This window comes from Vibrio sp. NFR, from assembly GCF_027587095.1.
Classification (GTDB): Bacteria; Pseudomonadota; Gammaproteobacteria; order Enterobacterales; family Vibrionaceae; genus Vibrio; species Vibrio harveyi.
On record NZ_JAPPTN010000010.1, the window covers coordinates 1 to 57,671 of the forward strand.

A 57,671-nucleotide genomic window follows, 5' to 3' on the forward strand; every position below is an offset into this window, starting at 1 on the left:
AAAAACTTTTTAACAACAAAAAGATAGCATCATCACCCTTTCTTAAACCACTTTGCTCGCACCAAAAAACAATGAACTAAAAATCAGCGATTTAAAATCAACAATGTAGATAAATTATCCACCCATTGATTGGAATTATAAATTAAACCAAATAATAATGATTTAAAATAAATACACTTGGTAAAATAGGAAATAATAGTAAGCAAAGACAATGGAACTTTATGGAATAAATATCACATATTTATATCGCGTAAAATGAGTTATGCTCCTATAAAAATAGAGTATAAATTCTATTTTTACTGTCATTTAAATGAAATAATTAACCGACTCATCCCATAGGATTATTCTTCTGATATGCTTTATTTTTCATCTATTTTAAGAACCTAATACCTAGTTCGCTAAAAACAAAAAAGGCAAGCGAAAATGCTTGCCTTGATGCTGCTATACCCACTAAGAGGGTTGTTTGTTCTGCATTGTTTGCGCACTACTGGCACTTTGCTCACGAGCAACCAAATCATCAAATTCAGAGACTCTTGCTAAAAAGGCTGGCTTGTCTTTAGTAGAAATGGAACTCGCTAATGGTAAATCCGCTTTCATAGCATCCACTGCACGATTACGTACCAACACTTCGAAATGAAGGTGTGGCCCAGTTAATCGTCCTGTCGCTCCCGACAATGCAATCTTCTGCCCACGCTTAACATGGTCGCCCTTTTTGACGAGAAAACGGCTTAGATGCAAATAACGCGTTTTATAGACACTATTGTGCTCTATCACTAAGTATTTACCCGCATAAGGATGGTTACGAACCGCTATCACCTTGCCATCGCCAGTTGAGTAAACCGGGGAACCAACTGGTGTTGCGAAGTCCGTACCGTTATGCGGAGAGATTCGTCCCGTAACAGGGTGTTTTCGGTAAGGGTTGAATGGAGAGGTAATACGACGGAACTGTTTGTCGATCGGATAACGGTTAAATGCTTGTTCAAGGCTGTTACCTGCTCTGTCATAAAAACGACCGTCCTCCGCTAAGAATGCTTCAACGTCTTTAGCTCGCATTTTGATCGCGATGCCCTGCACTTCTGCATTACCAGTAAAGTGATCATCAAGATATTGTCGATTCACCAATACATGAAAGCTATCACCAGCACGAAGCTCACGAGCAAAATTTACTTTGTCACGTAATACGCGAGTGATGTTAGCAATCTGCGTTGTGGTCAATCCTTGCTTATGCGCAGAAGAAGAAAAACTGCCATTGATCGTGCCTGAGTACATTTCTTCACGCCACTCTCCCGGCTCCTCAATAAAGTCATAAGCAAACGTGCCATCGTCGTTTTGCGTATAGACCGCGCGTTCGACAAGGCTTTCATGGAAAATCACTTGTTTTAGGGTCTTAGTATCTCTATCTACCACGAGCTCAAGGTGGTCGCCTGGTTTGATGGTATCGAGCTTCAGTGACGTTAAGTCAGCTTCAAGAAGCTTTTGAGTGGTGTCGTATGATACCCCCCATGAGGAAAAGATCGTGCTGAGCGTGTCACCAACTTTAACGAAGTAGTGAATACGCGCGATGTTGTCATGCTTTTTGACTTCACGTTCGGGATTTTGAGGTGTTTCATTTGTTTGAGTCTCGTTTTTTTGAGCGCTCTTTAGTTCTGAATAAGGCGTGACCTTAATGGTGATTTCTTCTGGTTTCGTTTCTGCTTGATAGGTGAGATAAGCTGCAAGAGAGAATGCGGTAGCAGCGACAGCAATTAAGGAATAACGAACAAACTTCATAGTACTAGGGTTAACTGAGAATAGCAATTGTTATGTTATAACATCATACAGGCGCAATTTAAACGTTACGTATTTGAGAACTTTGTTTCTAAGCTTTGCTATTCTCACTAAACGTCTATTTTGCTTAGATAAACCTTACAACAAAAAAGGGAAAATTATCTTACCCTTCCCTATGATTACCAAATCGTTTTGAAGTTCCATCCTCTTTGATGAATTGAAAAGTAAACAAACTAAACGCACATACCTGATTTCAGCACCGATAAACATAGAGCAACGGATACTCAGAAATGAGCTGACGTTAAGGTGCAAAGTACGCTTTTAGCTCTTCGATAAAGACTTTGACCTTTCTCGGTGTGTTAGAGCGTGCTCGATAAAGCGCGTAGACCGTTCTTGTTGGTAATTGGTAGTCTTTCAGTACTTCTATCAATTCGCCCTTACACAACTCATCTTCCGCCAATGCTCTTGGAAGCATCGCAACTCCATAGTTTTGTTTTAGCGCCGTTTTCACTGCCTGTACGCTGTTAACGGAAAGAGATGGTGACACCTGCACATCCAGCTCTTTTCCCGCTTTGTTAAATCGCCACACCTTATAATTCTTTAAATTTGGGTCTTCGATAATTCGATGAGAATGCAGATCTCTCGGTTGCAAAAGTGAAGAAGAGGCTTCTAAGTATTGCGGCGAGGCACATATGATATTCCTGTTTTCAGTGATCTTTGTTGCGATCAAATCTGAATCTTGCCTAACCAAACGACCAGATCGAATTGCTACGTCATACCCTTGTGAGGAGATATCATCTAAACCATCATCAAGCAGCAAATTCACTCTTAGCTCCGGATATTTATCACTGAAACCGCAAATAAACTGCATGAGCAAGATTTCTGTCAAACCATTTGGCGCGAGAACATTCAAGGTGCCAGAGATTTCATTACTATCAAACCTCATCGTGTCATTCAGCGCTTCAAGTTGCAAAATCAGAACATGTGCTTCTTGATAATACTGATGACCAGCGTCTGTAAGAGACAGCGCCTTGGTTGAGCGATTCATTAATCGCGTTCCAAGATACGTTTCTAGATCTCTAACATTGCGACTCACGAGAGATTTAGACACTTCTAGTTTCTTAGATGCGCCCGTAAAACTGCCTTCCTCTACGGTGCAAATAAACGATTTAATTAGCGTGATTAAGTTCATCAAAACATTCATTGTTTACTATTTGTTGACAGATTATCGACCTTATCTGATCTATTCAAGCTTCATTTTTTGATTAAAAATCCCAGCAATTCAACAAACAAAGAGAAGATAAATAAATGGAAAGTAAACAAGTCCAAACCATAAGAAATTACTTTAAGATTTGTGTTGACGGTAAGGCAACAGAACGTGTGGGGGAATTTTTCGCTGAAGATGCTCTTATTCACCGCCCTGATTGTGGAAAAACCTTAAAAGGGTTAGTCGAATTTGAAGCCAAGTTGAAATCTTGCGTAACTGAACGTTATGAGAGCCTTGAGACAAGCTTTCAACGCATTGTAGAAGCAGAAGATCAAGTGGTTGTCGCCCTGACTCACAAAGCCAAAAATGCAAATACGTGGATGGAGTTCGATGTATCAGGTAAAGACGTTACATGGACAAGCCTCACCTACTTTCGCTTTAACCAAGAAGGTAAAGTGATTGAAGAAATCGTAGAGCGCAACGAGTTAAGCATGGCAACTCAACTTGGGTTAACGATCACACAATAACCAATGCTGTTACGTAAATGTGAGGGCTCACAAATGGAGTCCTCTTTTTACATTCGATCTATAAGATTATTCAGGCTACCACTTCACGATACCCAGCGTGACTTTAACACCGCCGACTAACGTCGAACCACCATAGTCTTTTGCTAGACGCAGCAAAGTGTCATGAAAACCTAAGTTTGGAAAGGCCGCCTCAACTTCTGCGATGGTTTCTTTACTCAACCCTTTACGAACACGGCCTTTGGTCGCATCAATCCAGTCAGCTTTGCGGCATGCTTCAATGACTTTTTGGTGCGGACCTTTGTACGGAGAAATCTTATGGTGCCAATGAATCGCTCCACGCAAAGCATCAGGATCTAAACCCCATTCAAAGTGTTCATTGTCAGCTAACGCTGCAGCCTCTGATGGCTCCAAATAAGCCAGCTCATGATCGGTCCACAGTCCGATATCGTGGTACACAAAAGCCGTTTCAACGAGCGGTTCATACCGTTCATCGTTACCTAGAAAATGCATCGCATAGGTGATTGTCCGATATACATGATTTCGATAACCGGGAAAATCGTCACCGATCTGCTCTTTGTATTTAGCAAACAACAATTCGACGCGTGGTCGATCTCGTTTGATTTCTATTTGCGACATGTTTGGTTTCCACGGATAAAGTCTTTAAAGGATTATAGACTTTGTCTTTTCGTCGGGAGTTATCACCACCGTAAAGCAATTGCGCTCCCCTTGATGTGATACAGAAAACGCGTTTGTCATTTGGGCTATGAGCATCAAACCTCGCCCTGAAGGCATCCAACTCTCTTCATCGAATAGATTTGGCGTCTCAATTTGCTTTGAGATGTAACTTTGGAAGGTTTCATCAGAAATGCGATTGCCATAATCAAATACACGCACTTCTATGTTGTGCTGCTCACCTTGTGTTAGTTCGCATTCTAACTCAACCGTTTTTCCGGTTTGTTCTTGATAGGCATGGATGAAAGCATTGTTCATCAACTCAACCACACACAGCTCAAGGGTTTGCGCGACATGAGAAGAAACCGAATGTTGTTGAAGGAATTCAACCAATTCAAGACTCGCTTGGCGTGAAACTTCTAAAGACGCTTGATAGGATTTCTGGAATACCACACTCGTCGAATTTACGGCTTGTAATTGTGCACAACCCAACCATTGCACTTTCAACACGCTCACATCATCGTCGATTTCTGGTTTTCCTTGCCAGTTTTGCACTTGCTCCAAAACGGCATTGGTTTGTGCCTTTTCTGGCATCACTTTACTCTCCTCGATGTTGGATAGCAGTCGGTCAATGCCGTAAAGCTCCTCGCCTTGCTTGGCTTCCAATAAGCCATCGGAGAAAAACCAAAGCGCATCATTAGGCTTGAGTTGGATACTGCCACCTTGGTACATCATCGGCTCCAATGCCCCGACGATGAAGTTGTTGTCACCAACAAGTTCCAAGCAGTTGTGTTCCGTCTGTTGCCAAACAAATTTAGGGTGCCCTGCAGTGCAATAATTCAGTTCACCGGTTTCGGTGTTCAACACGGCATATTCGATAGTGAAGTAAAGCTTGCTGTTCTGCGTTTGCTGGTAGCGTCGATTAAGCCTTTCAATCACAGCAACAGGCTCACTGATGCGGTATTCGTTGTCGCTCCAGTCTAACGTTATCGACTCCGATTTGTTACGTTGTGACAAAGTTTGTTGAATCGAGAATGCCATTAACGCCGAAGAAATACCGTGCCCGGAAACATCGAAGACATAAAACGCAACGTGGGACTCATCGAGCTCGACATAGCCCAACATATCCCCACCGATCTTGGTACAAGGAACATAAGTGAAGCTAAATTGTGCCGTGTGAATCTGTTCTTCCACGGGCAACAGTTGTTCCATTAACTCTCCGGCAGAATCCAAATCCTGCTGAATGGTTTGATACGCTAAATCGAGCTCTTGGTTTTTTGTCGTGAGCGTGTTGTGCAGTTCTAAGGTACGAAAGCCCGCACGGATACGCGCTTGTAGTTCCTCTACAGACGTCTTCTTGTCGACAAAGTCATCGGCGCCTGCATCCATACCTTTGATGATGGATTCTTGATCGTTACGGGAAGAGAGAAGCACAAAGAAGATATAACGAGAAAACGCCGACGATTTAAGCTCACGGCAAAGCTCAATGCCACTGATACCCGGCATCATCAAATCACTGAGGACAAACTGAATGTCAGTTCGGTGAGTCAGCACTTCTAACGCAGACTCACCATCTTCAACGGCAATGACCTCGTACCCTTGCTTTTGCAATGCACTGGTCATGTAGAGCAAGACCGTTTTGCTGTCGTCGACCAACAATATGGACTTCATACCTCTCCTTGCCTGTTTGCTTTATTGCAGCACGCTACTCATGGACTGTGCATCTCTGAAACGGCTGTAATCTTCCGCTAAAAGTTGATGTTGATAACGAGTGTAAGACAACGCCTCATTCGAGATGACGATTTGGTTTTCTTTTTCCATCAATTGCCCACGCAGCAACTCGATTTGTTGATGCTGCTGACTGTGGTTTTGATACATGGCAACGAGTCCGCACACAGACGCTACGAGCAGCGTACACAACACGCCATTGATGGTTTTACTTCGAACACGCATAACCTCTCCTTGTCGCTTGGTGTCCTTCATTACTTGGTGAAGTCCAATAATGATTGGGACGTCTACAAACTAAGAACTCAAGGTTCCAAAACGCCGTGAGAGCCAATTGATGTTGTTGCATTAACAGAGTTAATTATAGGAGAAAGGCAGAAAAAGAAGAGAAAACCTGAACAAATTGAAGATCTTTGCGCTTAAAACGACAAAAAGCAGCAAGTCTACAAAAGCCTTGCTGCTTAGAAAAATCACGCTATGAGTTAGCTTTGAAACGCTTCACGCACCGATACTTGTTCAAACCAACGCGCAATATTTGGGTAGGTTTCGAACACTTCAATACTCAAGCCATTTACGGTAAAACCAACAAAAATGTAGCCGGTAATGTCTACGATGGTGAAGTTGTCCGTGGCGATGTGCTCGCTTTCTGATAGGCGCTTGTCAAGAATTGGTAGGAATTCTAATACGCGGGATTTCGACTCGTCACCCCACGCAGCCACACAGTTTTCACGGTCTTGGTAAATTGCTGTGATATTGCGAAACGCCTGAAAAGCCGTGTACAAACCTTGGAATTCGACAACGCGATGCCACATTTCCACTTGAGCACGTTCGAGCTGGTTAGCACCAAACAGCGCCAGATCATTTTCAAACGCTTCATCTAGGTAGCGACAAATTGCCACGCTTTCACAGATCGTCGTGCCATCATCCAGTTCCAGCAGAGGCACTTTACCGTTCACGCTTTTCGATTTAAACGGTTCAGATAGGTTATCGCCCTCACGAACGTTCAGCGCAATTCGCTCAACCTCGCCACCGATTTCCTTTAGAAAAATGCTAACTCGCTTACAACTTGGAGTCATTGCGGTTTCATAGAGCTTCATTTCACATCCTTTTATCTTTTTCTAACCGATTGGTTAGGATATACTGTAGCCAGTTTATAAACGATCAGTCAAGAACTTCACTATCAAAAATTTTCAAACAGTTGTGGGTCTGTTTGCTGAGCGAGATTTTTGATGCCGTTTGTGAGTTCACATGAATTTGGAGGCTGATACCCAAGAATAGATGGGTATTCATCATATTGGTTCAGTTCGAGCGCTAAAGGTTCTCTGTACCATCCCTCCAAAGCAATTTAATTACCCGATAAGCAGACCCAGGCAGGTAATTTATGGCAAGAAAAGCCAACTTCGACCGAGATGAAAAGCTTCTCGTGGCTATGGATGTGTTTTGGCGCAAAGGCTTTGCGAACACGTCTATCTCGGATCTCACCGACGAGTTAAACATCAACCGCTTCAGTCTTTACAACACCTATGGTGACAAGCAACAGCTCTACTACGAAGCGCTCGATACTTACTTAAAAAAGGTCTCGCTACCGTCACTGAATGATTTGGAAAAAGACGATGCGTCTTTACCTGAGTTGGAATCGTTCCTTAAATCTTTTGCTGAGCTGCAACGCAAACGCAACTGTGGGTGTTTTATCCAAAATGCGTTGATTGAGCACGCTGGTGAAGACGATGATGTACTGCGTAAAGGGCATTTTTTGTTTGACCATCTTATCGACATCATTGCGGATGCGCTGACCAATGCTCAAAAAGAAACCTTAGTGCCGAAAACGCTGAAACCAGAAGAACTCGCTCGTTTCGTTCTCAACAACATGCAAGGCATGCGCGTACTTGGCAAAGCCAAACGTTATGCCGACTTGGATACTGCGCTTTCCTGCTTGCTGGTTTTGATTAGGAAGTAATATGTCGATTGAAGTGATAGCAGTACGTCTTACCAAAGGCATGGACTTAAAGTTGAGCCTAGCAAAATTGGTCGAGCAGCATGGTATCAAAGCAGGCTCGATTGCCTCATGCGTTGGCTGTGTCTCTGACCTCAACCTTCGTTTGGCAGGTGCAGAGAGTACGTTAACCAAAAAAGAACCATTTGAAATCGTCTCTGTGATGGGAACCCTGACGCCTGAACATCAACACGTTCATATCTCGGTGTCTGATCGTGAGGGACGAGTCTGGGGTGGACATTTAATGGAAGGCACGGTTATAGATACCACCGCAGAGTTGATCATCCATTCTTACTCAGAACTTGAGTTTACCAGAGCGATGGACAACTCGACTGGCTATACCGAACTACAAGTGAATCCTTCCAAATAGTAAAAAGCTCCAGAGCCATACTGTGGTGTCTCTGGAGCTTTATTCGCTTGTCTCTTACGCTAAGAATTCACTCATATCGAGCAAGCTAACTTCGGAGATCATTCTTCGACTAAATAACAAACCTGATTATCGTCGATCGTTACTTGCCACGTTTTTAGACAGTGCGCTTCGTCTTCTAAACACTGCCCGCTCTTTAAGCTGAAATGCTGTTTGTACAGTGGTGATGCAACACACATCTCACCATCAATATCACCGACAATCCCTCGACTCATCACATAAGCCTTACCAATTGGGTCCCAATCCTGAACAGCGTAAACACCGTTATCAGGAATGTAGAATAACGCGACATGCTCGCCTTCAATCAATACAGTGGCACCGATGAACGGCATTAGGTCATCAAGCTGACACAATTTCACTGTGGTTAAAGCTGCCATTTACACCTCCTGTTTCACTGGAATACGCTGACCGCGCACACGTTGGTACGGCAAGACTTTGCTACCCGACGTGCTGTTCAAGAAAGGACGGAAGCGTTGCAATTTTTGAGGATTATCCAACGTGCTCTTCCACTCACACTGATAGGTATCTACGACGCGCGCCATCTGCTCATCCAATGAATCACATAGGTTGAGAGAGTCATCCAAAATCACTTGTTTAAGGTAATCTAAGCCCCCTTCCATGTTCACCATCCACACCGACGTACGCTGCAAGCGATCTGCGGTGCTGACGTAGAACATCAATACTCGGTCGATCATGGTGATCAACTCTGATTTGGATAAGTCGGATGCAAACAAATCAGCGTGTCGTGGTCTCATGCCGCCATTACCACAAACGTATAGATTCCAGCCGTTTTCAGTGGCGATCACCCCAATGTCTTTACTTTGCGCTTCTGCACACTCGCGAGTACAGCCCGATACGGCAAACTTAAGCTTATGGGGCGCTCGCAATCCTTTGTAGCGGTTCTCTAACTCGATGGCTAATCCAACTGAATCATCAACACCATAGCGACACCAAGTAGAACCGACGCAAGATTTCACGGTGCGGACCGACTTGCCGTAGGCGTGCCCTGTTTCAAAACCGGCATCAATTAAGGTTTGCCAGATTTCAGGAAGCTGTTCTAACTGCGCACCAAATAAATCCACACGCTGACCGCCAGTGATCTTGGTGTACAGATCGTATTGCTGAGCGACTTCACCAAGTACGATAAGTTTGTCTGGTGTGATTTCGCCGCCCGGAACACGAGGTACAATCGAGTAAGAACCATCTTTTTGCAGATTTGCCATAAAGGCATCATTAGAATCTTGCAGAGATTGATGTTGAGGCTCCATGATGTGTTCATTCCACAAAGAAGCAAACACCGATGCCGCTGTAGGCTTACAAATATCACACCCATGCCCCTTGCCATGCAGTGCAATTAAGGTGTCGAAGTCTTTGATTTGTTCCACTTGGCAAATATGGAACATCTCTTGGCGACTGAGCTCAAAGTGCTCACAAAGGTGGTTGTTAACCTCTACCCCCATGGCTGCCAATTGAGTATCCAATACCGACTTCACCATATTGCTACAGCCACCACAGCCAGTACCGGCTTTGGTGTTGGCTTTAAGGTCTGTCAGGTTGGTAGTGCCGGCTTGAATCTCGGCAACTAAGTCACCTTTTGTGACGTTGTGACAAGAGCAGATGATAGCGCTATCTGGCATCTCTCCGTCCAGCATTCCAGTATCAAACAGCAGGTTCGCTGCGTGGTCTGGCAAGACAGTTTTGTTCAAATAACACTGTAAGAGCGCATCGTAGTCACTGTTGTCACCAACGAGTATCGCACCAAGCAATTGAGTGCCACTCGCATCAACCACCAGCTTTTTGTAGATGCCTGCAACCGCATCTTGCAATACCATTTCTTGTGCGCCTTCGGTTTGCATTTGTGCATCGCCGATAGACGCCACATCTACCCCAAGCAGCTTAAGTTTAGTGCTCATGTCTGCACCTTTAAAACCTTCGCTCGGCATACCAGTCAAGACATCGGCAGTGGTTCTCGCCATGGTGTAACCGGGTGCGACTAAACCAAAGATCTTCTGCTCCCAAAGAGCACATTCGCCAATCGCATAAATATTCTCATCGCTGGTTTGGCATTGATTGTTAATCACAATCCCGCCACGTTCACCGACTTCTAGCTCAGCCAACCTTGCCAACTCATCTTGAGGGCGAATGCCTGCGGAAAAGACAATCACATCCACTTCGAGAGGATCTTTGTCTTTAAACACCATGCGATGCTTAGCCGTTTCACCATCGCAGATTCGTTCCGTACCCGTTGAGGTGTGAACGGTTAGCCCTAGCGCTTCAATCTTCTCTTTTAACACTAAGCCAGCACCATCGTCTAACTGCACGGGCATCAGGCGGGGAGCAAATTCAATAACGTGAGTTTCTAACCCCAATAGTTTGAGTGCGTTTGCCGCTTCTAAACCCAATAAGCCACCACCAATTACTGCGCCCGCTCTTGCACCTTCACATGCCTTCTTGATTTTTGAAAGGTCATCAAGCGTGCGGTAGACAAACACGTTGTCGCGGTCTTTACCTTCAATTGGAGGCACAAACGGGTAAGAACCGGTCGCGAGCACAAGTTGGTCGTAACCCAGCACATCTTCATCATCAAGCAGAATGCGCTTTTGCTCTCTGTCGATGCCTGTTACTTGGCTGCCAAGTACGAGTTGGATGCCATGCATGTCGTACCATTCTTGGTTACTCAGCATCAAATCATCATGAGACTTACCCGCAAATAAAGAGGACAACTGTACACGGTCATACGCGATAAAACGCTCTGCACCAATCACGGTAATTCGGTGCTCCAAATGCGCGTTTTTCTGCACTAATTGCTCGACGAGGTGTTGCCCGACCATACCGTTACCTACCACAACGATGTGGCTCAATGCGTTCTTTACTGGAATCGTTAAAGGACTATTCATCGCTGCCTCCTTATGCCGTTTGCGCTGCGGTTTTGGGTTGGTCTTCTTTCGAAGCAGGAATCTCGACTTTGGATTGCTTCTCGTAAAGAAACTTCAACACGGCTTGTCGACACTTCTGATACTGCGCATCATCAGCCAGTGCGACACGCTCACGAGGGCGAGGCAGATTCACTTCTAACACTTCACCAATAGTTGCCGCCGGTCCGTTAGTCATCATCACGATTTTGTCGGAGAGCAGCACCGCTTCATCCACGTCGTGGGTAATCATGATGACAGTGTTGTTTAGCTCGGCTTGAATCTTCATCAGTGCATCCTGCAAATGTGCACGTGTTAACGCATCCAACGCGCCAAATGGCTCATCCATCAGCAGAACCTTTGGTTGAAGTGCCAGTGCTCTGGCGATGCCGACTCGCTGCTTCATACCGCCCGAGATTTCATCCGGCTTTTTGTGCGCAGCATGCTGCATTTGAATCAACTCTAAATAGTGGTTCACTTGTTCCTGAATCCACGCTTTGCCCTTTTTGCCGGCAATTTGCTTTACTGCGAGCTCAACGTTTTGATACACAGTGAGCCAAGGCAATAGTGAATGGTTTTGGAACACAACCGCGCGGTCGGGTCCCGGTCCTGCCACCTCTCGTCCATCAACGATCACACCACCATCTGTTGGCATGTGTAGCCCTGCGACTAAGTTCAATACCGTTGATTTACCACAACCAGAGTGACCAATCAGCGATACAAACTCACCTTTATTGATTTGTAAATCGACGTTCTTAAGCGCGATGAACTCACCATCTGGCGTTGGGAATCGCATCCCTAAACGCGTTAGATCTAATAATGCTTTTTCCATGATCTTTTCCCTTATCTCAACGCTTGTTGTTTATTCCAAGACAGCCACTTTTGAAGTTGCAGCATGCCTCTATCGAGCATCAAACCGATAAAACCAATAGTGATGACTGCCACCATGATGCGACCCAATGATGCCGAGCTGCCGTTCTGGAACTCATCCCAAACGAACTTGCCCAACCCTGGGTTCTGAGCGAGCATTTCTGCCGCAATCAATACCATCCAAGCGATACCTAAAGAGAGACGTAAACCTGTGAAGATCATTGGAATGGCAGAAGGTAAAACGATGGTACGAATGTGCTGCCACCACGAAAGTTGAAGCACTTTGCTCACGTTGATTAAGTCTTTATCAACGCTCGTTACACCCACAGCGGTATTAATCAGCGTCGGCCATAAGCTACACAGCGCTACAGTGATCAGAGAGTTGATGAACGACTTAGCAAACATCGGGTCATCACTCACATAAGTGGCACTCACCACCATAGTGACGATAGGCAGCCAAGCTAAAGGTGATACGGGCTTGAGCAGTTGAATGATTGGGTTGAACGCTTGATACAGCCCTTGATTAAGACCAAGCACGATGCCAAGCGGAATCGCGATAACCGTCGCCAGCAAAAAGCCCGCAGTTACGGTCACTAAGCTTGTTATGATTTGGTCGAAGAACGTCGGTTTACCTGTGTAGGGACGAATCTTCACTTCCGCGTCCGGATTCTTGGCTAACTTCGCAGCATTACGTTTTTCCTGACGCTCGATAAACGCTTGTTCCTTTTCTCGCTCTTGCCAATGGTCATCGACAAGGTTGCTGAACTGCTGAAAAGTTTGCACAGGTCCCGGTAGCGTACCTAATGAAGTTTGCACTTCTCTCGCTGCTAAGTGCCACATTGCCAAAAAGATCAGCAAGCCAATGACGGGCAAAAGCACCAACCGACTTCGGTTCACTACCTGCTTAGCAGGAAAAAGGGAAATGACATTACTAGACATACTCACTCCTAAGAAATTTACATCCTTGTTGCCACAAGCGAATCCCCTCGCCTGTGGCGTTTATCGTTATGGTTAAACCTTGTCTTTTCCTTTAAGCCCGATAGAGAACTTCTCTAGATATTTATTTGGCTCGCGACCGTCATAAACGATGTTGTCGATAAAGTGTGTTTGTGGCGCACGAAAGCCATCTTCAGCATTGAAATCTGGGAAGTCTTTTTTGCTCAACACACCATCTTCAATTAGCGCTTGAGCCGCTTGTTGGTAGATATCAGGACGGTAAACCTCTTTTGCCACATCCATGTACCAATCATCGGATTTCTCGCTTGAGATTTGTCCCCAGCGACGCATTTGAGTCAGATACCAAATCGCATCGCTGTAATACGGATAAGTGGCGTTATGACGGAAGAACACATTGAAGTCTGGCACGTCTCGTTTGTCGCCTTTCTCGTATTCAAATGTGCCCGTCATTGAGTTGGCGATAACTTCGGCATCCGCTCCAACGTATTCGCTTTTTGATAGCATCTTCACTGCTTCTTGGCGGTTGGCATTGTCGTTTTCATCCAACCAATGTGCCGCTCGAATCAAGGCTTTCACTACGCGAATGTGCGTGTTTGGATACTTCTCAGCCCAAGCTTTGGAAACACCAAACACTTTCTCTGGGTTGTTCTTCCAGATCTCGTAATCGGTCACGACTGGCGTACCAATACCTTTAAATACGGCTTGCTGGTTCCATGGTTCGCCTACGCAGTACCCTTTGATCGTGCCCGCTTCCATTGTGGCTGGCATTTGTGGTGGCGGTGTAACACTCAATAGAACGTCAGCATCCAACTGGCCACTGTTATCGCCTGAATCTGGTGCGTAAAAACCTGGATGAATCCCGCCTGCCGCTAACCAGTAACGCAACTCATAGTTGTGCGTCGATACAGGAAACACCATGCCCATGTTGAACGGTTTACCCTTATCCAGATAGCTGTCGACCACAGGTTTTAAGGCATCCGCTTTGATTGGGTGAACTGGTTTACCATCTGGTTGTTTTGGAATGTATTGCTTCATCTGTTCCCAAGTATCATTGGAAACCGTGATTGCGTTGCCGTTCAAATCCATACTGAACGCGGTAATCACTTCTGCTTTTGTGCCGACACCAATCGTCGCGCCCAATGGCTGACCAGCAAGCATGTGCGCGCCAGCAAGCTCACCGTCGATGACTCGGTCTAATAGCACCTTCCAGTTTGCTTGCGCTTCTAAAGTGACGTACAAGCCTTCGTCTTCAAAAAAGCCTTTCTCATAAGCAACCGCCAGCGGTGCCATATCGGTTAACTTAATAAAACCAAACTTCAGGTCTTCAATTTCTGGCTCACCCAACTCTGCCTTTACGCTGACCGTGGTGAATACCGATAACGAAATTGCTGACACTTTCAGCATCGAACTCCATTTCATTGGTTTGCTCCCATAAAAAAAGCGCCACTACTCCGAAGAGCAGTAGCGCCGTTGCTAAGTCTACAATTACCGCCGTTGATAATTGAGATAAGCGATTCAACAATAAACCCAACTCTACTAATCCAATTACTGTGCCAACTTATTTTTTACTTTAAATACAACCAATTAGTTTATTCTACCGTTTGTTATTCCCTGTTATTGCTTGCTGATAGTGCAACACGCACCACGTTAGAAAATGCGCCCTAACCCCAAAGTGGTAGAAAAACTAATCCAACACTTCCAAAGTAGTTATCAAATTCTTGGCAACTTGTGCGAGCGTTTGGCTCGATTGCATGGCTGAATTTCTTAGCGCTTTATAAGCCTGATCTTCATCAACGCTGTGCATCTTCATCAGCAGACCTTTGGCTTTTTCCACCAACTTGCGCTCTTCAATCTTATTGGTCAGTAATTCAATTTCCGATTGCATACTTTCGAATTTCGCTCTCACTAATGTCGCATGTTCAATCCAAGGCTGAAGCGCAAACTCACTATCGTGCGGCATGAGCACATAGTCCATTTTTTCTGATAAACGATTGATATCATTGGATGATAATTGCTTTAAGACAATAAGAAGTGGTGCCGATTTTCTGCGGCAGAAATCGACAATTAAACGCAGTTCTGCGGTTGGTTGCTGCCATCCAACCACAACGCTTGCTGACGGCTCTCGCTGCATAAGCGTTTCTAGCTGTGCCAATTGGCAACCGATGATGTCGTCGTAATCTTTGCTCAATAAGCTCGATAATCGAGCCTGCTCTTGGAGGCTATCACAGCATACTATGATGGGTGTTTTTGACGTTGATTGAGTCATGCACATTCCTTGTTTATATCTCACTCACTAAGAGAGACATAACAAGGAATGTGCCAACTAAACTTGAAGCGTTATTAACTGGAAGCGAGATGTTGTTGGAAGAATCCTAGTGTGCGTTCCCAAGCGAGCGCCGCTTCTTCTGGCGCATAGCGGGCTGTTGAGTCGTTATGAAAACCGTGATTGACGTTCTCATACATTAGCGCTTGATACTGTGCGTCGGTTGCAATCAATTGCTGTTCATAAGCAGGCCATGTGTCGTTAACACGCTTATCGAGCCCTGCAAAGTGAATCATCAACGGTCCTTTGACTTGCTTTTGGATCTCTTGCGCCGCAGGTGTTCCATAGAAAGGCACACCTGCATCAAGCTCTTCTGGCATTACCGCTGCAAGCATATTGACGATGTATCCACCGAAGCAGAACCCGACCGCGCCCAATTTACCGTTGCCACCCTCGTATTGTTTGAGGAAGTTAGCGGCTGCAATAAAGTCTTGTTCAATCTTGGCTCTGTCCATCTCTTTCTGCATAGCGCGACCCTCATCATCATTCCCCGGGTAGCCACCAAGTGGGTACAGCGCATCTGGAGCAAAAGCAATAAAACCGTCTTTGGCGAGTCGCCTAGCCACGTCTTTGATATAAGGGTTCAATCCGCGATTTTCATGAATCACCAACACGGTCGGCGATTTCAAGGTCTTCTTCTGTGGCATAACCAAATAACCGCGCCCTTCTCCATGCCCGTTTGGAGATGGAAAGGTTTCGTAAGTTGCTTTGATGTCAGGATCGTTAAACGAAACTTGTTCTGCGAGTGCGTAATTCGGGGTTAGCGCATCGACCAGTGCCGTCATGCTAAAACCCAGCACTGCGAGCCCACCGAGTCGATTGAGGAACTCGCGGCGTGAGATCTTTCCGTGTGCGTATTCATCGTACCAATCGAAGGCTTCTTGCGGGATAGGATGAGAAGCCTTTTTAGTGGGAGTGGTATGCTTTAGAACCATTATCCATGTCCTCTGTGTCTTACCATATGGGAATTTCAAATTCTCAAAAGCGAAGCAAAGAATGAGCGCAATTGAGGTCAAAACTGCAGTTTCACCTCTCTGATACGGAACAAGGTGGTGAAACACATCACTGGTGAGCTAGGATCTTTAACCTTCTTCAAACAATAGATAATGGATTCAGATTCAACAACTTTGCGTTGTTTGTTTTGAGTGGATTTGTCTAAAACCAATACTTTGGTTTAGCCAGTCAACTCAAAATTACTCGTAATGACAGTACGTCTGCCAATAACTAAAGGCACGTTCAAAGGCTTTTTCTCGATCATGCATTTGTGCAAACAAGACCACTGTCATGGTAGCGAGAACCGTATTCGCCATTTGGTTCATGTCATCTTCTGACGTCCCAAACGGGCAGTTCGCAGGCATTGGCACCTCAGACAGCATTTGCTCCGTCCAGTAATGCGATGTCACGCCACTTGTTTGGCTTAACCATACGGTTTGACTTACTTTCGGGTTGTATTCTGACTCACCCGATTGTCCTTTGAATGACACAACGGCATGAGCGGTTTGACCAATCTCGTATTCGACTTCAGCATGAAGTTGTTGGAATCCAGGATGGAAGCTACCACGAATACCAACCGTCGCCTGCCCCGGATTCAATGCTCGAACCACGGTATTAATCGGCGTTCTAAGCCCATAACGATTCTTCCAACCGATCATGGTTTCTGCTTGGGGTACAAACGCACTTAGCGGCAGATACACAATGTTTTGTGTTTCTAATACACGCTTTGCTTCTTCTGTTGATTCCGCTTTGGTAATAGCAAACTTATCGAGGTAATCTTCGGCGTGTAAACGACCAGATTGACGGTCATGATAGCCGTGCATCAGCACTTTATGGCCATTATCGGCAAGGATCTTCGCTGCCAACAGATGCCAAGGCTGACCTGCCGCTTCACGTTTGCCCGCATAACATGGCCAATCAATATCTGCACCAATAGTCGGCATGCGGGATTGGAATGCTTTCACAAAGCCAGCGATTTCTTGTTGAGTCTCGTTCTGTACGCGGATCAGCATCAATAACATCGCCATCTGATCATCATCGCACTCACCGTTTAGGTATTCATCCATAACTCGAAACGCTTGGTCAAAGTTCAGTGGTTTTCTACCACGTTCGCCACGACCGACTGTTCTAATACATTCCAAAATGCTGCTCATATTCCCTCGTATTCCGTCACTGACTGTACGGTTTCTATTAGTTGTTCGCGCAGTTTGACAACTTCTCCCATCACAATCAATGCTGGGCTCACGCCTTTAAGTGTAATCGATAAATCATTGAGCTGATTGAGTTGTGTAACGTGCACTTGTTGTTGAGGGCTGCAACCATGAGTGATTATCGCGACTGGGAAATCTGCTCTCAAACCAGAGCCTATTAAACCCGTTTGTATTTGCGATGACTTTTCTAACCCCATATAGAAGACTAACGTTTGTCCGCTTTGCATCAGTTGGCTCCACGCCTCAAATGCGCCTGTTACCACTTGCCCTGTCACAAAGGTAACGCTGCGAGCAACGCCACGATGAGTCAGCGGAATCAAGCTGTTTGCTGAACATCCAATCGCAGCAGTAATACCGGGGATGACTTCGTAAGCGATTGAGTGTTTGACGAGTGCTAACGCCTCTTCGCCTCCACGGCCAAATACGAAAGGATCTCCCCCTTTTAAGCGTACAACTCGCTTTCCTTGCTGAGCGAGCGATACCATCAAATCACAGATTTCTTCCTGACCAATACTTGGTTGTCCGCATCGTTTGCCCACGTAAATCCAATCGGCTTGTGGCGAAGCCAACTCCAAAATATCTTTGTTAACCAAACGGTCGTACAGCAGAACCTCTGCCGACATAATCGCTTTCACAGCCTTCACGGTTAACAAGTCAGGATCGTGCGGCCCTGCTCCAACAATCGACACAAAACCTTTTTGGTTCGCATCTAGAGTTGCGTTGTTATTTTCTAAAAGTTGGTTCAGTTTGCTTGCTTGGTCATGCTTAGAAAAGCGAGACGAACGTTCTTGTTTCTGACTCGCTTGTCCTTTCTTAAACCAAGACTTTTGATAAGGCGCTTCCATGTGCTTATCCTCTTTGTGACTTACTTTATTTGAATAGCCAGACTTTGCTGGTTCGCTTGCTGCTTGCCCTTTTGATGCTGATGGCTGTCGACCATTTGTTTGATTTGAGAGACGCACGAGCCACAGTTAGTACCGCATTTGAGTTTGTTTTGAAGTTGGGTCACTGACGTGCAGTCTTGTTTCTCCATCGCGTCATGTATTTGTTTATCGGTGACGCGGAAACAACTACAGACCAGTTTGGCACTGCTCTGCGATTGAGTGATGGTAAGCAGTTGCGATAGCTCCATAGGTTTGCCAATCAAGCCGGTAAAGTTGGTGTAGTCGGTTTGAATTGGTTCACTAGACACCACTAAAACAGAGCGAATGATACGAACGTCTCCAACAAGGTCGTAATCCACCGCTAGCCAACCCTGGGCAATATCTATCGTAATCCTGCGGCTCTTTTCCGTTCGACAAAAACTCTGCTTCTTTGGTCTTTTATCGTGTGCAAAGCGCCAGATGCCCAAATTACTTTCTGCTTGAAATGCGCTGTAGAGAAACTTGCCAGAATCAAACTGTGTACCGATGAACATACCGTAGGTTTTTACTGCTGTGTCTTGCACTTCAACATAAGACGACTTAAACGCAGGCTGCCCAGAAATAGGGTCTTTCGCGCTGTTTACTATTGCGTTAACACCGCTTTCACCGCCATATCGACCCGCCCAGTGCATTGACATAAACAGCTCTTGAAAACCTAAACCTTCATCAATGGCAACTTTGGCATAAATACTGGTGTTTGAAGTGGGCTGGAACAGCTTGGTGAGTTGTCCTGCTTTTAAGCGACTTTGAGTAGCAGAGAGTGTGTTCATGTACACGGTTGGTTCTAGCTCAGAGGCAGCAAGGTGTGCGATATGCCCTGTGCGCGTCATGGTATGCCATTGATCGCGTTGCCTACCCGTGTTGAGCCACCAACCTTTTGTTCTCTCTAAGCGTTGGGGCAATTCGCTGGTCACGACAAAACGCGCTTTTCCATCTGGATGTGAATAGACGCCATCAGAAAAAGGACGCTCTCCTCCCCATTGTATCGGCACCCACTCTTCGTATTCTTGCTCGGTTAAGTTCGCGTGTTGAGAAAGATCTAGCTTCAATGGCGAATCTGCATTCATGCCTGTCATCGCCGCATACTCCCTGAATACCTCGTGTTCTGAGGTAAATGCAAAACCACTCTTGGTCTTCTCTAGTTCACACAAAGCTTGCCCAACTTGGTTTATCGCCCACCAATCCGATTTTGCTTCACCGGGAGGTGTTTGAAACTGGCGCTGCCTTGAAAGTCGACGCTCAGAGTTGGTCACCATGCCTTGCTTTTCCCCCCACCCAGCGGCGGGCAGCAGCAGGTTCGCGTAATGCGCTACATCCGAATCCGCTGTGATATCTGAAACAATCACAAATGGACAAATCTCTAGCGCACGTTTTACCAATTGGTTATCTGGTAAAGAGACAACGGGATTGGTTGCCATGATCCAAAGAACTTTAATCTCACCACGTTCTACCGCCTCAAACAGCTCGACGGCTTTTAATCCGGGCTTAGTGGCAATTTCTGGTGAATCCCAAAACGCTTGTACCTCCTTGATAGACTCTGCGTCAAAAGCGCGATGAACCGCTAACTGGTTTGCCAATCCACCGACTTCTCGCCCACCCATCGCATTCGGCTGACCTGTAATAGAAAACGGTCCGCAACCAGCTTTCCCAATCTTACCTGTCGCCAAATGTGCATTAATAATGGCATTGCCTTTATCGACACCATTTTCAGCTTGGTTAACCCCTTGGCAAAACAGCGTGATTGCGGTTGGGCTTTGTGCGAACCATTGGAAGAATGTCGTGAGTTTTTCTTCTGATATACCAATGGAAGACGAGAGATTAGTGACATCGTAACGCAAATCAGAAACTTCTTCTGCAAGCGCCTCAAACCCGTCGGTATAGGAGTTTATGTATTGAGAATCAATGTATTGCTGCTCAATAAGAAACTTAAGTAGCCCATTGAAGAGTGACACATCACCATCGTTTTTAATCGGTAGATGCAAATCCGCTTGCTGCGCGGTGACCGTTTCACGAGGGTCAATCACCACCAATTTTAAATTTTGATTCTTCTCTCTCGCTTGTTGGATTCGGCGGAACAACACAGGATGTGTCCATGCGGTATTGGCACCGCATATGATCAATAGTTCGGTATTATTAATGTCATCGTAATTGACGGGAACGACATCTTCACCAAATGCTCGTACATGAGCCGCAACCGCCGAAGACATACACAAACGCGAGTTAGTATCAATATTCGCGCTGCCGACGTAACCTTTCATCAATTTGTTGGCGATATAGTAGTCCTCTGTCAGCAACTGACCAGAAACGTACATTGCGACCGAATCAGGTCCAAACTCCGCCTTTGCTTGGTGGATCTTTTCTGCAATCAGATCTGTCGCCTGCTGCCACTGTACTTCCTTACCCTGAGGTCGCTCCTGACTTACAAATTTCGGATACAACAACCGTGACGGCATATTTAAACTTTCTGCCAATGCCACACCCTTTACGCACAATGAACCCGCATTCGCCGGATGACACGCATCCCCAACAATTCCTTTAGCATTAACCTCAACACCACATCCAACACCACAATAGGGACAAGTGGTTTTCTTGCATCCTTGCGACATTAAGCCCCCTGATTTTTGCTTCCAATGGCGAGCTACAAGCGAAAAAAAACCTCTCCCGAAACGAGAGAGGCTGCATTGCCTATAAAAGCTCAAAAAAGTAATACCCTATCCGCTTAACCGCCTGCTAAGGGAAAGCGGCGCATCGAGTTAACGATGAACACAATCTAATCTGCAATCCCAATGCCAACTATGAATACCATTCATTTTCAATAACTTATAAAGATCCGTTTTCTCTTTATATTTGGTTATGCACTGATTAGGTGCGGATTTGTTTCACAGAAGTGCAGCACTAGCAAGCGAGTTGCATCACCAAGCGCGATTCTTGATCGCCAAAATAGTTATCCTCTTCCGCGACCACAACAAATCCAAGCGATGAGTACAGTTTGAAGGCTGGTATATTGTCAGGATCAACGGTTAGCTTCACTACTGAGCCTGTTTCAACTTTACTTAGCACCTTATCCACTAGCAAACGCGCAACCCCCTTGCCTCTGTGTGTCGCATCTACCGCTAATGACAGAATCCATTGCGTGTTTTGTTCATCACTTGTCGCCATCAGCACATAACCAGCTATTTGCCCTTCTTCTTTGGCTACTAACAAACCTTGAGACCAACAATCAAATGCTTGTCGAAAGAAAAATTGAGGGTAAGCGTGATGACCAAATAACTTGTGCTCCAGTGTATATAGAGCTGCTAAATCATTTTTATCTGCTGAGGTGATCTGCATTGGCAATGTTTCCTTATAAAACTCTCCGAGTGAATATAGTTGCAAAGCGCGATAAAACCTAACGATTTCATGCAGTTCACATTGATATACCCAAATGACTTCAAGATGCAGGGTTTAGAGCGTTGTCATCAAGTTGGGTGACGCAGAAATCAACTCAATGACATGCTCCCGAAGGGCGAGTCTCCTTGGGTATACTTCTTTTTGCTTTGGTCAGACCAATTCTTGATGATGAGAGCCAGTTTTAACTAATGGAACGTCATACCAGTTTTTATTTGATTGTTGGTCGTTTTTTGTTGAATAATCGCCGCTCTTATATACAAAAATAATAATAACGAGACGAAAGCAGTCGTCCTTATTGAGCAATCAGGCTCATTAGCAAGCGATTCATTACGAAAATGTACCGCTAGCGTTTACGTCAGCGCTTCAATTAAGTTGTCATAATTAGAGTTGAATAATGTCGATGTCTGGATTCGAGCAAATCAACCCTTTGCTCGATTATAAAAATAAAAAGTGGTGGCAGTTTTTAGGCATTCAAACCCTAATTTTTTGCGCGATACAAGTCAGTTATAGCCTGTCTAATTTCTATGTTATCTCGCAAGATCGTGTCCATGTACTCTCTTTCACAGCCGCTTTTGTCGTTGCTGTGACCTTAAGATACAGTTGGCGAGTATTGCCGACCATTGTCGCGAGCCTGCTATTTTACTATACCGTCTTCTCCCAGCGTCCTTGGGGGATGGCGCTATTATTTGCCTTCTTTTTGCCCACCCTGCCATTACTATTTTGCCAACTTTATCGCGCTGCATTGAAGCGTGTACTGGCTTACAACTTCACACTAAAGTTAGGTTACTTCGCCATTTTAATCGGCATTCTTTACCCAATAGCGAACACTGCACTTTTGCTTATGATCAATGCTCTTCTTGGAGGAACGCCAGATTTTTCTTTTGAGTTTATCGCCTATTCGGTTTTGAGTGCGATTTTAACGCAAATGGTACTGACCCCTTTATTAAGCCTAGGACTGAGCTACGTGCTCGATGGTGATAATGCGCCCTATTTAAAGCTCGACCGCGCCATGATGGACGCCCATTCCAGCCCTTTGCATTTCAGACTATGGCTGATGATTTGTGCGCTTTTCCTTGTGGCGGCTATATCAACGACTAACCCACTAACACTCAACACCTTGAGTTTAATTTTGCTTTGTCTGGTAGGCATGGCGTTAGGCAAGTTTGGCTTGGTACGACCAATGTTGGTAGGCGCCGCCACTTTATTGATTTGTATCGAAAGCATCATAAAACGCTTCAACGCGGATATTCTCTCTAGAGAGCAAGTTTACGCCATGCTTTTGGTGTTGTTTGTTCTCACCATGCTTACGTTTATGCTTGGCGCTCACACGATTAAAAACTACGTCACCACACGCAATGCCATTCGTAAAGAGCGTATCGACAGCTTCACGGGGTTGTACAATCTCGCGCAACTTAAAGACGATGTCGCAAAGCACACGAATGCTACTTTGATTTACATAGACCTTGAGCCTACGTTGTCGAAGCTAAGTGGTCTAGGTCATCATGGTAGAGCGCAATTAATGAAACAGCTCAGTCAATATCTCGCATCAAATACTGAGCACTTGCAGCGCGCCTACCTGCCTCCTTTTGCGAGTGGTTTACTCTGCATCGCGCCCCGCTTACCAAACATGGAAAAAGAGCTCGATACTCTGATTAGCCTACTAGATAGCTTCTATTTTTACTTCGACGACAAAGCTATTAGTCTCGTAAAACGAACGATTCAGTGCGCTTCAATCTTTGGTAATAGTAACCTTGATCCACTTATCTCTAAACTGTGTGAGCAACAAGCTCATCAGCAAAGCTGTGTGAGTTGGGTAACTCACAACCACCAGCAATCTAACACACTCAATCAACTCAGCTTTATCCAACAGTGCTTTCGTGAGAATCAGTTTGAGCTCTATTGTCAGCCGTATCGCGCCCTGACGCTAACACCTCAAGCCGCGCATTTCGAAATCCTTCTGAGGTTAAAGCCAAACCCAGGTGAGCTCATGTCACCTGCTGAGTTCTTCCCGTTGATCAATGAGTTTGGACTCGAATTAGAATTAGATCAGTGGGTTATTGAACACACGTTCAGCGCACTAAAGGCGCAAGTGGAAGATTGGAACCTTGTTGGACGCTGTGCCATCAACTTGACCGCTAAGGCGCTCAATTATGAAGGGATGGCGGAAGACATACAGGCAGAAGCTAGGTTGCATCATATACCAATGGATAAACTGTGCTTTGAGATAACCGAGTCGGATGCGCTGCGCAATGAACCCATCGCTATTCACAATCTCGATCTTCTTCGCGCATCGGGGTCGACCATCGCATTGGACGACTTTGGTACCGGATACGCCAGTTTTGACTATTTACGTCGCCTCCCACTGGATGTGCTCAAAGTTGATGGCTCTTTTGTAAAAAATATCGTTGAAAGTGAAAACGACCGAATTATCGTTCAAGCCATCAGCCAAGTTGCCACCAGCATGAAATTAGTAACCGTTGCCGAATTTGTGGAGTCACAAGCACATATTGACACCCTAGAGTCGCTAAATATTCAGTTTGCTCAAGGGTTTGGTGTTGCTAAGCCACTTCCCTTACATGACTACCTTACAAAGTTATCGAACAAAGCTTAACCACAACATCTAAAACCAAAAAGTCGTTAAATTTCACGATATAGTTTCAGTTTTAATATGTAAAATTGAAACTATATATCGCTTTTTGCAAATTTTCATGGTTCGATAATTTACACCACTGGCTTTTCACCAGCATGATTCACCACTCCACCAATGTGATAACTATCACTAAAACATATAACATCCGCGCGATTATTATTTTTATAAAGGCGAGTTTTAAGTGAAAGAATCTCGAGAAACGTTAAATTTTAGTGAATTAAACACAACAAATAATTGGACAAAACATGATACTCACTGGGTATTAAGCTTGTTTGGTACTGCCGTGGGTGCAGGCATTCTATTTCTTCCTATTAACCTAGGCATCGGTGGTTTCTGGCCCTTAGTTGTTATGGCGATCCTCGCTTATCCAATGACTTACTTAGCGCACCGAGGTCTTGCTCGCTTTGTGCTGTCATCCAAAATCAAAAATGCAGACTTTACAGATGTTGTAGAAGAGCACTTCGGAGCGAAAGCTGGTCGTTCGATTTCGCTGCTGTATTTTCTTTCTATCTTCCCGATTCTACTTATCTATGGCGTAGGTATTACCAACACCGTTGACAGCTTTATGGTCAACCAAGCGGGTATGGAGCCACTGCCACGTGCCCTACTATCTGGCGTATTAGTATTCAGTTTGATTGCTATCATGATGGCGGGTGAAAAAGTGATGCTACGTGCGTTCGCTATCATGGTTTACCCGTTGGTTGCGATTCTGGCGTTTCTTTCATTTTATCTAATGCCAAACTGGAGCATGCCAGTGATGGATGCACCAGAAATGTCATCTTTCGCAAGCACAATGTGGCTGGCGATTCCAGTCGTCATCTTCTCATTTAGCCACGCTGCGGCGATCTCAAGTTTTGCGAATGTACAACGCCGACACTATGAAGAAGGTGCCGATGTAAAATCAGAGCTGATCTTGCGCCGCACAAGCATTATGCTGATCGCATTTGTGCTGCTTTTTGTCTTCTCATGCGTGCTTGCTCTTTCCCCGGAGCAATTGGCAGAAGCAAAAGCACAAAACGTATCGGTATTGTCTTACTTAGCTAACGCAACAGAAAACCCATTCATTGCAACTTTGGGACCACTTGTCGCCTTCGTTGCCATTACTTCTTCATTCCTTGGTCACTTCCTTGGCGCGCGCGAAAGCCTGAATGGTTTGATCACTAAGCATTCTGATATGCCAAAACGACGTGTTGATCACATCAGTGTAGTCGTACTGTTTGTGTCTATTTGGATTGCAGCAATCATGAACCCAAGCATACTAGGCATGATGGAAGCTCTATCAGGTCCAGTCATTGCCATGATCTTATTTATTATGCCGATGTTAGCGGTATATAAAGTGAAAGGGCTGCAGAAGTATCGTGGGAAAGCATCTACATACTTTGTACTAATGACAGGTATTGTTGCAGTAAGTGCGTTGGTTTTTAGCTTGTTGAGTTAAGAAAAGAGATTTAGGCGAGATTTTCAGGGGAATACCTTATTTTTTATTAAGGTAATTCCCTGAATTTTGCTATGGTTTTCTTATCAGTGATGATTCGTTACTGTCTCATTGAATGAGAGTGAAAACACCTGCGATCATCAGTACTGAAGCAATACAAGTACGACCGATAATACCGAAGCGAGAAGGTTGAATCATTTCGTTGTGCATAGGCAATCTCCTTTTTGATGGGAACAGCCAGTTTTTCATGGCTTAATAACACTATGTCTAAAAACGCCTTTTTCCACAAGACATAGCAATATTAAATATTTATGACAACGAGATGAAATTTTAGAGATCAAACGTTTTTTTAAGGAAGATCCCTCTCTTTGTTTTCTAACTCACTCTCCTCTTTTAAGCTTCTAACAACTTCAGTTCGTTTGTATCTGGTTAGGGTTCATCAGCCGACTCTCTCCTTTCTCCAAAGTCCTTCGTTTTTTTAATTCCCGTAATTTCAACCCCCTACAAACATTGATCTGATAAAGGTTTTACAAGCATAGATAGACTGCCTAAATCTATGGGTAATCACTCAGAATAAGTGATAGACTTCACATGTGTTTCAATTATAAGAGTCAGCTCTTATCACCAAACTAATGCTTTTCCCGCTTAAAACGTTACGAACTATTTTTCCGATTGTCCTAAGTACACTTTGTCTGTCTTCTAGCTTTGCCTCTGAACAACCAAACAAAGAGAGTTACCTAAGGCACCATATCGCTAAAGACGATTATCCGATGCTTGAGTTCTACTTTGACTCCATCGGCAAACCGCGATCAATTAAATCCAGTGAACTTTCACTACCTAAAGACGCCTCACCAGAATCCCAAGCTCTGTATTATTTTGCTCGTATTTATCTTGAGCGTTATGAAGGTGTTCCTCTACCTAAAATCCCAAACCTAGTCGAATTCGGTACCATTCATAATTTGCAGTGGGTTATTGCCGAGGCAAAACTGAATCAAGCAGTAGAATTGGTGGAGGCCGATGAAGTCTGGCAAGGTGAACTTCTTCTTCATGACGTTATTAATATCTCTCGAAAAATTGGCTATAACTCCCTTCAGGGACGCGCCTACCGTTGGTTGGGAAATGCCGAAGTTCAACGCTCTCAGGTCCAAACAAGTCTAAAGCACTATCTAACTGCTTATGACTTGTTGGAAAATTCAGAGTTCGAAATTCAAATCGCGATGACGCTCAACAACATTGCTTCTCTGTATATGGAATTATCAGATTGGGATCGTGCAAAGACTTATCTAGACCAAGCATTAAAAGGCTATTTAAACAGCCAAGAGAAGTACGACAATAGCCTTTTCTTAGCCATTATGTACGCAAACTTGAGTGTCATTAACTTTGGGATGGAAAAGTACGAGGAATCTGAGCGTTACTTCGAAGAAGCAGCCAAACTATCAATGGCGACAGGGTCAGTTAGAATTAAGCATAACTCGGTATCTAACCTATCCCAGCTACTCAGCACGCTTGGGAAAATGGAAGAATCCTATCAGTTGGCGCAAGCTTGTTTAGATTTACCCAATCCACAAAACCTAAAAGGCATGAAAGCATCATGCTATGAAGCATTTTCAGAAGCTTATCTTCAAGATGGTAAGTTCGAGCAAGCGATAAAGAGTGCAAATCTCGCCCTAGAAGGGTTAAGTGAAACAGCAAGTGCAGAGACCAAACAAAAAATGGATCTGTATTTAGTTCTTATCCGAGCAAACCAACAGCTTAAGCATTTCGAAGAAGCATTCAACGCATTAGAGCTTCTCCGCAATCTAGAAAAGAGCTTTGAAAATCATATTCATGGCGACGAGATGATTAATATCAAACTCGATTTGGAAGCGAAACTGGCACAAAAAGAACTGACTCTTTTAGAGGCTAAGAATGCTTTGCAAGCTTCTGAACTGGAGTCGCAGCGTTATCGCGAAATCTTCTACTTTTTTGTTGTCGCCGTCATTGGTTTTTGGTTGTTCCGTTATATCAGGCAGATGAACCGAATCAATGAAGTACTTGCACAAGAGAACACAACGGACCCATTAACTAAGGTACACAATCGCCGCTTCTTACCGAACTGGCTCGATAATATGGCGCGCAGAAGCCCAAGTCGTCGATTTGCTCTCGCGATCATCGATATTGATTACTTTAAAGTGTTCAACGACCAATATGGTCATGATTTGGGCGACAAAATGTTGATGCATGTGGCACGAATTCTCGATGAAGCGACACGTTCTGGCGACTTGCTGGTTCGCTGGGGCGGTGAAGAGTTTGTGCTTCTCTTCGAAATTAGCCATGCCGACGACTGTGCAAAAACATTGGACCGTTTGAGACTTGCGGTTGAAAACAACAACCTAGAGGTTGACTCCGACTCCATGGGCGCGACAATCTCTCTTGGCGCGGTTAATGAATTAAGCGCGCAAACTATCAAACAAGAGTGGGATAAGTGGTTTTTCGCTGCTGACCAAGCTCTGTATGATGCAAAGCAAGCTGGTCGTAACCAGTACAAGATTCACTCGACGTCATAGAATAGAACAATGAAGAAAACATGGATTTTTGCTGCGATTGCACCTTTGTTTTTAGCAGCATGCAGCAATCAACAAGCTGCACAACTTGGGATGAGAAGCAGCAGCGTCAACGTATACGCTCAACAGATGAGTAACATGCAGTTGTGTGAGACCTTGTATTACAATCGCGCTTCAAACCAAACACGTGTTGCGATTGGTGCTGAGTTCAACCGTCGAGGTTTGAACAAGCGTTGGTGTGACCAACAATATAAGCAACTCTACATTGAGAAAGTGGTTGACGGTCTGTTGTCTCGTAAAGAGAAAGCCCCTACAGAACCTGAGGCAACCATACAACCTGCCATATAAATCACCCCATTCCATAAAAAGCAGGAAATTACACTAATATTCCTGCTTTTCAAACACGCTATATTTTCACCAAATATCTAGAATCTTACGTACCTTCAAGTGGTTAACACTAAGATACTGTCGTGCGTCGAAAAACAAAAGTAAATAAGATGTAAACAGTTTTCGTCTCCATTTTTAACCGCTAGCTTTGTTTAGACCTGTTTAAAGGAGTACCGAACAGGAAGAAAAATTCCAAACAAAGACATGAGGTCACAAATGGAAACACGCATTAATCGCCTATTCGCTGCGATGCTAGCAGTAGGCATTTCACCTGCCGTCTCGGCATACGATCCGCTCTATTCTGAGCAATGGCACCTAAACAACACCGGACAAACTGCGTTTGCAGCGAACCCTGCTGTTGCCGGTAACGACCTAAACACAACACTCACTCAAGCAATGGGCATTGCTGGTGTTGGCGTTAAGGTTGCGGTCATTGATTCAGGCGTACAGATCGATCACCCAGATCTTGCAGGTAACGTAGTCACAGGTAGCCGAAACTTCATCGAAGACTCTCCTTTCCCATCTGATTATCCGGTAGACGCAAATGGTCACGGTACCGCGGTTGCCGGTCTGATCAGTGCCGTTGGTAACAATGGCGAAGGGGTTCGCGGTGTCGCTTCTCGCTCTTCTCTAATGGGCTTTAACTGGCTCGCAAACCAAACTCTTGAAGGTTGGTTGATTTCTCACGGTGCAGATGCGTCAACAAGCGATGTTCGTGTATTCAACCAAAGCTACGGCTTTAGTCCTCTTTCCCCAATTGCTTTCGATGAAAACGATCCACAGTTCAAATTGGAAGTGGATGTGATGAAAGACGTCAGCGAGAATAACGCTTGGGGTCGCGGAGCCGTGTTCGTAAAATCAGCAGGTAACGGCTATCGTTACTTCAATACGGGTCGATTCTTTGTATTACCAGGTGACTTCTTTACTGGCGGTGGCAACAAAGGGCTACCTATGCACAACGCAGTGCAGTCTTATGACAACTCAAATTACTACAACTTAGTAACCAGCGCTTTGCGTGCTGATGGTACCCGCGCAAGTTACTCTTCAGTGGGTTCAAACGTTTGGGTTGCAGCGCCTGCTGGTGAATACGGTCAAGATTTCCCAGCAATGGTCACCACCGACTTGATGGGTTGTGAACAAGGTCAAAACACCAGTGCTGATCTTGGTATTAACGGTCTCCATGGTGGTACAGAGCAAGATCCAAACTGTAACTACACCAGCACAATGAATGGCACCTCATCTGCAGCGCCAAACACTTCAGGTGCCATTGCTGCCATCATGTCAACTAACCACGCACTGACTGCTCGTGACGTTCGTGCGTTACTTGCAGAAACAGCAAGTGTAACAGACGAAGATCACCCAGGAGTGCCACTTGAGTTCGTTAATAGTCAAGGCGAAGTTGTTAGCTATGAAGCGATTTCTCCATGGCAGACGAACGCAGCTGGCGTTAATTTCCATACGTTCTATGGTTTTGGTGCTGTAAACCTAGACGAAGCAATGAAACGTGCACGCATGACAAACAATGTTCTGCCAGCACAAATCATTACGCCTTGGGCAAGCAACTCGACAGAAGTCAGTGTTCCAGACGCAAGTCTAGCGGGCGGCTCATCAGCCATCGCTGTTACTGATGACATTACGGTTGAATCGGTTCAAGTGAAGTTAACACTGGACCATTCACGTCTACCAGATTTGGCAATCGAGCTGATCTCTCCATCAGGCACTCGTTCTGTTCTACAAACGCCTCGCAACGGTCTGGTTGGACAATCACTGGATCCAAGCATTGCGGGTTACGAGAACCAACTGATGCTTTCGAACCACTTCTATGGTGAAAACGCGAAAGGTGAATGGACGCTACGCGCTATCGATACTAATGGTGATGAAGTGTTCTCATTCATTGCATATTTCAATTCTTCAGCTATCTATGATGTACCGATGGCGAACAATGCTAAGCCAGGCGTTATCAAGAACTGGTCTATGCGTATCTTTGGTCACTAAGGAGTCATTCACATGAAATTTATGACATTTTCGATTTTGGCTCTATCAACGTTGGCAACTGCCGTACAAGCAGAGCAACAATTAGCGGAGCAACCAACACCAGACTTGTTCATCGCGTCTGATGCAGTAGAAATTAACGGTCAAGATTACCGTAAACTGTCTGTCGACAACCTTTCAGAAGCCGCTGAATTGCATGCAGGTGACGAGGTGTTTAAGAATGCATTTAGCAATGTATCAAAAGCAACCGGCCTTATCTTTGTCACGGTAAAAAATCCAGCAGACGCTAACGCAGTAGCAAAAGAACTCAAACTTGAAGTTGTTTTCGCTCAGGGCGAGTCAGCGGTATTCAAAGCCTCTGAAGGACAAGACCTTTTGGGCATCAGTGACTATCTGAATGCTGACAGTCGCGTAAAAGCGTCTAAAATTGAATTAAACAGCGGTAAATACCGTGCACAATAATTCTCTAGCAAGAGAAGTTGGCTTTTAATCAAAAATACCTCAGCAATCGCTGAGGTATTTTTTTTTAAGAAATGAAGAAGCACGTAAAACTATCAACTTTACAACAACTTCGCTCCCAAGAAGCTATCAATCGACACCCATCCATTATTGAATAAAGTTGATTAGTTTCTTAGCGATATCCGTATTGTTTTGCGAACCAATAAATTGCTCAGAGCCTTTACCATAAGCGAAGACCTGAACATCGACTGCGGTATGTCCTTTCGTCGTCCAGCCGGTATAACTCTTCTTATTGATAATATCCTTCACTTCTTTGTAAAGCGCTTTAGCTGGCTCTTCACTCAACTTTGCGTATGCTAGTTGTCGGCTTTGATCTTTAGTTAATGCCCAATCTACGGACTCATTCCACGTCGCGGTCATATCGTGAGATTTGGCCAAAGACATCGCCAACGGCCACGCTGTAGTATGAACGCCCTTAATCGCTTCTGTATCCCATAAATACTGACCATTAGCGCCGAGGGTTAAACCACCCGTGGAGTGGTCCGCCGTAACGACTAAAAGCGTATCTGGGTGAGCATCAACATAAGCTTTTGCCAGTTCAATTGATTTTGCAAAGTCATCCATTTCTGCCATCGCACATGCAATGTCGTTCGCATGAGCACACCAGTCTATTTGACTGCCTTCAATCATGACGAAAAAGCCGTTATCTTGGCGTTGAAGTAAGGACAACGCCTTGTTGGTCATCACTTGCAATCGAGTTGGGTTTTCATCCAATGCGAACGGAAATGCTTTATCTGCAAACAAGCCAAGAGCAGGCAAGGTTTGCAACGCCGGAAGTTGTTTGAAGTCCGTAATATACTGATACCCTTGTTCTTTAAACTCTTCAACTAAGTTACGGTCATCTCGTTCGAAATAACGGACACCACCTCCGAGTAACAAGTCGACTGGCAGTTGATCATCCACTTTATTGTCGACGTAATCATTGGCGATTTCATCATAGTTTCGGCGTGATTCGTTATGTGCGGCAAAACTCGCTGGGGTAGCGTGATTGATCTGCGAGGTTGCGACAAGCCCCGTCGTCATACCCTGCTCTTTTGCCATCTCTAACATTGTCTTAATTGGCTTCTTCTCAGCATCAACCGCAATCGCACCATTGTAGCTTTTGAATCCTGTACTCAATGCCGTTGCACTCGCAGCGCTGTCAGTGACATAAGTAGCATCGTCTGGATAGGTTTTCGCCATACCGACTAAAATTGAGTCAAATACTGTTGGTTCTATTTCTTCTGTACTTGGATCATCGTGGTAGTAACGATATGCAGTCGTAAAAGCAGGTCCCATGCCATCACCAATCATGTAGATGATGTTTTTAGGGGCTTCATCCGCATAAGAAGTAGACGCTAATAAGCAGGCAGTAATTAGGGAATATTTAAGTTTCATATCTCATCCATGACATAATGCGATGGTGCTATTTATCCAAGTAACTGAGAGGTACTTGAGCATCGCACTCATCACCTTGGTTATCGTTCTAATTGATTAATCAATATTATCATGCAGTTGGATTGAAACATGGTGTTTCTTCATACTTTTACAACGCACATCATTTCTTGAAGACAATTACCTCGGTCAACAAATCTGCTTTCTCTGTCTCATTGGGGTTGTTCATATAGCGTTCGATCCCTAACGGCTTGGTTTTCACTTTAATGCCATTTTGTCGCGTTAGGTTCATCACCAATGACCACGCGTTACCTAAGAACCAGTATTCTCCCTTATGTTCAACGACATAAGTATCACTGGCGGGGATAGTTCCAGCAACAAACTCGCCACTCGCCACGACTCCTGCTTGTACTGGTAAGCACGTGATAAACTCAAAATAACCACGCTTCATGTCCATCGAAAGGTAGTAGCAAAACAACTCTCCAGTAACGGGGAGGTTTTCTCTTTCTGCCATTTCAAACAAGCGTTCGACATGCTGCTGCATAACAGGACCAATCTCTGAAATAGTTCCTGCCCCAGCCAAGCCAATGTAGCTGACTTCGTTTTGTTTCCGGGAGCCGAGGTCTTTGAGTTGAGATAAGACTTGCCCGGTTTCCAACTGGCTTTTTAGCATACGTAAACCGCGATCATAATCCATTTCAATCATGGATTTAAACATCCCCTTAAGGAAGAATAAAAACCAAGGTACACGGGATTGCATCATCCATTCTACTGCACACCCCTTCTGTGACGGCGTCACAATCAATGTCACTTTCGCCTGACTTTTAAATGGTCGAAAGAAGTGTAACTCCATATCAAGGCGATGCTCTTGTGTACTTTCCAGTACCACCGCCCCTGTACCTATACGTTTACCATTCCATTGATATCCTGAGCCAACTTTTCCTTGTTCTTCGCTGTACGTAAGTTCGCAATCCGGTTCCAAAATTATCCATGGTGACCATTCGGACCAATGGGTAAAATCTTTCAGATAATCGATGATTTCACTTTGCGTCTTTTCGATTTCGATACTTCGGCTGACCTGATAAGAGAGCATAACCATTCCTTGGGTTTCATTTTTACTCTTATGAGTCTAATTCAAATCGAGATTTTTTCTTGTTTCACTGGCAGTTAGGAACAAAAAAGCCAGAGTCGAGGCTCTGGCTTTGCAACTAACCGTTTATGAGTGTGTTACTGGAATCTAATGATCTGATGACTTTACGATCGAAAATCAACCGTAGCGGTAAACCTTACGCCATCATCATCCAGTTCAAATGGCCAACTCATGCGCTCACAAATACGTTCGACAATAACTAAGCCACAACCATAACCTGCATTGTAGGTTTCGTTACCATCGTGTCGATTAACAATAGTAAGTTGCGTGCCTATCAACACGATTTCAATATCGCCAATACTGTAGCTAAACGCGTTTTTGATCAGGTTATTAATTACAATCGTCACAAAACTCTCTGGGGCATGAACGAGCCCACTCTCATTTTCGCTCAGGTTGTATTCTGCTCCCTGTTTAGCAAATAGAGGTGCAAGCTCAGCTAACTGCTGTTTTAAGCATGTGGTTAACGCATGATCGGCATAGTGTTGCGGCTCTACCTTCTCTTTACCCAATAGTAAGAAGGCTTCCGTTAACACTCTCATTTCCTCACAAGCCGATTGCATACGTGTGATAGCTTTGTGAGCAATGGGCGGTTGATCCGGTACGCGAGCCAAAATGTCTGTTGAGCCTTTAATAACCATAATGGGCGTGCGCAGTTCGTGAGAAGCAAAGCGACTAAACTCTTGCTCACGACGAAAATACCCTGCGATTTCATTTTTACTATCTAACAGAGTCTGTTCAATATGACGAGTCTCGCTGAATTTGGTATCCACATCGAAACCCGGTTGGTCAGGTGGCATTCGCCCTATTTTGTCTTCAATCTTGGCAAGTGGACGCGACAAAATGCGCACCATATAGACACCGTAGCCAACCATGATCAAAGAAAACAATCCACCTAAAAAGAATGTGAATTGGTGCAGCGAGCTTTCGTATTCATCCAAGTAGTCATCCGAGTCATCTTGAAAGACAATGTACATCAAGCCTTTACCAGACGGGTGATCAAACACGACAAAATGCTTATCCTCCTCGCCTAAAAGGTATTCATAGAAACCGGGAAACTTGAAAGACAACAGCCACTCCGGCGTTGGTGCTTCACTCCAATAAGAATCAAATTCTAGAACGTTAGGAAGCGGCGCATCCCACCCCATGTTTTGGAAGTTCTCTTGGTACAGCTCTACCTCTGTATCCAACCAGTGGTGTAAGCTCAGTACTTCGAGTTTGTTCTCCGCTACATAAATTAACGACCAAAATAGGGTAAACATCGCAAAGGTCATTAAACCAAATCCCCAGCGGATCTTGCGATAAATACTTGGGTATTCTTTATGCTTTGAGTCGGTAACCTTGTCCATGAATCGTCTCTAGTCTGGAATCATCAAAACCCTTGTCGAGCGCCGTTCTTAAACCATAGATATGGCTTCTCAATGCATCGCTGCCTGGAGGCTCATCACCCCATACATTATCAATTACTTCGGTACGAGACACCGCTGCAGGCGCGCGCTTTAAAAGCAGCTTTAGAATTTTAGTTTGAATGCGGCTGAGTTTGATGTGTTTACCATTGCGAGTCACTTCATCGGTTCTCACATCTAAGCTTATGTCTGCAAACTTTAACGTGCCAATATCTTGTCTTGGACCTCGATTGGCTAATGCATGTACTCTCAAGCTAAGTTCTTGCATGGCAAATGGCTTCATCAAATAGTCATCACCACCAGCATTGAATGCCGCGACTTTATCATCGAGAGTATCTTTGGCGGTCAAGAACAAAATTGGGGTACCACAAAGTTGCTCACGACGGAGTTTCTCGACTGTACTGATGCCATCAAGTTTTGGCATCATGATGTCCATAATAATGACATCATAATGATTTTCTTGAATTAAATTTAGCGCAGCCTCTCCATGGTAAGCGCAATCTATCGTCATTCCTTCGAGCTCTAGATAATCCGCAATAGTTTCTGAAACATTGTGATTATCATCGACAATTAATATTTTCATAGGCTCACGTTTCTTCACGAACACTTCACGATAAGCGCCATAAGATACAACCAAATTCATAAATAAGCTTTCAAAATAGGTCGATATCATGAAAAAATTAGCGCTTGTAGCGGCAGTGGGTTTGGCATTATCAGGTTGTGGTGGGTCTGGAGGTAGCGATAACTCTTCTACACATCCTACGGAAGGAGAGTCAACTCAACCTGTAGCGAAACCAAGTGCAGCTATCGGTACCGTAGAGTCTGTAAGTAGTGAAAACAGTTCAATCACAGTAAATGGCTACACTTACCGAGTATCAGAAGTTATGTATGGTGGTAAACAAACCAACCTTGCTTCTGTGAAGCCTAACATGATGGTTCAAGTTGGTTCTGGTCAGGAAAAATCGTCTAGTGCACCCGTTGTTGTAACACTAGAACCAACCATGACTGGTCACATTAAGAGCATCGACAAAAACGCGGGCAAGTTCACCATCAATGGTTTTGAACTTGTCTATCCAGAACTCATTAACTCTGATATTGACAGTGGTGACTGGGTAATGGTGTCTTCTCTACCTGCGGCGAACAACCAATACAAAGTACTTTCAGTCGTAAAATTTGAAACCAGCTTGTCTGATCAAGATGAAGTTGAAGGTCGAATTTCAAGCATTGACCTTAATAAGAAAGAATTCAAACTTGGTGCAAATGTGACTGTCGCTTATGACCGCATTGCGGATCTACAAGTGGGTCAATGGGTGGAAGCAGAAGGCTCTTTCAATGGCAACGTTTTTCATGCCTCGTTAGTTGAAGTTGAAAGCTACAACCAACTACAAGGAGAAAATGATGTTGAAGGCATCGTCACTTGGGTAAACCAAGACCAGAGCGCCTTCGAGCTTAACTACCGCGGAACATTTATCATTGATGGCAAAACTTGCTTCCAAAATGATGATGACGCACCTTGTAACCCAGCGTTGATCGCCAATCTAGCCGTCGGCTCTGAAGTTGAAGTGACTTCTGTCATGGGAACATTGAACACCCCGGTTGCAACTCATGTCGAGTTTGAAAAGCCAGACTGGGCAGATGATAACGAAGAAGATTGGAACGTTAATGAGTTCGAATGTTCTGGCTGGGTAGCAAACCACAAAATTAACGGCGTGGACACCGCAACTTTCGACATCGATCATTGTTGGAATGATTTAAACCAAACTATCGATAACTCTAGCGTGGTCGTAAATAGCAAAACAATGTTTGAAGATGGTCTGTCATTTTCAAACATCGCTAATAAACATGTAGAAGTGGAAGGTACTATCATCAATAACACAAATTTTGCACTTGAGATTGAGCCTTGGGAATCTGACGACTAAGTCAATATAAATACAACAAACCCAACTAAGAAGCACCGACTCCGCTGTGGTGCTTCTTCCCTCTCTCGTATCGTCTTTTCTTTTCAATTTTCACCACAGATACGTATAACCAAATGAGGGATTAACAATGCGTAAAATGACACTACCTCTAATTATGCTTTTCGGTGCTTGTATTTCAGCAAGCAGTTTCGCGGCAACAAACAACGATAATACATCAGAGCGATTAGAGTCTTTTGAGTGCACAGGCTTAGTAAACAGTTACGACGCAAACTCCCGAACTTTCGTGCTTGCTTGCCAAAACGATCATGGACCAGAATTCCAAACCAAAACGGTTGTGATTGATACCAATACTCAGCTTAATGGCGTACAAGAAGCGAACTTAGACGGTGCGACTATTGAAGTTGATGGTGTAGTTGTAAACGATCAAAATATCGCAAGAGAAATCGAGGTCGCGAACGACTAAGGCTCCGAAATTACAACAGAAACTCACAAGTGTCGCGTCTGCGGCACTTTTCTTTTCCTGCAAACTCATATCACTCAGTTACACTTAATCCATGTTGACATGAAGACGGTAACTGTAATGAGCAAACGTAACCTTGCCCTACTTCTCCTCCTATTTGGCGCAACCTCTGCGGACGCTGGCGTATTGGACCCAGACTGTGACGCAGAAAAAGCAGCCAAAGCAACAGCGACTAAAGCGGTAGTGGGAGTCGGTGGTCGATGCACACCAAAAGAAGCCTTAAAAGACAGCACGGTAGAAGCCGGTAAAGACGCGCTACCCGAGGAAGGACTTGCAGGTAAGGCCGTCGACGCTGCAATGCCAGAGAAAGAGAAGAAACCTATTAAAAACACAACCAAGAAGATCATCACTGATTAATCGTCAGCCTGAAGTGAGTCGATTGGTGAAATATGGGTTTAGAGTAAATGAAAAGAGCGTCCATCTGGACGCTCCTTTGTTTTTTCGTTCACAATGCTTAAGCCACTTCGGTCTGACCAATCCAGTGGTAATGGTGGTTGGCTTTCTTACCGACTAAACCAAGTTTAGCTAGTTCTTCAAACACTTTGTCGACCTCTTCTGCCGAAAGTCTGAACTGCTTCGCCACCGCTTTTTTGGTGCAAGTAATTTGGTGACCTTTTAACGCGTCACTCACCTGCTCTAATAACGTTTTTGGCTCTTCTGGTTCAAGCTCTTGTTGCGCTTCAGGCTCGGCTTCCTCTTTGATATGAGGCAAGTATCCCGCTGGCTCTGGGTCAATATCTCGGATGTTTGCTAACGTTATCCCGTCGTTACGACGGAAGAAATGGCGGAAGCGATTCTCTTCACCAATCAAACCCACAAAGAAAGCAGCAAAGAAATCCAACAAGATAGATAAGAACACCACCAAGCCCAGCTGCGCCTGAGAAGATGTCGTTCCAAACGCTTTCGCTAAGCTGTCGATAAGACCAATCACCGAACCTTGCGCCACTGGCGGTAAGCTATCACGCTCTGTTGCTAAACGTTGCTGCTCTTCACGTAGCTTCTTGTTCTGCTCTTGAATGCGCGTTACGCCAGTTGCGATACGCTCCATCTCGATGTACTTTTGCGCCGCCATGTTGTTCAGTTCAATCTGCTTATCGATTGACGCAATCTGACGGTTGTAGGCTTCCACTTTCGCTTGTTCTACAGAGATATGACTTTGGGCGCTGTTGGTCGCACTGTTGATGCCACCGATACTGCCGCCGATAGAAATAGCGGCAAGCACCAAATAGAAAACTAACGCCGTTAGGGCTCCGGTGTAGTTTCTGTGTGCACGACGCTCACCGTATTCATACCAAGCGTAAAACTTGCCCGCTTCAAAGATGATTGCCAGACCGCCAAATAGCGCCTGCATCATTGGGTTTTCGTCAATCGACAAAAACAGTAAAAGAGAAAAAATAGTCGATGCTAAAATCGCAGCGCCAGTAAACGCGTACACGCTCACCATAGCAAATCGACCTTTAGGATATCGATATCCGATCTGTTGTTCGTATTTCATTGGAGAAATTTCTTAAGATTCCGCAGCCCTTATGTGATGGGCGCTTCAAGCAACTACAAAGGTGCGGAGAATACCGTATCCTTTATTAAATTACTGTCATAATTCCGTTAATGGAAAACAAGTGAGGAATAGATAATCAGTTTGAATTGAATCAGTGCGATTCTAGCACGTAAAATCACCAACAAAATTACTAAAATTCAGCCTACCAATGGATTTAGAAGGCTATTGGATAACGACATTTGCGATTTCGGTTCTCAGAACAAATAACCACAAAACAAATAAAACACACTCACATCACCGTTTTATAAACTTATAGTTACAAATTATTGTTCGTTTGTTAGTATCGCCGCGTTAAAAATCTCACTACCGAGTCGCATGGATATACTCAGAATACAGCAAGGAAAACAGACACTAAGCGCTATCACGATCATCATTGCTGTGCTGTTTCAGCTGTACCTAACGTCGACTGCGGCACTGAATCCTACGCAAATCCACAGCGAAAACTGGCTAAACCAAGTTCAAGATGAAAAGGTGTTGCTGTGTACCGCTGATGGCTTTAAATGGGTGGATATTAACGAACTGATTGAAGCCAACGCACTGCCCAATTCTGAATTTGTTCAAGACCTTAATCTGCATGATGGATTTCAATTTGAGTGTCCGTTATTGCAAGCAGCGCAATTCTTTATTTCTATCACGCTAGGACTTTACCTTGCTACGCTTTCTTGGCTAAGGCGCACTAAGAACACGCTCATACATTACCAATTCGCGATTTGTGGCAAACAAGTCTATAAACACGTCGCACCAAAACAATCACCGCCTTGTGCTTTCCTCGCCTAATGCTCTGCATGTGGCACACGAAAACAACTATTAAGCCGATCGAACTTTCGAATCGGAGAAGCCAAATTTCATAAGGAAAACACTAATGCTTAAAACAATCAAAACCACAGCTATCGCTCTTGTCGCTTTACTGGCAAGTCCACTCAGCCTTGCTCACGAATACGAAGCAGGCAAGATTCACATCGATCATCCTTGGAGCCGTGAAGCGCCACCAAATGCACCAGTAATTGGCGGTTTCTTCCAGCTAAGTAACCTAGGTGACGTCGACGACGCACTGATTGCGGCTTCGACACCGATTGCTGACCGTGTGGAAATTCATACTCACACGAAAGAAGACGGCATGATGAAGATGATTAAGATTGATGAAGTCGTGGTAGAGCCTCAGCAGAAAGTGGAATTCAAGCCAGGCAGCTTCCATCTCATGATCTTCAACCCAACCCAAACGCTAAAAGAAGGTGACCGTTTCCCTGTGACTTTGACGTTCAAAAAAGCAGGTAAAGTGGAAGTAGAAATGGCGGTTGAGAAGAAAGACCACATGGAAAAGCACACGCACCACCATTAATCACTTAAACGAAAAGAGCCCGCTACTTCAGCGGGCTCTTTTGCTTTTGGTACCTATGATTCTAGTCGTGTGCACCTTTGGTTGTACTGATGTGCACTTTAGAGATTCCCTACTCGCTCGTTCCTCGCTCTAGGGAATGACCCTATTTAGTCTTCTGTCAAAGTTTGAGTGGCTTAGTGCTCAACACATCAGCCAAGCTCCAGCCTCGTCATTCCGACGAGCCTAGGCGAGATCAGGAATCTAATAACAGCTAACTCAGTCTTACTTAAAGCAAACCTCTGCCCAGCGCGCTAGACCAGCAGTGACCGAACCAAAGTAGTTGCCACTCACCACTGGAATGTTTGGCAATACTGTCTGCACTGCATCACGCAAAATAGGTGAACGTGCCGAACCACCAGTCATAAAGATCGCATCCGGTTTCACGCCAGCTTGCTCTACGGCTTCAGTAACCAAAGCCGTCATCTTATTCTTCGGTGATTCAATCGCTTCAATCATCTCATCACGTTGAACATCGACTTCAATCAACTCAGACAACAAGTTAATGCCCGCACGGTAAGACGCTTGATCAGACAACGCGACTTTGGCTTCTTCTGCACGACGCACGATGTTGTAGCCTAGCGACTCATGGTAAACCTCTAACAAACGAGCCAGCTTCTCAGGCTCTTGCGCTTGCTTGTGCAGCAGTTTCAACGCCGATAAGTTTTCACGTGAGTAGAAATCGCTCTGCGCTTCCACATTGTTGATCGCAATTGGATTCCAGAACTGCGTGGTTGGCATCATGATGCCCGATTCCATCTTGCTCTCCATACCGAATGGGAACATCAGTTGTTTGAACGCCAACGCGATATCCAAATCGTTACCACCAATACGTTGACCACTGTGCGCCAACAGACTTGCGGTACGGTCAGCTTTACCTCGCCAAGATGGTCCCATCTGAATCAAAGAACAGTCTGTCGTACCACCACCGATATCAACCACCAGAATGGTTTTATCTTCGGTTAGCGTTGCTTCGTATTCCAGACCTGCGGCTACCGGTTCAAATTGGAATTCGATGTTCTGAAAACCAGCGCGTTTTGCTGCTCTTAGAAGAATGCCTTCCGCTTGAATGTTCGCCGTCTGACCGCCACGACCGTGGAAGTTGATCGGACGACCAATCACCGCATCAGTGATAATTTGCTGCGCACTGTTCTCTGCTTGCGCTTTGATGTTGTCCATCATGGCGCAAACCAGATCTTCAAAGAAACTTAGCTGAACATCACGCAGACCAGAAGCACCGAGGAAAGACTTTGGTGATTTCACGTAATAGATATCGCGAGGATCTTCCAAGTAGCGATTCAATGCCGCTTGACCAAACGCCATGTCTTCTGGCTCAAGTTCAATACTTTCTTCACGATTAAGGTTGATCGCGCGACGCAAAACCTGCTCACCAACCTGATCGAAAGGTTTGATGCTGCGATGGCGGAACAAGTGTTCAGACACCGACTCACGCGTTGGTGCAGCAAGGGTGGAAGGAATGTAAGGGCTATTCCCTTCAAGGTTTAAAAGTTGCGGTTCACCTTGTTCCATTTTCGCCACCGAACAGTTCGCGGTGCCGTAGTCAAAGCCGATATACATAAGTCCTCCCACTGACGAAAAAAAGGTCGGCAATCCTACCTCAACCTCAGTGGAATTACTACCGCAACTCAATGAAATAAGGGGCGCTTACTCTTTCTCGGCAGGTTCTTTCTTCATTGATGGCAACACAACCGCAAGCAATAAAGCCAACAGCAGAAATACCGGAGTGAGCGTAAGCCCATGCCAAATAGAGTATCCGTCGTGGAACAACCAGAAAATACCGACAGTCAGCAAGTAAGCAAAGTAACTGCAGAACACCAAGCTAATCGCAACGAAGCGCGTACGATTGATGATTAAGATTCGCACCAAATACTGGCTCATGATCCCCGCGCAGTGTACCGCCATTTGCCAATTAATGATGAAACACGCCAGTGCGACGAACCCAGAAATCACCAAGGCATCGTGCGTGTTGAGAATGAAATAGCTACCGAAGCGACTGATGATGACGGAATAATCGCCCTCGTACACGATCGACCAAGAAATGGCGTTTGCCGCAGCGACAAAATTGGCAAAATAAGCGATGGCATAGAAGGTAGTTTGAGAACTGAATGGCTGAAAGACTTCGGAGCAATAGCCCTGCCATTCTTTTTGATTTGACGTTGGTCCGACCCAATTACGTTTTTTGTTCGGCACTCGCTCTGCAAACGCAGGACCGTTACGAAACAACAACCAGAAAATATACAGCGCAAGTGCTACTAAGAGTATTGTAAGCATACCCTTTCCCCTCCAGAAATGTCCTTTTCCACTGCCAATGGCGTTGGGGTCGTAAACTGCACTTCCCTGTTTTTGTGCTTAATCTTATTTTAACGCATTGTTAAACATCATAAATATAATCAAAACGGCAGTGACGACTTTATCACTACCGTTATTAAGGTTTAGCACACGATGGACGGAATTGCTGAATCTGGATAGACCAAATAGGAGGGAAAGAAACGGTCTACCCAAACGAATTATGCTTCGAGCTTTTCTTCAAACACGCCAAGCTCACGACCTAACCAAATCGCACGCTCGGTATGATCACGCAGCTCGTTATCACTGACTGGATGAATCAGAACCGAAAAACCGCCACGAATGGTATCAAGCCATGCGATAAACTCATCACTTATCGATTCAACATGCAGCTCAAACATCGGCATCTTATGTGGACCAACCAACTTGCACACTAAAGGGAAAACGCGCAAAACATCTTGGCGTTCTTGACGAATGATCTCATTCAAGGCTTGAGCTTTATCCTGCTGCTGAAGCGGGAAGTAAACATGAATGTGGTACATAACTTCTCCATGTGTATCACTGACTTTCATTAGTCGCCACACTACCTGTATTCAACTATCGAGGGAAGCGACAAATTCAAATCTATCGTCAAAGCGTGACGGAGAGATTAACGTGTTACTGGATCTGCGCGAATATGGTTGATAAATCACTCAACCTGTCGAATTTTACAGCATAATTTTATTACAAATTTCCTGTCAAACTCAGTGATTCCCTTCAACTTCGAAAACGTACAATTCAAAAAAGCAGTGTTTTATCCTAGAAAAGTACGGTGTAAGCGAAACTTTACTGTGGGTTACAACTCAAATTAAAGCATAATTTAACAATTTGTTTACACTTACTGTATCTGGTTATACCAAGATTCATCACTGGATTAGGCGGTGTAAACAGCAGTAATAAATGACGCCTTGTGTTTTACCAGAACACACTTTTGTTAGAGAGACGAGCACCAAAAGCGTCGACAACTATCAAAACAACTGCAATCCTAGGTATGACCTTTTGCGCTGATATCAAAGCCTGAGTACCCATACAGGCTGAGATCGAAATAATGAGCAGCTGCAGTCCAAAAGACCCGCAGCGTCAAAAGGAGCTTGAGATGAACGTTCAGGCATTACCCATGCATCGGTTTATCGACCATGATGGGAACCTCGTCAGCCAACTACCCAACTGGGCTGATCTCGAAACATTGGTCGGGTTTTACCAAGACATGGTATTAACTCGCACCTACGATAACAAAGCCGTTGCCCTGCAACGCACTGGTAAATTGGGCACCTATCCATCACACCTTGGCTCGGAAGCCGTTGGGATAGCGGTAGGCAGAGCGCTAAAAACCAGTGATGTATTTGTTCCTTATTATCGCGATATGCCCGCCATGTGGTGTCGTGGTATAGGCATGGAGAAGAACCTGCAATACTGGGGAGGCGATGAACGCGGCAGCGACTTCGCTCCCGAAGGCAGCCCTTTTCCTAGCAAAGATCTCCCCTTCTGTGTCCCAATCGCAACCCAGTGTACCCATGCCGTTGGTGTTGCAGCAGCACTGAAAATCCAAGGCAATCACGATGCGGCTTTGGTGATGTGCGGCGATGGCGGTACTTCCAAAGGCGACTTCCTTGAATCCATTAACTGTGCGGGCGCATGGAACATCCCATTAGTTTTTGTGGTAAACAATAACCAATGGGCGATTTCCGTGCCGCGCAGTTTGCAATGTGCTGCGGAATTTCTCTCAGAAAAAGCCAAAGGCGCTGGTATCCCTGGTATTACGGTGGATGGCAACGACGTCGTCGCGGTATTTGATGCAACAATGACCGCCCTCGAACGAGCCAGAAAAGGCAAAGGCGCAACGTTAATTGAAGCAATAAGTTACCGCCTGAGCGATCACACCACCGCCGACGACGCGACCCGTTATCGTAACGAGGATGAGGTTCAAACAGCTTGGCAATATGAACCCGTTCGTCGACTTAAAGCCTTTCTCACCAAACAAGGCGTTTGGAGTAACGAGAAAGAGCAAGAGTGGCAAGCCCACTGTAAAGAACAAGTTGAACTCGCCGTTGAACGCTATCTCAACATGCCGAATCAAGCGCCTGAAACGGGCTTCGATTTCCTTTATGAATCCCTACCCCAAGAGCTTCATGCGCAAAGGGATGAGCTAATCAACAAAGCAATGCGAATGCAGGGAGGGAAACATGGCTGAACTCACGTTAGTTGAAGCAGTGAACCTCGCACTGCACCATGAAATGGAACACGATCCTAATGTCATCGTCCTTGGCGAAGACGTGGGTGATAACGGCGGTGTATTCCGCGCCACTGTCGGGCTTAAGCAAAAATACGGTCTTAAGCGCGTTATAGACACACCTCTTGCTGAAGCGCTTATTGGCGGTGTCACTGTCGGTATGGCAACGCAAGGTCTACGACCTGTGGCAGAGTTTCAATTCCAAGGCTTTGTCTTTCCTGCATTAGAACATTTAATGTGCCACGCGGCGCGAATGCGTAACCGTACTCGTGGTCGACTCACCTGCCCTGCAGTGTTCCGTGCGCCCTTTGGTGGCGGTATTCATGCACCAGAGCACCATTCTGAAAGTGTCGAAGCGTTGTTTGCTCACACCGCAGGTTTTAAGGTTGTGATTCCTTCATCACCGCAACGCGCTTATGGTTTGCTCCTAGCAGCTATTCGTAGCAACGATCCGGTGATGTTCTTTGAGCCAAAACGTATCTATCGCACAGTGAAATCTGAAGTGGTGGATAACGGCGAAGCGCTACCTCTCGACACATGCTTTACCCTACGCAAAGGTCGCGACATTACGTTAGTGACTTGGGGAGCGTGTGTTGTCGAAGCACTGCAAGCGGCTCAAACGCTGTCCAATCAAGGTATCGAAGTTGAGGTGATTGATTTAGCCAGCATCAAACCCATTGATACCGCGACCATCTTCCGTTCCCTTGAGAAAACTGGACGCCTCTTGGTGGTACATGAAGCCAGCAAAACCTGTGGTGTCGGCTCAGAACTGCTAGCCAGAACCGCAGAACATGCGATGTGCCTACTCAAAGCGCCACCAAAACGTGTCACAGGCATGGATACCATCATGCCGTACTACCGCAACGAAGATTATTACATGATTCAGGAAGAAGACATTGTGCTCGCCGCGCGCGAACTCGTGGAGGATTGGAAATGAAGACGTTTAACTTACCCGATCTCGGCGAAGGTCTCGCTGAGTCAGAAATTGTGAAATGGCATATTAGTGTTGGCGATATGGTCAAGCTCGATCAAGTGGTGCTTACTGTCGAAACCGCAAAGGCGACCGTGGACGTCCCTGCGCCTTATGGCGGTCGTATCGTGAGTCGTCATGGCGAAGAAGGCGATGTAATCAACATTGGTGCTCTACTTCTTGAAATCGATGAAACGGGCGCAGAACAAACCGTCTCCGAGAAAAAACAAACTGCCGATGCAGCAACCGTGGTCGGTAATGTATCCCAACATGCGCACAGCGTGAATGTGGATGATTTCTGGATTGGGGGTGAACACAATCCATCGCCTGATAACCTCATCACTGCCCTACCTTCTGCTCGCCTATTAGCGAAGAAACTGGGCGTAGATTTGGAGTTGGTCAAAGGCAGGGGTCCAGATGGGTTGATCGTCGATGCCGACATTTACGACGAAGCAGGCAAACAACGCCCAGGTACAGAAGTACTCAAAGGCGCACGCCGAACCATGGTATCAACCATGGCGGAATCCCATCACAATGTCGCAGCGGTCACCATTACAGAAGAAGCCGTCTTGGAAGGCTGGAAGCAAGGTGAAGACATCAGTATTCGTCTGGTCCAAGCCATTGTGCATGCGTGTCAGGAAGAGCCAGCCATGAATGCATGGTTTGATGCTGAGACCATGACGCGTTGTGTCCACAGTACGGTGAATATTGGTATCGCCGTAGACAGCCGACACGGTTTGTACGTGCCAGTTCTGCGACATGCCGACGAATATGAGCCTCAGGAAGTACGCCGTTGGTTAGATCAAACCGTACAAGGCATACGCGAACGCAAGATTGGTCGTGAGCAGTTGCAACACGCCACCATTACGCTTTCAAACTTTGGTGCAATTGCCGGTATTTACGCAACGCCTGTGGTCACACCGCCACAAGTCGCTATTGTCGGTGCAGGTCGAATCATTGAGAAGGTTGTAATTCGAGACGGGCAAGCTGTGGCAGTCAAAGCCATGCCGCTGTCGATTACGTTTGACCACCGAGCATGTACCGGCGGTGAAGCAGCAAGGTTCACAAAAGTACTGGCAGAGCACTTGAGAAAAGCGAGTGTTTAGAGAACGCTTGTCACGAATAATAAAGGGCTTCCGATTGGAAGCCCTTTGTTTTGAGATTGAATTTAAAGAGAGATTCCCTACTCGTTCATTCTTCACTCAAGGTAATGACGCTGTTTGGTATTCACTCTGCAAAGAGACTTAAAATTCTGATTATTAAGAATAAAATCTAGCGCGTCATTCCAGCAAGCCTAAGCGCGACCAGGAATCTAATGACAACGAAAGCTGAAGCACCTTTATAGCAATAAACTAACCGCGCACTTTGACAATAGATTCTGAATCACGCTCGTTCCTCGCTGTTCAGAATGACGACCTAAAGTAGCGAGCAACAAGGAGAGCCCCTGCCCGTTTATTCTTCATTCTAAGGAATGACGCAGTTTGGTTTTCACTCAGCAAAAGCGTTCTAATAATCTGATTCTTAAGAAGAAACTATAACGCGTCATTCCAGCAAGCCTAAGCGCGACTAGGAATCTAATGACAACGAAAGCTGAAGCACCTTTATAGCAATAAACTAACCGCGCACTTTGACAATAGATTCTGAATCACGCTCGTTCCTCGCTGTTCAGAATGACGACTTAAAGCAGTGAACAAGAAGAGATTCCCTACTCGTTCATTCTTCACTCTAGGGAATGACGCTGTTTGGTCTGTAATCAACAAAAAGCACCGTAACAACCTGATACTTCACAGAAATTCTAGCGCGTCATTCCAGCAAGCCTAGGCGCGACTAGGAATCTAAGAACAACGCACACCGAAGGTCTTTCGTAGCAAGAACCCACAGCGCACTTTGACGATAGATTCTGAATCACGCTCGTTCCTCGCTGTTCAGAATGACGGCTTAAAGTAGTGAGTAAGGAAGAGATTCCCTGATCGCTCATTCTTCGTTCTGGCGAATGACGCTGTGTGGTGTGTACTCAAAAAGAAGCACCGTAACAATCTGATACTTAGAAGGAAACTCTAGCGCGTCATTCCAGCAAACCTAAGCGCGACTCGGAATCTAAGAACAACGAACGCTGAAGATCTTTCATAGCAACAAACCAACCGAGCACTTTGATAGCAGATTTCGAATCATGCTCGTTCCTCGCTGTTCAAAATGACGACTTAAAGTAGTGAGTAAGGAAGAGATTCCCTGATCGGTCATTCTTCGTTCTGGCGAATGACGCTGTGTGGTGTGTACTCAAAAAGAAGCACCGTAACAATCTGATACTTAGAAGGAAACTCTAGCGCGTCATTCCAGCAAACCTAAGCGCGACTAGGAATCTAATGACAACGAAAGCTGAAGCACCTTTATAGCAATAAACTAACCGCGCACTTTGACAATAGATTCTGAATCACGCTCGTTCCTCGCTGTTCAGAATGACGACTTAAAGTAGTAAGCAAGAAAGAGATTTTCTGCCCGTTCATTCTCCATTCTAAGGAATTACGCTGTTTGGTTTGCACTCAACAAAAAGCACCGTAACAACCTGATTTCACAGAAACTCTAGCGTGTCATTCCAGCAAGCCCAAGCGCGACTAGGAATCTAATGGCAAAGTGCGCTGGAGGGCTTTCATGGCGATATTCCAACCGTGCACTTTGACAATAGATTCTGAATCACACTCGTTCCTCGCTGTTCAGAATGACGACTTAAAGTAGCGAGCAAGAAAAAGATTCCCTACTCGCTCATTCTTCACTCTAGGGAACGGCGCCCGAAAAATAGCGAAATTAAACCTTCTCCAATAATTCCGGCATAATCTCAAACAAATCACCAACCAAACCATAGTCTGCGACTTGAAAGATTGGCGCTTCAGGATCACTGTTGATCGCCACAATCACCTTAGAATCCTTCATTCCTGCTAAATGCTGAATCGCCCCGGAAATACCCACAGCAATGTACAGCTGAGGCGCAACAATCTTACCCGTTTGCCCAACTTGCAAATCGTTAGAGACAAAGCCTGCATCTACCGCAGCACGTGATGCACCAATTGCACCACCAAGCTTGTCGGCAAGCTGTTCCACCAGCGCGAAATTCTCTTTACTGCCTAACCCTCGACCACCCGAGACAACAACGTTTGCTGCTGGTAGCTCTGGTCTTTCGCTTTCCGCTTTTTGCTGTGAAACAAACTCACTGTGCTCTGCCTCAATGACCGTTTCTAACGTCATGACATTCTCGGCTACTTGTGAGTCAGACACCGCAATTGCGTCAAACGCTGAGCTTCGAATAGTCATCACTTTGGTTGTATCGTCCGAACGAACTCTGGCTAACGCATTACCGGCATAGATGGGGCGAACAACCGTATCGAGCGATTCAATTGCAATCACATCTGACAACTGCCCGACATCCAATAAGGCAGCGACTCGGGGCATCAAGTTCTTACCGAAGGTACTCGCGGGAGCTAGAATATGCGAATAATCCCGACCAACTTCGGCGATCAAGGTAGACAGGTTTTCTGCCAATGCATGTTGATATTCGACAGCATCAATCGCAATGATCTGTGAGATACCTTGCACACACTTCAACTCATTCAATACTGAGCCGCACTGATGCCCGACTAACAAGGCGGTGACAGGCAAAGAGGCACCGTCTTGTTCAATTTTAGAAGCCGCGCTCAACGCACGTAATGTATCGACTGAAAGTGATTGGTTATCATGTTCTACAACGACCAAGGTTGCTAACGGTTTGTTTTCCATAGTTATGCCTCCTAAATCACTTTCGCTTCATTTTTGAGCTTGTCGACTAACTCGCTCACACTGCCAACCATCTCACCGGCTTTACGGGCAGGCGGTGTCATGACTTCCAGCACTTGCTGAGAGCGTTCGACACTCACACCAAAGAAGTCTGGCGTCATTACCGATAACGGCTTCTTCTTCGCTTTCATGATGTTCGGTAGAGAGGCGTAACGCGGTTCATTCAAACGTAAATCCGTACTGATTATCGCAGGCAGATCCAGTTTGAGCTTTTCTAAGCCACCGTCGATTTCTCGCGTAACCAGAACCGTTTCCCCTTCTACTTTCACTTCCGATGCAAATGTCCCCTGCGGACGATTCGTCAATGCTGCTAACATTTGCGCGACTTGGTTGTTATCCGTATCGATTGACTGTTTACCCAGCAGCACCAATTGAGCCTGCTCTTGCTCCATCACAGCTTTGAGTAACTTCGCGACCGCAAGTGGTTCTGGTGACTGTTCAACATCAATATGAATCGCACGATCCGCACCTAATGCGAGCGCTGAGCGCAATTGTTCCTGACAACTGGTGTCACCAATCGACACCACTAACACCTCCTCTGCAACCCCAGCTTCTTTAAGGCGTACTGCCTCTTCCACCGCAATTTCACAGAATGGGTTCATCGTCATCTTCACGTTGTTGGTTTCCACACCGGAACCATCAGATTTGACTCTTACTTTAACGTAAGGGTCAATTACACGTTTAATCGCAACCAGTACTTTCACATTCCCTCCTAGCAGATCGCAAAGCGATACGCGTCCTAGCAATTGGGTCATGCGTGACAAAGATTTGTATTAAAGCTCAAGCTTTTCATTATCTTGCTAACAAAAAACACATTGTGACATTGTCACCTAATATCTTTATCACGCCCTATGACGTTACCATTTGAGCTTAGTTTAGTTTACGTTTACGTCAACTGGACTATAGTTCTTTATACGAGCACTGCGTAATAGAAGAAGCACCTGAAACACAAAGAAAGGTTTCGCATAAAGGAAGCAAGAAGATGGAAAGAGAATGCATGGAATTTGATGTGGTGATTGTCGGCGCCGGACCTGCAGGTTTGAGTGCAGCATGCCGCTTAGCGCAACTTAACCAAGAACGTGAAGGTGAGCCGCTGTCTATTTGTGTGGTAGAGAAAGGTTCAGAAGTTGGTGCACATATCTTATCTGGCGCGGTATTCGAAACGCGTGCATTAGGCGAACTCTTTCCTGATTGGCAAAGCATGGGCGCACCGCTTTCCGCCGCTGTAAAAAACGATGCCTTCTTGTACCTAACCACGGAACTTAATCACATTCGTGTTCCCCACTTTCTTACTCCCAACCCAATGCACAATGACGAAAACAACTACGTCATCAGCTTGGCGAACTTATGTCGTTGGTTAGCAGAACAAGCAGAATCGCTTGGCGTTGAGGTCTATCCCGGTTTCGCCGCATCCACGATTAACTACGATGAATTTGGCGCTGTTACAGGGGTAAACACCAGCGATATGGGCTTGGACAAAAAAGGAGAAGCCAAACCCAACTTTGAAGCCGGTATTGAGTTAAGAGCCAAATACACAGTATTCGCTGAGGGGTGCCGAGGTCATCTTGGTAAAGAGCTCATCCAACGATTTGGTTTAGACGATGATAAACAACCGCAACATTATGCGCTCGGGCTTAAAGAGATTTGGGAGTTACCTGCCGATGCCAAAGATCAATCAGGCAGCGTGATTCATTCTGCAGGGTATCCTCTGAATGAATCCAAAACCACGGGCGGCGGTTTTCTCTATCACATGGAGAACAACCAAATCGCTGTCGGGCTTATTGTCGACCTGAATTACAGCAATCCTTACTTGAGTCCGTTTGACGAATTTCAACGCTTTAAGCACCACCCAGCTATCGAACAACATCTGAAAGGCGCTCAACGCATTGCTTATGGCGCAAGAGCCATTGCGAAAGGTGGGTTGTCTTCTCTGCCGAGACAGCAATTCCCCGGCGGTTTATTGATTGGTTGTGATGCGGGCACCTTAAACGTCGCTAAGATCAAAGGCAGCCATACTGCGATGAAATCCGGTTTGTTAGCCGCAGAAGCCATTGCTGAAGCATTCACACAATCCAATTCGGAACCGGATTACCAAAGCAAGTTTGAAGGTTCATGGCTGTATGAAGAACTCAGTGACACACGTAACTTTGGTGCAAACATTCACAAATTCGGCAGTGTGCTGGGTGGTGCACTTTCCACCTTCGAACACAATCTGTGGCAGCCTCTGGTTAAGAAACCAATACCGTGGACAATCACAGATCCTTCGCACGATCATGAACAGCTGAAACCAATTGATGAGTGCCAACCTATTCAATACTCGAAACCAGATGGTGTAATCAGCTTCGATAAACCCTCATCAGTATTTTTGTCTGGTACACAACACGAAGAAAATCAACCTTGCCACTTGCAACTCGCCTATCCTCATATTCCAATTCAAGTCCATTTGAAGAAGTTTGATGAGCCAAGCCAGCGCTACTGCCCTGCTGGTGTGTATGAAGTGGTAGAAGTCGAAGGCGAGCGAATATTCCAAATCAATGCCGCAAACTGCGTGCATTGCAAAACCTGTGACATCAAAGATCCTTCGCAAAATATCACATGGAAAGCACCAGAAGGTGGCGGCGGACCAAGCTATCAAAACATGTAGATACGTTAGTATGTTGACAGTCTAACAAATGGATAAACAATCCAACTGCTGTTTTTATGCAGAAAAATTTGCCTTCGATACGAAGAAATCCACCAGCGCATTTCAATTACGGATATAATGCCGCCCTTGTTCCAGCTGATGAATCATGACAATGCGAAAATACTACGTAACTGAAGGCGACACGACGTCTAAGAAAGAGAAAATTGCCTACCCAAAACTGGCGCTATGTGACCAATGTGTGGGTAGTTATGTTGTGATCAGTGAAGGCGAACGCACGTACGAAGAGTGCGCTAAATGCGGTGTGGATGATTAACGCTAACGCGATAAGTTGATGATATGAGGCAAGTTTGAATCTCTGCCTCATCTTACCCGTCCAGAGCTGACTCTTCGCGCAATAAAACACAGCCTTTATAGTCCATCAGCCCTTGTGTGACGTGCACTTCACCTTGCTTTGAAACAACCACTGCCTCGATACCCTGTTGCTGATTTAGGTAAGATATCGCTTGTTCAACGCTTGGTAAAAAGCCGGCGGTACTCCAAATTTCACCATCGACAGACAGCCTAGAGATAATAGTCAAACTGGCGATATCGGTTGATATTGGCATCCCCGTCTTGGCATCCAACAAGTGATGGTAACGCTGCCCGTTGGATTCAAAAAATCGCTCATTGATACCCGATGTCACCATCGACATGCCTTGTAAAGGTACGACGCGAACGACGTCACCACGCTGTGATAATGGGTTCTGAATGCCCACATTCCATGCTTTGTTGCTGTTATCTGGCGAATGACCGATGGTCAGTACGTTCCCACCCAAACTGATAAAACCGCTTTGCACGCCTGCTTCAACCAGTTTGTTCTTTACCTGATCGGCGAAGTAACCTTTAGCAATCGCGCCTAAGTCTATCTCCATCCCCTTTTGACTTAAGAACACCGAGTGGTCATCTTCATTCAAAATGATCTTGGTAGGATCAACCAAGGATAACTTGTCTGTAATCACGTCATGTGACGGCACTTTGGCATCCTTAAAACCAATTCGCCAAGCTTTTACAAGCGGACCAACTGCAACGTTAAAAGGGTTTCTTGTGTCTTCACTGTGCTGTTTAGCAAGCTTAATCAGGTCAAATAGATCCCTTGCCACCACCACAGGTGTAATGCCTGCATTTTGGTTGACGCGCATCAACTCAGAGTCGGATTGATTGACCGTAAATCGCTCTGCGTAATCAGCGAGTTGCGCGTAGGCTTCTCTTATCAGTTGCTCACCGTTCGAGTGATACACCACCACATCGATAAAGGTGCCCATCATCTGAAATCTGGCGCTGTATTTATTGGTGCTCATCGATTTCTCCAAACACTAAATACGGAAAAAGAGGGAAGCATCACTCCCCTCTTATTGATTACTTATCTTGCTCTGTTTCGCTCTTGAACGAGTGCTTAAACAAGATCAGATGCACTCTCACCAGCGATACGACCATAAGTGAAGATATCGATCAGCGCGTTACCACCGAGACGGTTGCCCGCGTGGATACCACCCGTTACTTCGCCCGCTGCGTACAGACCTTGAATAACTTCGCCATCTTTACCAATCACTCGCGCCTTAGTATCAATCTTCAAGCCACCCATTGTATGGTGAACTGAAGGCTGACGTGGCGTCGCGTAGAATGGCGCTTTTTCCACTTTCAAACCGAAGGCACTCTTATGGAATTCAGGATCCTGCCCCGCATCCACACAAGCGTTGTATTGTGCGATGGTGTTAGTTAGCTCTTGCGTCGGAACGCCAATTTTCTCAGCCAACTCTTCTAGCGTATCAGCTTGAATAATGATGCCTTCTTTGATTTCGCGTTCGATGGTTTCATCTGATGTATTCGCTGCGGTTTGACGAATGTTCTCGTCCGCAATCATGTAAATCAGACCACCGTTATCGAAGAACGCCTCAGAAAGCACGTCACGACTACCACACTCATCAACAAAGCGCTTACCTTGCTTGTTCACGAATACAAAGTTCTCTGGTGGCACAATCAGACCGGTTAGCAGCGCACCTGATTTAGGGTCACCAACTGGCATTAATTGCACAAAGCCCATGCCGACTAATTCTGCGCCTGCTTTCTCACCAATTTCGATGCCGTCACCAACCAATGCTGGTGAGTTTGTGGTCTTAATGTCGTCCGCGATTTCTTTCCAGTATGTGTTGTACTTTTTGATCATCTGAGTGTTTGCGCCGAAACCACCAGAAGCCAACACTACACCATGATTCACGTGAAGGATAAGCTCTGTGCCGTCCGCTTGAACCGCTTTGATGCCCACCACTTTACCGTTATCAACCATCAAATCCGTTGCACGCGTATCTGTAATGATGCGACCGTTTTGCTCTTGGATGCGTTTTGATAGTTTGTCGACAAACTCTACGCCTTTTGGACGTTTAGGTTTGTGTGCACGACGCCACAAGGCACCAACTGGGATCTCAACAACGCTACGGTCAAAATCAATGCCCTTTTCACTCAACCAATCAATGGATTCCATAGAGCGAGATGTTAGGGTTTCAACCAAATCGTATTGACCGTAAATCGATTCACCGTTCAGGTCGGTACGTTTACCGCCAAGGTAGGTTTGAATTCGGTGTAATTCGACAGAATCAAACAAGTACTGCTTGCCATTTTCAAGGTCTGTAAAGTAGCCATCCAGTTGCGCTTTAAGTACTTTGAAATCTTCAAGGTACTCACCCGCAAACTCGGATTCCGCTGTTTTCGCTAGCAGCATCAAGGTTTCTTTTTCGCCAGGAAGTGCTGGGAAATCACCTTGCCATTTTGGTTCTGCCGCGTTCACCCAACCGCCAGTACGCACCGTGTTACCACCGATTGCAGGGAACTTCTCAAGCAAAATAACCGACTTGCCTTTATCTAGCGCCGTTAACGTTGCACTCAAGCCGGCACCGCCGCCACCAACAACCACGATATCCACGGTTTCTTCGATGGTTTTCGATGACCATGCAACCGCTTCTTTGGCTTTGCAGCGCAGTGCTTCTGAGTTACCGCCCGCCAGATCAACCGCGTTCGATACGCCGTCCAGTACTGCTTGGCTGCTGACTGTCGCACCTGAAATCACGTCGATGTTCAGTGTTTGACCATCAAGAATTTGTTGAGGAATACGTTCAAACGCTGGGTTTGCGATGCCGTCTGATTCTTTTGAAGAGTCCACCACAATGTCGAGGATTTTATCTTCAGAGAAAGTAACGGTAACCGGCAAGTCGCCATTGTGACCGCGACCATACGCCGTATATTCACCTGAGTTAAATTTGATTGGAACGTTCTGCAGCTCTTTGATGCGTTGGTGCTTCAATGCTTCTGCTGCGCTGTCCACAATCATGTAATCCATGATTTCCCAAAGTGGCGTTGGGATTTGCAGCGCTTCTTGTTGCGCGATGTCCGCGAACTCGGCACAAGTTTCATCGTTAAGCGCTTTGTTTGCCCAAGTAGGTTCAACCAAATAACCTTTACCGACACTGACCATGTCGTAACCTTGCTCTAGTGCATTTTCTGCATCTTTGCGTTGAGCAATACCACCAACACCAATCACTGGTACTTTCGCAACACTTTCAGATTGAAGCTTAAGGTATTTGTCGATTAGCGGCTCTTGGTCTTCTGGCGTGACGATAGAATTGCGTAACCAACTACCCATTGAGAAATGGAAATAATCCAAGCCGTGAATCGCCAGCTTATCTAGTAGGAACATGGTGTCATCAAAACGGATGCCCGGCTGTTCAATCTCTTCAGGAGAGAAGCGGTAACCGATGATGAAATCAGATTTGTTATGTTGCTCAGCCACTTGCTTAGTTTTTGCAAGTACAGCTAATGGGAAAGAAGTACGTCTTTCAATGTTACCACCCCATTTGTCGTTACGACGGTTTGAGTGTGGCGAGAAGAATTGCTGAATCAGGTATGTGTTTGCGCCGTGGATTTCAACGCCATCGAAGCCAGCAAGGATTGCACGGTTTACTGCATCACCAAAGCGCTCGATCATCTCTTCGATTTGTTCTTTGGTCATCTCAAGTGGTGTTTCAGCGTTGTCACGCAGCGCAGCGACAGGACTTGCAGAAATCGGTTGGTGTCCGCCATTGAACTCAGGATTTGCCATACGACCCGCATGGTAGATCTGCAGAATAGCTTTAGAGCCTTTGGCTTTAATCGCATCGGCAAGCTTGGTTAAACCTGCGATTTTGCTGTCGGTATCAATACCAAGCGCACCAGGGAAAGCACGACCGTAATTTTCTACAAACGCACTCTCGACAATGATCGCCCCTGCATCACCAGAACGTGCCGCGTAGTAGTTGATCATCTCTTGCGTTACGCCGCCATCAAAGAATGCAGACTGAATCGTCATCGGTGCCATCACGATACGATTATGCAGCTTGACCCCTGATTGAAATACAATTTCATCGACTAACTGAGTCATAAATAGTTTCCTTTAACAGATTAATTTTCATATCAAAGGCACCTCCAGTTCGGTCAGCGCACCACAAGTGTTTTTGATATGAAAACCAATGCCCTTATTCGATAACCACAAAAATATTATTGATTTGACCGTATGAGTAAAATGAATACTTTGCATTTTAGCTATGATTGAAGCGCATTAATTAAAGGCTAAGTGGTTTGATTTGAATGGTAAAAACTTCAGGAAATGAAGTGCAATGCCTTAATGTTTAGTTAGGCGTTAAGCCTTTTCTGAACTGGAATATAACGAGTAATTTAAGTGCTAACTTACGAAGAAAAGGTAAAAGCGAATGGGGTAACTAGATGAGTACTCAGCGACTCAACAAGCCTACGAGGTACGGATATTATCGCCGTTATCTGTACTCCGTATTTTTATGTTTCGGTACTATTGTTGACAGTAGGGTTACAAAACTCAGTGAAATAGCTCTAGAATTCGAGGGTCTATTTGAAAC

General features: G+C 45.3%; 48 protein-coding genes. 19 read left to right on the forward strand and 29 right to left on the reverse strand.

From position 1 onward, the window contains the following. Positions 1 to 450 precede the first annotated feature (450 nt). Entirely contained in the window at positions 451 to 1,770 is a 1,320-nt protein-coding gene (locus OH463_RS18035) for a peptidoglycan DD-metalloendopeptidase family protein (protein WP_017190859.1), read from the reverse strand. Between the two features lie 298 nt (positions 1,771 to 2,068). Beyond that, positions 2,069 to 2,959, reverse strand: coding sequence for a LysR family transcriptional regulator (locus tag OH463_RS18040; protein ID WP_269991886.1), 891 nt, complete (start codon positions 2,957 to 2,959; stop codon positions 2,069 to 2,071). A 116-nt stretch (positions 2,960 to 3,075) separates the two neighbouring features. Here OH463_RS18040 and OH463_RS18045 point away from each other — a divergent pair, with 116 nt between their 5' ends. After that, a complete protein-coding gene (locus tag OH463_RS18045) occupies positions 3,076 to 3,501 on the forward strand; it encodes an ester cyclase (protein ID WP_047515949.1) in 426 nt (141 codons plus the stop codon). A 75-nt stretch (positions 3,502 to 3,576) separates the two neighbouring features. Here OH463_RS18045 and OH463_RS18050 read toward each other — a convergent pair whose 3' ends face one another. From OH463_RS18050 to OH463_RS18065, 4 genes are all read right to left on the reverse strand, one after another. After that, on the reverse strand, positions 3,577 to 4,137 hold the full coding sequence (locus OH463_RS18050) for a hypothetical protein (protein WP_017190862.1): 561 nt from the start codon (positions 4,135 to 4,137) through the stop codon (positions 3,577 to 3,579). A gap of 24 nt (positions 4,138 to 4,161) precedes the next feature. Continuing rightward, positions 4,162 to 5,844, reverse strand: a complete 1,683-nt coding sequence (locus tag OH463_RS18055) for a SpoIIE family protein phosphatase (protein ID WP_269991889.1) — start codon at positions 5,842 to 5,844, stop codon at positions 4,162 to 4,164. Between the two features lie 21 nt (positions 5,845 to 5,865). Next, positions 5,866 to 6,126: a hypothetical protein gene (locus OH463_RS18060; protein ID WP_005443088.1), complete on the reverse strand. Its 261-nt coding sequence runs from the start codon at positions 6,124 to 6,126 to the stop codon at positions 5,866 to 5,868. A gap of 254 nt (positions 6,127 to 6,380) precedes the next feature. Next, a complete protein-coding gene (locus OH463_RS18065; RefSeq protein ID WP_269991891.1) occupies positions 6,381 to 6,995 on the reverse strand; it encodes a glutathione S-transferase in 615 nt (204 codons plus the stop codon). Between the two features lie 284 nt (positions 6,996 to 7,279). Here OH463_RS18065 and OH463_RS18070 point away from each other — a divergent pair, with 284 nt between their 5' ends. Continuing rightward, positions 7,280 to 7,855, forward strand: coding sequence for a TetR/AcrR family transcriptional regulator (locus OH463_RS18070; RefSeq protein ID WP_005375904.1), 576 nt, complete (start codon positions 7,280 to 7,282; stop codon positions 7,853 to 7,855). A 1-nt stretch (position 7,856) separates the two neighbouring features. Further along, entirely contained in the window at positions 7,857 to 8,261 is a 405-nt protein-coding gene (locus tag OH463_RS18075; RefSeq protein WP_269991893.1) for a PPC domain-containing DNA-binding protein, read from the forward strand. Between the two features lie 98 nt (positions 8,262 to 8,359). On the opposite strand, the gene nirD is transcribed toward OH463_RS18075, so the two are convergent. The 11 genes from nirD to OH463_RS18130 form a co-directional block, all read right to left on the reverse strand. Beyond that, a complete protein-coding gene (gene nirD, locus OH463_RS18080) occupies positions 8,360 to 8,695 on the reverse strand; it encodes a nitrite reductase small subunit NirD (RefSeq protein WP_031845700.1) in 336 nt (111 codons plus the stop codon). Then, positions 8,696 to 11,215, reverse strand: coding sequence for a nitrite reductase large subunit NirB (gene nirB, locus OH463_RS18085; protein ID WP_269991898.1), 2,520 nt, complete (start codon positions 11,213 to 11,215; stop codon positions 8,696 to 8,698). A gap of 10 nt (positions 11,216 to 11,225) precedes the next feature. Next, the gene (locus OH463_RS18090) at positions 11,226 to 12,062 is read right to left on the reverse strand and encodes an ABC transporter ATP-binding protein (RefSeq protein WP_009696301.1); all 837 of its coding nucleotides are present in this window, start codon (positions 12,060 to 12,062) and stop codon (positions 11,226 to 11,228) included. 11 nt (positions 12,063 to 12,073) lie between these two features. Then, a complete protein-coding gene (locus OH463_RS18095) occupies positions 12,074 to 13,039 on the reverse strand; it encodes an ABC transporter permease (RefSeq protein ID WP_005375889.1) in 966 nt (321 codons plus the stop codon). Positions 13,040 to 13,111: 72 nt separating this feature from the next. After that, positions 13,112 to 14,476, reverse strand: a complete 1,365-nt coding sequence (locus OH463_RS18100; RefSeq protein ID WP_017190870.1) for a CmpA/NrtA family ABC transporter substrate-binding protein — start codon at positions 14,474 to 14,476, stop codon at positions 13,112 to 13,114. 265 nt (positions 14,477 to 14,741) lie between these two features. Continuing rightward, entirely contained in the window at positions 14,742 to 15,323 is a 582-nt protein-coding gene (locus tag OH463_RS18105; protein ID WP_050919885.1) for an ANTAR domain-containing response regulator, read from the reverse strand. A 74-nt stretch (positions 15,324 to 15,397) separates the two neighbouring features. Next, on the reverse strand, positions 15,398 to 16,315 hold the full coding sequence (locus OH463_RS18110) for a dienelactone hydrolase family protein (RefSeq protein ID WP_009696305.1): 918 nt from the start codon (positions 16,313 to 16,315) through the stop codon (positions 15,398 to 15,400). A gap of 258 nt (positions 16,316 to 16,573) precedes the next feature. Then, the gene (locus OH463_RS18115; protein ID WP_199479823.1) at positions 16,574 to 17,527 is read right to left on the reverse strand and encodes a glycosyl transferase family protein; all 954 of its coding nucleotides are present in this window, start codon (positions 17,525 to 17,527) and stop codon (positions 16,574 to 16,576) included. Further along, positions 17,524 to 18,429: a uroporphyrinogen-III C-methyltransferase gene (gene cobA, locus OH463_RS18120; RefSeq protein ID WP_188014680.1), complete on the reverse strand. Its 906-nt coding sequence runs from the start codon at positions 18,427 to 18,429 to the stop codon at positions 17,524 to 17,526. The genes OH463_RS18115 and cobA overlap by 4 nt, the downstream gene beginning before the upstream one ends. A gap of 20 nt (positions 18,430 to 18,449) precedes the next feature. Continuing rightward, complete coding sequence (locus OH463_RS18125) at positions 18,450 to 21,113, reverse strand: nitrate reductase (RefSeq protein ID WP_269991916.1); 2,664 nt, start codon at positions 21,111 to 21,113, stop codon at positions 18,450 to 18,452. A gap of 289 nt (positions 21,114 to 21,402) precedes the next feature. Beyond that, positions 21,403 to 21,837, reverse strand: coding sequence for a GNAT family N-acetyltransferase (locus OH463_RS18130; protein WP_049537593.1), 435 nt, complete (start codon positions 21,835 to 21,837; stop codon positions 21,403 to 21,405). Between the two features lie 454 nt (positions 21,838 to 22,291). On the opposite strand from OH463_RS18130, the gene OH463_RS18135 reads away from it, so the two are divergent. The 6 genes from OH463_RS18135 to OH463_RS18160 all read left to right on the forward strand — a co-directional run bounded on the left by OH463_RS18135 (position 22,292) and on the right by OH463_RS18160 (position 31,366). Continuing rightward, positions 22,292 to 24,508, forward strand: a complete 2,217-nt coding sequence (locus tag OH463_RS18135; RefSeq protein ID WP_199479825.1) for an EAL domain-containing protein — start codon at positions 22,292 to 22,294, stop codon at positions 24,506 to 24,508. Between the two features lie 220 nt (positions 24,509 to 24,728). After that, positions 24,729 to 25,985 carry an aromatic amino acid transport family protein gene (locus OH463_RS18140; protein ID WP_009696312.1) on the forward strand — a complete coding sequence of 419 codons (1,257 nt, stop codon included), beginning with the start codon at positions 24,729 to 24,731 and terminating at the stop codon, positions 25,983 to 25,985. A gap of 629 nt (positions 25,986 to 26,614) precedes the next feature. Then, positions 26,615 to 28,528, forward strand: a complete 1,914-nt coding sequence (locus OH463_RS18145) for a tetratricopeptide repeat-containing diguanylate cyclase (protein ID WP_422456193.1) — start codon at positions 26,615 to 26,617, stop codon at positions 28,526 to 28,528. A gap of 9 nt (positions 28,529 to 28,537) precedes the next feature. Next, entirely contained in the window at positions 28,538 to 28,873 is a 336-nt protein-coding gene (locus OH463_RS18150) for a hypothetical protein (RefSeq protein WP_005450107.1), read from the forward strand. 255 nt (positions 28,874 to 29,128) lie between these two features. Beyond that, the gene (locus OH463_RS18155; RefSeq protein ID WP_269991922.1) at positions 29,129 to 30,907 is read left to right on the forward strand and encodes a S8 family peptidase; all 1,779 of its coding nucleotides are present in this window, start codon (positions 29,129 to 29,131) and stop codon (positions 30,905 to 30,907) included. A gap of 12 nt (positions 30,908 to 30,919) precedes the next feature. Continuing rightward, complete coding sequence (locus OH463_RS18160) at positions 30,920 to 31,366, forward strand: hypothetical protein (RefSeq protein WP_152164337.1); 447 nt, start codon at positions 30,920 to 30,922, stop codon at positions 31,364 to 31,366. 144 nt (positions 31,367 to 31,510) lie between these two features. On the opposite strand, the gene OH463_RS18165 is transcribed toward OH463_RS18160, so the two are convergent. From OH463_RS18165 to OH463_RS18180, 4 genes are all read right to left on the reverse strand, one after another. Beyond that, entirely contained in the window at positions 31,511 to 32,800 is a 1,290-nt protein-coding gene (locus tag OH463_RS18165; protein WP_269991927.1) for an alkaline phosphatase, read from the reverse strand. 160 nt (positions 32,801 to 32,960) lie between these two features. Next, on the reverse strand, positions 32,961 to 33,890 hold the full coding sequence (locus OH463_RS18170; protein ID WP_009696317.1) for an SRPBCC family protein: 930 nt from the start codon (positions 33,888 to 33,890) through the stop codon (positions 32,961 to 32,963). A gap of 161 nt (positions 33,891 to 34,051) precedes the next feature. Then, positions 34,052 to 35,293: a sensor histidine kinase gene (locus tag OH463_RS18175; protein ID WP_005450118.1), complete on the reverse strand. Its 1,242-nt coding sequence runs from the start codon at positions 35,291 to 35,293 to the stop codon at positions 34,052 to 34,054. Further along, complete coding sequence (locus OH463_RS18180) at positions 35,265 to 35,933, reverse strand: response regulator transcription factor (protein WP_005450120.1); 669 nt, start codon at positions 35,931 to 35,933, stop codon at positions 35,265 to 35,267. Before OH463_RS18180 ends, OH463_RS18175 begins: the two co-directional genes overlap by 29 nt. Positions 35,934 to 36,021: 88 nt before the next feature. On the opposite strand from OH463_RS18180, the gene OH463_RS18185 reads away from it, so the two are divergent. The 3 genes from OH463_RS18185 to OH463_RS18195 all read left to right on the forward strand — a co-directional run bounded on the left by OH463_RS18185 (position 36,022) and on the right by OH463_RS18195 (position 38,146). Then, a complete protein-coding gene (locus OH463_RS18185; protein WP_269991928.1) occupies positions 36,022 to 37,269 on the forward strand; it encodes a DUF5666 domain-containing protein in 1,248 nt (415 codons plus the stop codon). A 127-nt stretch (positions 37,270 to 37,396) separates the two neighbouring features. After that, positions 37,397 to 37,732, forward strand: a complete 336-nt coding sequence (locus tag OH463_RS18190) for a hypothetical protein (protein WP_017190880.1) — start codon at positions 37,397 to 37,399, stop codon at positions 37,730 to 37,732. Positions 37,733 to 37,849: 117 nt separating this feature from the next. Further along, complete coding sequence (locus tag OH463_RS18195) at positions 37,850 to 38,146, forward strand: hypothetical protein (RefSeq protein ID WP_045487290.1); 297 nt, start codon at positions 37,850 to 37,852, stop codon at positions 38,144 to 38,146. A 97-nt stretch (positions 38,147 to 38,243) separates the two neighbouring features. Here the strand turns inward: OH463_RS18195 and OH463_RS18200 are convergent, their stop codons facing one another. Then, positions 38,244 to 39,284 (reverse strand): hypothetical protein, encoded by a 1,041-nt coding sequence (locus tag OH463_RS18200; RefSeq protein ID WP_017190882.1) that lies wholly within the window; start codon positions 39,282 to 39,284, stop codon positions 38,244 to 38,246. Positions 39,285 to 39,659: 375 nt separating this feature from the next. Between OH463_RS18200 and OH463_RS18205 the strand changes: the two genes are divergently transcribed. Both OH463_RS18205 and OH463_RS18210 read left to right on the forward strand, forming a co-directional pair. Continuing rightward, positions 39,660 to 40,121, forward strand: coding sequence for a hypothetical protein (locus OH463_RS18205; RefSeq protein WP_269991929.1), 462 nt, complete (start codon positions 39,660 to 39,662; stop codon positions 40,119 to 40,121). A gap of 85 nt (positions 40,122 to 40,206) precedes the next feature. Further along, complete coding sequence (locus tag OH463_RS18210; protein ID WP_029790722.1) at positions 40,207 to 40,683, forward strand: copper chaperone PCu(A)C; 477 nt, start codon at positions 40,207 to 40,209, stop codon at positions 40,681 to 40,683. A 261-nt stretch (positions 40,684 to 40,944) separates the two neighbouring features. On the opposite strand, the gene yegD is transcribed toward OH463_RS18210, so the two are convergent. The 3 genes from yegD to OH463_RS18225 form a co-directional block, all read right to left on the reverse strand. Continuing rightward, positions 40,945 to 42,297, reverse strand: a complete 1,353-nt coding sequence (gene yegD, locus OH463_RS18215) for a molecular chaperone (protein ID WP_269991932.1) — start codon at positions 42,295 to 42,297, stop codon at positions 40,945 to 40,947. A gap of 87 nt (positions 42,298 to 42,384) precedes the next feature. Then, positions 42,385 to 43,011: a hypothetical protein gene (locus OH463_RS18220; protein WP_009696323.1), complete on the reverse strand. Its 627-nt coding sequence runs from the start codon at positions 43,009 to 43,011 to the stop codon at positions 42,385 to 42,387. A 236-nt stretch (positions 43,012 to 43,247) separates the two neighbouring features. Further along, positions 43,248 to 43,568, reverse strand: coding sequence for a DOPA 4,5-dioxygenase family protein (locus OH463_RS18225; RefSeq protein ID WP_005450131.1), 321 nt, complete (start codon positions 43,566 to 43,568; stop codon positions 43,248 to 43,250). Between the two features lie 593 nt (positions 43,569 to 44,161). On the opposite strand from OH463_RS18225, the gene pdhA reads away from it, so the two are divergent. From pdhA to OH463_RS18240, 3 genes are read left to right on the forward strand one after another with little or no spacing between them, the layout of a single operon-like run. Continuing rightward, complete coding sequence (pdhA, locus tag OH463_RS18230) at positions 44,162 to 45,256, forward strand: pyruvate dehydrogenase (acetyl-transferring) E1 component subunit alpha (protein ID WP_269991933.1); 1,095 nt, start codon at positions 44,162 to 44,164, stop codon at positions 45,254 to 45,256. Beyond that, positions 45,249 to 46,232, forward strand: coding sequence for an alpha-ketoacid dehydrogenase subunit beta (locus OH463_RS18235; protein WP_269991934.1), 984 nt, complete (start codon positions 45,249 to 45,251; stop codon positions 46,230 to 46,232). Before pdhA ends, OH463_RS18235 begins: the two co-directional genes overlap by 8 nt. Then, complete coding sequence (locus OH463_RS18240; protein ID WP_269991936.1) at positions 46,229 to 47,371, forward strand: dihydrolipoamide acetyltransferase family protein; 1,143 nt, start codon at positions 46,229 to 46,231, stop codon at positions 47,369 to 47,371. The genes OH463_RS18235 and OH463_RS18240 overlap by 4 nt, the downstream gene beginning before the upstream one ends. Positions 47,372 to 49,067: 1,696 nt before the next feature. Here OH463_RS18240 and OH463_RS18245 read toward each other — a convergent pair. Together OH463_RS18245 and OH463_RS18250 are read right to left on the reverse strand one after the other, a co-directional pair. Further along, a complete protein-coding gene (locus OH463_RS18245) occupies positions 49,068 to 50,033 on the reverse strand; it encodes an electron transfer flavoprotein subunit alpha/FixB family protein (protein ID WP_269991938.1) in 966 nt (321 codons plus the stop codon). 11 nt (positions 50,034 to 50,044) lie between these two features. Then, positions 50,045 to 50,794, reverse strand: coding sequence for an electron transfer flavoprotein subunit beta/FixA family protein (locus tag OH463_RS18250; protein ID WP_269991940.1), 750 nt, complete (start codon positions 50,792 to 50,794; stop codon positions 50,045 to 50,047). Positions 50,795 to 51,072: 278 nt separating this feature from the next. On the opposite strand from OH463_RS18250, the gene OH463_RS18255 reads away from it, so the two are divergent. Then, complete coding sequence (locus tag OH463_RS18255) at positions 51,073 to 52,734, forward strand: electron transfer flavoprotein-ubiquinone oxidoreductase (protein WP_269991942.1); 1,662 nt, start codon at positions 51,073 to 51,075, stop codon at positions 52,732 to 52,734. Positions 52,735 to 52,879: 145 nt separating this feature from the next. After that, entirely contained in the window at positions 52,880 to 53,047 is a 168-nt protein-coding gene (locus OH463_RS18260) for a hypothetical protein (RefSeq protein ID WP_155488226.1), read from the forward strand. A gap of 52 nt (positions 53,048 to 53,099) precedes the next feature. Here OH463_RS18260 and OH463_RS18265 read toward each other — a convergent pair whose 3' ends face one another. After that, entirely contained in the window at positions 53,100 to 54,071 is a 972-nt protein-coding gene (locus tag OH463_RS18265; protein ID WP_269991944.1) for an FAD:protein FMN transferase, read from the reverse strand. Positions 54,072 to 54,166: 95 nt separating this feature from the next. Further along, positions 54,167 to 57,181, reverse strand: a complete 3,015-nt coding sequence (locus tag OH463_RS18270) for a flavocytochrome c (RefSeq protein WP_269991946.1) — start codon at positions 57,179 to 57,181, stop codon at positions 54,167 to 54,169. Positions 57,182 to 57,671 lie beyond the last annotated feature (490 nt).

Coding starts and splice junctions, on each gene's coding strand:
- OH463_RS18040 (WP_269991886.1), bottom strand. CDS start 2,959: ATGAACTTAATCACGCTAATTAAATCGTTTATTTGCACCGTAGAGGAA.
- OH463_RS18035 (WP_017190859.1), bottom strand. CDS start 1,770: ATGAAGTTTGTTCGTTATTCCTTAATTGCTGTCGCTGCTACCGCATTC.
- OH463_RS18125 (WP_269991916.1), bottom strand. CDS start 21,113: ATGTCGCAAGGATGCAAGAAAACCACTTGTCCCTATTGTGGTGTTGGA.
- OH463_RS18180 (WP_005450120.1), bottom strand. CDS start 35,933: ATGAAAATATTAATTGTCGATGATAATCACAATGTTTCAGAAACTATT.
- OH463_RS18220 (WP_009696323.1), bottom strand. CDS start 43,011: ATGCTTACAATACTCTTAGTAGCACTTGCGCTGTATATTTTCTGGTTG.
- OH463_RS18160 (WP_152164337.1), top strand. CDS start 30,920: ATGAAATTTATGACATTTTCGATTTTGGCTCTATCAACGTTGGCAACT.
- OH463_RS18110 (WP_009696305.1), bottom strand. CDS start 16,315: ATGGTTCTAAAGCATACCACTCCCACTAAAAAGGCTTCTCATCCTATC.
- nirB (WP_269991898.1), bottom strand. CDS start 11,215: ATGAATAGTCCTTTAACGATTCCAGTAAAGAACGCATTGAGCCACATC.
- OH463_RS18165 (WP_269991927.1), bottom strand. CDS start 32,800: ATGAAACTTAAATATTCCCTAATTACTGCCTGCTTATTAGCGTCTACT.
- OH463_RS18090 (WP_009696301.1), bottom strand. CDS start 12,062: ATGGAAAAAGCATTATTAGATCTAACGCGTTTAGGGATGCGATTCCCA.
- yegD (WP_269991932.1), bottom strand. CDS start 42,297: ATGTATATCGGCTTTGACTACGGCACCGCGAACTGTTCGGTGGCGAAA.
- OH463_RS18105 (WP_050919885.1), bottom strand. CDS start 15,323: ATGACTCAATCAACGTCAAAAACACCCATCATAGTATGCTGTGATAGC.
- OH463_RS18265 (WP_269991944.1), bottom strand. CDS start 54,071: ATGAGCACCAATAAATACAGCGCCAGATTTCAGATGATGGGCACCTTT.
- OH463_RS18175 (WP_005450118.1), bottom strand. CDS start 35,293: ATGGACAAGGTTACCGACTCAAAGCATAAAGAATACCCAAGTATTTAT.
- OH463_RS18060 (WP_005443088.1), bottom strand. CDS start 6,126: ATGCGTGTTCGAAGTAAAACCATCAATGGCGTGTTGTGTACGCTGCTC.
- OH463_RS18255 (WP_269991942.1), top strand. CDS start 51,073: ATGGAAAGAGAATGCATGGAATTTGATGTGGTGATTGTCGGCGCCGGA.
- OH463_RS18185 (WP_269991928.1), top strand. CDS start 36,022: ATGAAAAAATTAGCGCTTGTAGCGGCAGTGGGTTTGGCATTATCAGGT.
- OH463_RS18100 (WP_017190870.1), bottom strand. CDS start 14,476: ATGAAATGGAGTTCGATGCTGAAAGTGTCAGCAATTTCGTTATCGGTA.
- OH463_RS18050 (WP_017190862.1), bottom strand. CDS start 4,137: ATGTCGCAAATAGAAATCAAACGAGATCGACCACGCGTCGAATTGTTG.
- OH463_RS18045 (WP_047515949.1), top strand. CDS start 3,076: ATGGAAAGTAAACAAGTCCAAACCATAAGAAATTACTTTAAGATTTGT.
- OH463_RS18225 (WP_005450131.1), bottom strand. CDS start 43,568: ATGTACCACATTCATGTTTACTTCCCGCTTCAGCAGCAGGATAAAGCT.
- OH463_RS18075 (WP_269991893.1), top strand. CDS start 7,857: ATGTCGATTGAAGTGATAGCAGTACGTCTTACCAAAGGCATGGACTTA.
- nirD (WP_031845700.1), bottom strand. CDS start 8,695: ATGGCAGCTTTAACCACAGTGAAATTGTGTCAGCTTGATGACCTAATG.
- OH463_RS18270 (WP_269991946.1), bottom strand. CDS start 57,181: ATGACTCAGTTAGTCGATGAAATTGTATTTCAATCAGGGGTCAAGCTG.
- OH463_RS18115 (WP_199479823.1), bottom strand. CDS start 17,527: ATGAGCAGCATTTTGGAATGTATTAGAACAGTCGGTCGTGGCGAACGT.
- OH463_RS18245 (WP_269991938.1), bottom strand. CDS start 50,033: ATGGAAAACAAACCGTTAGCAACCTTGGTCGTTGTAGAACATGATAAC.
- OH463_RS18135 (WP_199479825.1), top strand. CDS start 22,292: ATGTCGATGTCTGGATTCGAGCAAATCAACCCTTTGCTCGATTATAAA.
- OH463_RS18130 (WP_049537593.1), bottom strand. CDS start 21,837: ATGCAGATCACCTCAGCAGATAAAAATGATTTAGCAGCTCTATATACA.
- OH463_RS18095 (WP_005375889.1), bottom strand. CDS start 13,039: ATGTCTAGTAATGTCATTTCCCTTTTTCCTGCTAAGCAGGTAGTGAAC.
- OH463_RS18155 (WP_269991922.1), top strand. CDS start 29,129: ATGGAAACACGCATTAATCGCCTATTCGCTGCGATGCTAGCAGTAGGC.
- pdhA (WP_269991933.1), top strand. CDS start 44,162: ATGAACGTTCAGGCATTACCCATGCATCGGTTTATCGACCATGATGGG.
- OH463_RS18240 (WP_269991936.1), top strand. CDS start 46,229: ATGAAGACGTTTAACTTACCCGATCTCGGCGAAGGTCTCGCTGAGTCA.
- OH463_RS18200 (WP_017190882.1), bottom strand. CDS start 39,284: ATGAAATACGAACAACAGATCGGATATCGATATCCTAAAGGTCGATTT.
- OH463_RS18170 (WP_009696317.1), bottom strand. CDS start 33,890: ATGCTCTCTTATCAGGTCAGCCGAAGTATCGAAATCGAAAAGACGCAA.
- OH463_RS18210 (WP_029790722.1), top strand. CDS start 40,207: ATGCTTAAAACAATCAAAACCACAGCTATCGCTCTTGTCGCTTTACTG.
- OH463_RS18145 (WP_422456193.1), top strand. CDS start 26,615: ATGCTTTTCCCGCTTAAAACGTTACGAACTATTTTTCCGATTGTCCTA.
- OH463_RS18235 (WP_269991934.1), top strand. CDS start 45,249: ATGGCTGAACTCACGTTAGTTGAAGCAGTGAACCTCGCACTGCACCAT.
- OH463_RS18070 (WP_005375904.1), top strand. CDS start 7,280: ATGGCAAGAAAAGCCAACTTCGACCGAGATGAAAAGCTTCTCGTGGCT.
- OH463_RS18205 (WP_269991929.1), top strand. CDS start 39,660: ATGGATATACTCAGAATACAGCAAGGAAAACAGACACTAAGCGCTATC.
- OH463_RS18260 (WP_155488226.1), top strand. CDS start 52,880: ATGACAATGCGAAAATACTACGTAACTGAAGGCGACACGACGTCTAAG.
- OH463_RS18190 (WP_017190880.1), top strand. CDS start 37,397: ATGCGTAAAATGACACTACCTCTAATTATGCTTTTCGGTGCTTGTATT.
- OH463_RS18150 (WP_005450107.1), top strand. CDS start 28,538: ATGAAGAAAACATGGATTTTTGCTGCGATTGCACCTTTGTTTTTAGCA.
- cobA (WP_188014680.1), bottom strand. CDS start 18,429: ATGGAAGCGCCTTATCAAAAGTCTTGGTTTAAGAAAGGACAAGCGAGT.
- OH463_RS18195 (WP_045487290.1), top strand. CDS start 37,850: ATGAGCAAACGTAACCTTGCCCTACTTCTCCTCCTATTTGGCGCAACC.
- OH463_RS18055 (WP_269991889.1), bottom strand. CDS start 5,844: ATGAAGTCCATATTGTTGGTCGACGACAGCAAAACGGTCTTGCTCTAC.
- OH463_RS18065 (WP_269991891.1), bottom strand. CDS start 6,995: ATGAAGCTCTATGAAACCGCAATGACTCCAAGTTGTAAGCGAGTTAGC.